The sequence below is a fragment of the Variovorax davisae genome, from assembly GCF_030316845.1.
Classification (GTDB): Bacteria; Pseudomonadota; Gammaproteobacteria; order Burkholderiales; family Burkholderiaceae_C; genus Variovorax; species Variovorax davisae.
Genome location: NZ_JASZYS010000022.1, coordinates 57,385 through 110,729, shown reverse-complemented (window position 1 = coordinate 110,729; position 53,345 = coordinate 57,385). Strand labels below are relative to the sequence as shown.

General features: G+C 64.7%; 42 protein-coding genes and 2 pseudogenes (1 of these 44 running past the window's edge). 19 read left to right on the top strand and 25 right to left on the bottom strand.

What is annotated here, in order from left to right; genetic code table 11:
- Window positions 1-159: 159 nt before the first annotated feature.
- Both QTI33_RS33315 and QTI33_RS33310 read left to right on the top strand, forming a co-directional pair.
- Window positions 160-558 (top strand): annotated as a pseudogene (locus tag QTI33_RS33315) (IclR family transcriptional regulator domain-containing protein); the annotation flags it as partial.
- Between the two features lie 54 nt (window positions 559-612).
- Window positions 613-2,730 (top strand): hybrid sensor histidine kinase/response regulator, encoded by a 2,118-nt coding sequence (locus QTI33_RS33310; protein ID WP_286510874.1) that lies wholly within the window; start codon window positions 613-615, stop codon window positions 2,728-2,730.
- 16 nt (window positions 2,731-2,746) lie between these two features.
- On the opposite strand, the gene QTI33_RS33305 is transcribed toward QTI33_RS33310, so the two are convergent.
- Window positions 2,747-3,583: a hypothetical protein gene (locus QTI33_RS33305; RefSeq protein ID WP_286510873.1), complete on the bottom strand. Its 837-nt coding sequence runs from the start codon at window positions 3,581-3,583 to the stop codon at window positions 2,747-2,749.
- Between the two features lie 185 nt (window positions 3,584-3,768).
- Between QTI33_RS33305 and QTI33_RS33300 the strand changes: the two genes are divergently transcribed.
- Complete coding sequence (locus QTI33_RS33300) at window positions 3,769-4,617, top strand: class I SAM-dependent methyltransferase (RefSeq protein WP_286510872.1); 849 nt, start codon at window positions 3,769-3,771, stop codon at window positions 4,615-4,617.
- On the opposite strand, the gene QTI33_RS33295 is transcribed toward QTI33_RS33300, so the two are convergent.
- The 3 genes from QTI33_RS33295 to QTI33_RS33285 form a co-directional block, all read right to left on the bottom strand.
- Complete coding sequence (locus QTI33_RS33295) at window positions 4,598-5,188, bottom strand: TetR/AcrR family transcriptional regulator (RefSeq protein ID WP_286510871.1); 591 nt, start codon at window positions 5,186-5,188, stop codon at window positions 4,598-4,600. The two genes, QTI33_RS33300 and QTI33_RS33295, sit on opposite strands and share 20 nt — an antisense overlap.
- Before the next feature lie 823 nt (window positions 5,189-6,011).
- Entirely contained in the window at window positions 6,012-6,416 is a 405-nt protein-coding gene (locus tag QTI33_RS33290) for a hypothetical protein (protein WP_286510870.1), read from the bottom strand.
- A 10-nt stretch (window positions 6,417-6,426) separates the two neighbouring features.
- Complete coding sequence (locus QTI33_RS33285; RefSeq protein WP_286510869.1) at window positions 6,427-7,233, bottom strand: hypothetical protein; 807 nt, start codon at window positions 7,231-7,233, stop codon at window positions 6,427-6,429.
- 729 nt (window positions 7,234-7,962) lie between these two features.
- Between QTI33_RS33285 and QTI33_RS33280 the strand changes: the two genes are divergently transcribed.
- From QTI33_RS33280 to QTI33_RS33270, 3 genes are all read left to right on the top strand, one after another.
- Window positions 7,963-9,219, top strand: coding sequence for a tyrosine-type recombinase/integrase (locus QTI33_RS33280; RefSeq protein ID WP_286510868.1), 1,257 nt, complete (start codon window positions 7,963-7,965; stop codon window positions 9,217-9,219).
- Between the two features lie 356 nt (window positions 9,220-9,575).
- Window positions 9,576-9,995, top strand: a complete 420-nt coding sequence (locus QTI33_RS33275) for a hypothetical protein (protein ID WP_286510867.1) — start codon at window positions 9,576-9,578, stop codon at window positions 9,993-9,995.
- A complete protein-coding gene (locus QTI33_RS33270; protein ID WP_286510866.1) occupies window positions 9,988-13,695 on the top strand; it encodes a tetratricopeptide repeat protein in 3,708 nt (1,235 codons plus the stop codon). Before QTI33_RS33275 ends, QTI33_RS33270 begins: the two co-directional genes overlap by 8 nt.
- A gap of 226 nt (window positions 13,696-13,921) precedes the next feature.
- Here the strand turns inward: QTI33_RS33270 and tnpC are convergent.
- From tnpC to QTI33_RS33210, 12 genes and pseudogenes are all read right to left on the bottom strand, one after another.
- A pseudogene (gene tnpC, locus QTI33_RS33265) lies at window positions 13,922-15,490 on the bottom strand (IS66 family transposase).
- A 57-nt stretch (window positions 15,491-15,547) separates the two neighbouring features.
- On the bottom strand, window positions 15,548-15,880 hold the full coding sequence (gene tnpB, locus QTI33_RS33260; RefSeq protein WP_162571513.1) for an IS66 family insertion sequence element accessory protein TnpB: 333 nt from the start codon (window positions 15,878-15,880) through the stop codon (window positions 15,548-15,550).
- Window positions 15,877-16,224: a transposase gene (locus QTI33_RS33255; protein ID WP_286510865.1), complete on the bottom strand. Its 348-nt coding sequence runs from the start codon at window positions 16,222-16,224 to the stop codon at window positions 15,877-15,879. The genes tnpB and QTI33_RS33255 overlap by 4 nt, the downstream gene beginning before the upstream one ends.
- 1,179 nt (window positions 16,225-17,403) lie before the next feature.
- Window positions 17,404-20,490, bottom strand: a complete 3,087-nt coding sequence (locus tag QTI33_RS33250) for an AAA family ATPase (RefSeq protein ID WP_286510864.1) — start codon at window positions 20,488-20,490, stop codon at window positions 17,404-17,406.
- Window positions 20,487-21,185 (bottom strand): ABC-three component system middle component 1, encoded by a 699-nt coding sequence (locus QTI33_RS33245; RefSeq protein ID WP_286510863.1) that lies wholly within the window; start codon window positions 21,183-21,185, stop codon window positions 20,487-20,489. The genes QTI33_RS33250 and QTI33_RS33245 overlap by 4 nt, the downstream gene beginning before the upstream one ends.
- Window positions 21,182-22,555, bottom strand: a complete 1,374-nt coding sequence (locus QTI33_RS33240; protein ID WP_286510862.1) for an ABC-three component system protein — start codon at window positions 22,553-22,555, stop codon at window positions 21,182-21,184. The genes QTI33_RS33245 and QTI33_RS33240 overlap by 4 nt, the downstream gene beginning before the upstream one ends.
- A 20-nt stretch (window positions 22,556-22,575) precedes the next feature.
- On the bottom strand, window positions 22,576-23,745 hold the full coding sequence (locus QTI33_RS33235; RefSeq protein WP_286510861.1) for an NAD(P)-binding protein: 1,170 nt from the start codon (window positions 23,743-23,745) through the stop codon (window positions 22,576-22,578).
- A 313-nt stretch (window positions 23,746-24,058) separates the two neighbouring features.
- Window positions 24,059-25,048 (bottom strand): DNA-binding protein, encoded by a 990-nt coding sequence (locus QTI33_RS33230; RefSeq protein ID WP_286510860.1) that lies wholly within the window; start codon window positions 25,046-25,048, stop codon window positions 24,059-24,061.
- Between the two features lie 868 nt (window positions 25,049-25,916).
- Window positions 25,917-27,512: an acyl-CoA carboxylase subunit beta gene (locus QTI33_RS33225; RefSeq protein ID WP_286510859.1), complete on the bottom strand. Its 1,596-nt coding sequence runs from the start codon at window positions 27,510-27,512 to the stop codon at window positions 25,917-25,919.
- Window positions 27,509-29,086 carry a class I adenylate-forming enzyme family protein gene (locus QTI33_RS33220; RefSeq protein ID WP_286510858.1) on the bottom strand — a complete coding sequence of 526 codons (1,578 nt, stop codon included), beginning with the start codon at window positions 29,084-29,086 and terminating at the stop codon, window positions 27,509-27,511. The genes QTI33_RS33225 and QTI33_RS33220 overlap by 4 nt, the downstream gene beginning before the upstream one ends.
- Before the next feature lie 5 nt (window positions 29,087-29,091).
- Entirely contained in the window at window positions 29,092-29,838 is a 747-nt protein-coding gene (locus QTI33_RS33215; protein ID WP_286510857.1) for a GntR family transcriptional regulator, read from the bottom strand.
- Between the two features lie 5 nt (window positions 29,839-29,843).
- Complete coding sequence (locus tag QTI33_RS33210) at window positions 29,844-30,071, bottom strand: biotin/lipoyl-binding carrier protein (RefSeq protein ID WP_286510841.1); 228 nt, start codon at window positions 30,069-30,071, stop codon at window positions 29,844-29,846.
- A 164-nt stretch (window positions 30,072-30,235) separates the two neighbouring features.
- On the opposite strand from QTI33_RS33210, the gene accB reads away from it, so the two are divergent.
- From accB to QTI33_RS33165, 9 genes are all read left to right on the top strand, one after another.
- Window positions 30,236-30,736, top strand: coding sequence for an acetyl-CoA carboxylase biotin carboxyl carrier protein (gene accB, locus QTI33_RS33205; protein ID WP_286510856.1), 501 nt, complete (start codon window positions 30,236-30,238; stop codon window positions 30,734-30,736).
- Between the two features lie 2 nt (window positions 30,737-30,738).
- Complete coding sequence (gene accC / locus QTI33_RS33200; RefSeq protein WP_286510855.1) at window positions 30,739-32,190, top strand: acetyl-CoA carboxylase biotin carboxylase subunit; 1,452 nt, start codon at window positions 30,739-30,741, stop codon at window positions 32,188-32,190.
- Window positions 32,187-33,644, top strand: coding sequence for an acetyl-CoA carboxylase biotin carboxylase subunit family protein (locus QTI33_RS33195; RefSeq protein ID WP_286510854.1), 1,458 nt, complete (start codon window positions 32,187-32,189; stop codon window positions 33,642-33,644). Before accC ends, QTI33_RS33195 begins: the two co-directional genes overlap by 4 nt.
- 4 nt (window positions 33,645-33,648) lie before the next feature.
- On the top strand, window positions 33,649-35,151 hold the full coding sequence (locus tag QTI33_RS33190) for a carboxylase (RefSeq protein WP_286510853.1): 1,503 nt from the start codon (window positions 33,649-33,651) through the stop codon (window positions 35,149-35,151).
- Entirely contained in the window at window positions 35,148-35,357 is a 210-nt protein-coding gene (locus tag QTI33_RS33185; protein WP_286510852.1) for a hypothetical protein, read from the top strand. The genes QTI33_RS33190 and QTI33_RS33185 overlap by 4 nt, the downstream gene beginning before the upstream one ends.
- A gap of 41 nt (window positions 35,358-35,398) precedes the next feature.
- Window positions 35,399-36,190, top strand: a complete 792-nt coding sequence (gene phaZ / locus QTI33_RS33180; protein WP_286510851.1) for a poly(3-hydroxyalkanoate) depolymerase — start codon at window positions 35,399-35,401, stop codon at window positions 36,188-36,190.
- 37 nt (window positions 36,191-36,227) lie between these two features.
- On the top strand, window positions 36,228-36,692 hold the full coding sequence (locus tag QTI33_RS33175) for a MaoC family dehydratase (protein ID WP_286510850.1): 465 nt from the start codon (window positions 36,228-36,230) through the stop codon (window positions 36,690-36,692).
- 31 nt (window positions 36,693-36,723) lie between these two features.
- On the top strand, window positions 36,724-38,505 hold the full coding sequence (locus QTI33_RS33170; RefSeq protein WP_286510849.1) for an alpha/beta fold hydrolase: 1,782 nt from the start codon (window positions 36,724-36,726) through the stop codon (window positions 38,503-38,505).
- A gap of 140 nt (window positions 38,506-38,645) precedes the next feature.
- Window positions 38,646-38,924 (top strand): hypothetical protein, encoded by a 279-nt coding sequence (locus QTI33_RS33165; protein ID WP_286510848.1) that lies wholly within the window; start codon window positions 38,646-38,648, stop codon window positions 38,922-38,924.
- 40 nt (window positions 38,925-38,964) lie between these two features.
- Here QTI33_RS33165 and QTI33_RS33160 read toward each other — a convergent pair whose 3' ends face one another.
- From QTI33_RS33160 to QTI33_RS33130, 7 genes are all read right to left on the bottom strand, one after another.
- Window positions 38,965-40,182 carry a branched-chain amino acid ABC transporter substrate-binding protein gene (locus tag QTI33_RS33160; RefSeq protein WP_444814922.1) on the bottom strand — a complete coding sequence of 406 codons (1,218 nt, stop codon included), beginning with the start codon at window positions 40,180-40,182 and terminating at the stop codon, window positions 38,965-38,967.
- Between the two features lie 60 nt (window positions 40,183-40,242).
- Window positions 40,243-41,229, bottom strand: coding sequence for a Bug family tripartite tricarboxylate transporter substrate binding protein (locus QTI33_RS33155; RefSeq protein WP_286510846.1), 987 nt, complete (start codon window positions 41,227-41,229; stop codon window positions 40,243-40,245).
- Window positions 41,230-41,248: 19 nt separating this feature from the next.
- Complete coding sequence (locus QTI33_RS33150) at window positions 41,249-41,944, bottom strand: carbonic anhydrase (protein WP_286510845.1); 696 nt, start codon at window positions 41,942-41,944, stop codon at window positions 41,249-41,251.
- Between the two features lie 8 nt (window positions 41,945-41,952).
- On the bottom strand, window positions 41,953-42,981 hold the full coding sequence (locus QTI33_RS33145; RefSeq protein WP_286510844.1) for a YeiH family protein: 1,029 nt from the start codon (window positions 42,979-42,981) through the stop codon (window positions 41,953-41,955).
- A 36-nt stretch (window positions 42,982-43,017) separates the two neighbouring features.
- On the bottom strand, window positions 43,018-44,223 hold the full coding sequence (locus QTI33_RS33140; protein ID WP_286510843.1) for an MFS transporter: 1,206 nt from the start codon (window positions 44,221-44,223) through the stop codon (window positions 43,018-43,020).
- A gap of 138 nt (window positions 44,224-44,361) precedes the next feature.
- The gene (locus tag QTI33_RS33135; RefSeq protein WP_286510842.1) at window positions 44,362-45,954 is read right to left on the bottom strand and encodes an acyl-CoA carboxylase subunit beta; all 1,593 of its coding nucleotides are present in this window, start codon (window positions 45,952-45,954) and stop codon (window positions 44,362-44,364) included.
- A gap of 40 nt (window positions 45,955-45,994) precedes the next feature.
- Window positions 45,995-46,222: a biotin/lipoyl-binding carrier protein gene (locus tag QTI33_RS33130; RefSeq protein WP_286510841.1), complete on the bottom strand. Its 228-nt coding sequence runs from the start codon at window positions 46,220-46,222 to the stop codon at window positions 45,995-45,997.
- Between the two features lie 160 nt (window positions 46,223-46,382).
- Between QTI33_RS33130 and QTI33_RS33125 the strand changes: the two genes are divergently transcribed.
- Genes QTI33_RS33125 through QTI33_RS33115 form a run of 3 tightly spaced genes read left to right on the top strand, consistent with a single transcriptional unit; the run spans window position 46,383 to window position 49,617 of the window.
- Window positions 46,383-46,877: a Zn-ribbon domain-containing OB-fold protein gene (locus QTI33_RS33125; RefSeq protein WP_286510840.1), complete on the top strand. Its 495-nt coding sequence runs from the start codon at window positions 46,383-46,385 to the stop codon at window positions 46,875-46,877.
- A 14-nt stretch (window positions 46,878-46,891) separates the two neighbouring features.
- Window positions 46,892-48,436, top strand: coding sequence for an AMP-binding protein (locus QTI33_RS33120; protein WP_286510838.1), 1,545 nt, complete (start codon window positions 46,892-46,894; stop codon window positions 48,434-48,436).
- Window positions 48,437-48,444: 8 nt separating this feature from the next.
- Window positions 48,445-49,617, top strand: coding sequence for an acetyl-CoA acetyltransferase (locus tag QTI33_RS33115; RefSeq protein ID WP_286510837.1), 1,173 nt, complete (start codon window positions 48,445-48,447; stop codon window positions 49,615-49,617).
- 19 nt (window positions 49,618-49,636) lie between these two features.
- Here the strand turns inward: QTI33_RS33115 and QTI33_RS33110 are convergent, their stop codons facing one another.
- Window positions 49,637-50,395: a GntR family transcriptional regulator gene (locus tag QTI33_RS33110; RefSeq protein ID WP_286510836.1), complete on the bottom strand. Its 759-nt coding sequence runs from the start codon at window positions 50,393-50,395 to the stop codon at window positions 49,637-49,639.
- A 236-nt stretch (window positions 50,396-50,631) separates the two neighbouring features.
- Between QTI33_RS33110 and QTI33_RS33105 the strand changes: the two genes are divergently transcribed.
- Window positions 50,632-52,095, top strand: coding sequence for a patatin-like phospholipase family protein (locus QTI33_RS33105; protein ID WP_286510835.1), 1,464 nt, complete (start codon window positions 50,632-50,634; stop codon window positions 52,093-52,095).
- Window positions 52,096-52,427: 332 nt separating this feature from the next.
- On the opposite strand, the gene QTI33_RS33100 is transcribed toward QTI33_RS33105, so the two are convergent.
- Window positions 52,428-53,345, bottom strand: partial view of a Bug family tripartite tricarboxylate transporter substrate binding protein gene (locus QTI33_RS33100; RefSeq protein ID WP_286510834.1) — the 3' portion only. It continues 57 nt past the right edge of the window; the window shows 918 of its 975 coding nt (coding positions 58-975); the start codon falls outside the window, past its right edge; its stop codon occupies window positions 52,428-52,430.

Here is a 53,345-nt window from a genome sequence, read left to right as displayed (position 1 = left end):
ACTTGAGCGTGCGCTCCTTGACCTGCGCCTGCGCGCCGGCCAGGGCCAGCACCGCCGACAGGGCCACCAGGGTGTTGCGTGCGATGTGCTTCATGAAGAGTCTCCTTGGGTCTTGTGTCGTGGCCCCCGGACGGGCCGGTCCGGCGCGATCATAGTGAACTGTCGGTCAACCTGTCGTGCAGCTCGGCCGGCCATGCGTGGCTGTCGACCATGACCGACGAGCAGGCGCTCGAGCTGGTGGCGCGCCAGGGTTTCGGCAAGCCCGAGGACTACGGCCCCAAGGCCCCGACGACGGTGAAGGCGCTGCTGGTCTTCCTGCGCGCGGCGCGCAAGCGCGGCTTCAGCATGATCAACGAGGTGTTCGCGCCGGCCATGACGGCGATGGCGGCGCCGGTGCGCAGCGGCAACGGCGCCGTGATCGGCGTGATCACGATCGCCGGCCCGCTGGTGCGGCTGACCGAGGCGCGGATGCTGGCGCTGGGCCCGGTGCTGCTGGCCACCGCGGACGAGCTGGCCCGCGCCAGCGGTGCCTCGGCCCTGTTCAAGCGCCGCGCCTGAGACCGGCCCGCTCCGGTGCGCTAGCATTCCGGGATCCTCCACCGAAGCACCCGGATGCCCAGCCGCGACGCATCGCTCTCCCTGCCGTTCCTGACCGGCGGCGGCCATCTCGGCACGCTGATCGCCGAGTTCGATTGGGGCCGCACGCCACTCGGCCCCATCGCCGGCTGGCCGGCCCACATGAAGAACGCGACCGCGCTGATGCTGCGCGCCAAGGTTCCGATCGTGATGCTGTGGGGCGAGACCGGCCTCATGATCTACAACGACGCCTACGCGGTCTTCGCCGGCCAGCGGCATCCCGCGCTGCTCGGCTCCCGGGTCCGTGAAGGCTGGGACGAAGTGGCCGACTTCAACGACAACGTCATGAAGGTCGGGCTGGCCGGCGGCACGCTGAGCTACCAGGACCAGGAACTCACGCTCTACCGCGACGGCCGCGCGGGCCAGGTCTGGATGAACCTCGACTACTCGCCGCTGGTCGACGACGCCGGCCGGCCCGTGGGCGTGATGGCGCTGGTGGTGGAGACCACCGCCAAGGTGCAGGCCGAGCGGCGGCTGAGCAGCGTCGTCAGCGACCGGACCGCCTCGGTCGAGGCGCTGCGCCTCACCGAAGAGCGCCTGCGGACCCTGAACGCCGACCTCGAACGCCAGGTCGTCGAGCGCTCGCGCGAACGCAGCCAGTTCTGGCAGCTGACCTCCGACCTGCTCGGGGTGCTCAATGGCGAGGGTTTCTTCGAGACCTCCAACCCCGCCTGGCAGGCGGTGCTCGGCTGGTCGGAAGAAGAAGTCCGCACGACGACCATCTTCGGGCTCCTGCACCCCGACGACCGGGAGCCGACCCGGCAGATCTTCGACCGCCTGGTCGGCGGCTCCCCGGTGGTGAACTTCGTCAACCGCTACCGCTGCAAGAACGGCAACTACCGCTGGCTGTCGTGGATCGGCGTGCCCGAGGAGGGCAAGTACTACTGCAGCGGACGCGACATCAGCGCCGAGAAGGAGGCCCAGCTGGAACTGGTCGTGGCCCAGGAGGCGCTGCGCCAGTCGCAGAAGATGGAGGCCGTCGGCCAGCTCACCGGCGGCATCGCGCACGACTTCAACAACCTGCTGGGCGGCATCAGCGCCAGCCTGCAGGTGCTCGAATCGCGCCTTGCCAAGGGCAAGCTCGACGGCGTCGAGCGCTACATCGGCATGGGCCAGGATTCGGTGCGCCGCGCCGCGGCGCTGACGCAGCGGCTGCTGGCCTTCTCGCGCCGGCAGACCCTGGACCCGAAGCCGACCGACGTCAACCGCCTGGTCGGCGGCATGGAGGAGCTGATCCGGCGCACGGTCGGCCCCGGCATCGCGCTCGAAGTGAGCGGCGCCGGCGGCCTGTGGCCGGCACGGGTCGATGCGTCGCAGCTCGAGAATTCGCTGCTGAACCTGTGCATCAATGCCCGCGACGCCATGCCCGACGGCGGCCGGCTGACCATCGCCACCGCCAACATGTCGCTCGACGACCGGGCCGCGGCGGAGCGCGAGCTGGCGCCCGGCCAGTACATCGCGCTGTCCGTCACCGACACCGGCGCCGGCATGTCGGCCGAGGTCATGGCGCGCGCCTTCGACCCCTTCTTCACGACCAAGCCGCTGGGCCACGGCACCGGTCTCGGGCTCTCGATGGTCTATGGCTTCGTGCGCCAATCCGGCGGCCAGGTGCGGATCCAGTCGGAACTCGGACAGGGCACGACGATGCGGGCCTACTTTCCGCGCCACGTCGGCGAGACCGTCGAGGACGACGCCGCAGCGGCGCGCGAGGCGATGGAGCGCGGCGCCGGCGAGACCGTGCTGGTGATCGAGGACGAGGCCACGATCCGGCTGCTGATCACCGAGGTGCTGCAGGAGGCCGGCTACCAGGTCATCGGCGCCGAAGACGGGCGCGCGGGCCTGCGCATCTTCGAGTCGACCCGCCGCATCGACCTGCTGGTCACCGACGTCGGCCTGCCGGGGGGCATGAACGGCCGCCAGGTCGCCGACGCCGCGCGGGTCATGCGGCCGGGCCTCAAAGTGCTCTTCATCACCGGCTATGCCGAGAAGGCCGCCGTCGGCAACGGGCACCTGGAGCGCGGCATGGCCGTGCTCACCAAGCCCTTCGAGATCGCGGTGCTGGCGAACCAGGTGCGGGCGATGATCGGGCAGTGAAGGCCCGGCGCCGGCGTCAAGGGCCTGGCAGGCGCTGGGCAGGCGACAGGCCGGCGATCGCGCCGGCCGGCGGCAAGGCGGCGGGTTGCACCCGGCAGTTGCCGAACTCGCAGCGCACCGACAGCTCGGCACCGGCCGCGCACGGCACCTGGTGGAGTTCGAAGCCGGCCCCGCGCTCGACCAGCACCGCGCGCGGCGTCGCGCTGCACTGCATCGCCAGCGCGAGCTTCTCGGCGTTGTAGGTGTCGCGGCCGGTACGGCGGGCACCGGGGCGCAGCAGCTGGCTGGCCGTGACGCTGTAGTTGGCACGGTAGTAGTTGGGGCCCTGCACGACGGGGCCGGCCGCCAGCGGTGCGGCACCGGGCGCCCCCGCCCCGAGCCGGCTGACGAAGATGCCGCCCAGCGGCCCGTCGGCGCTGTCCCGGCGGTCGTAGCTGCGCTCCTCGCCGGCCACCAGCGTGATCCAGCCCGGATAGGCGAAGGCCGCGCCCGACACGTGGTCGATGGTCGCGCTGAGCAAGCCGCCCACCGCCAGGCTGATGAGGCCCATGTCGGAGCGCGAGATCACCTTGGCGGACGCCACCACGCGGCCTTGCGACAGGCAGCGAACCGAGAGGTCGTCGCCCGAACGCCTGACCGTGAGCCGCGGCGCAGCCACGCCCGCCGACGCCGCCGCCACGGCATCGCCCGCGCGGCACTCGACACTGTCGAGCGCCCTGCCGTCGGCGGAGACCGCATCGACCTGGATGTTCTGCTGCGTGCCGCGCACCACCAGCGCGCAGCCCGGCAGCGCCAAGGCGGCGCAGGCCCCGAGCAGGGCCGACGAGGTGCGGGATCGCAGGCGGGATCTCATCGGACTTGCATTCCTCTGGAAGCCTGTCGGAGGGGAGTGGGTCGAAAAAGAAGAGAACTTTAGATGTATCTAAAGGTATCGACTTTGCGCCACGCATCATAGAGGCCGGGCGGCATTGCGCAAGGGCCTGCGGCGACGTCGGCGTGGCAGACTGGGCGTTTCGCGCATTGCGAGGACTCTCAGACATGGCGCTCCACCTGCCCCTGCCCTGCCCTTCGGGCGTCGTTCGACCGCTGGCTGCCGCGGCGGCCATCGCGCTCGCGCTCGCCCTGTCGGCCTGCGCGACCCGCGCCCCGACCTTGAGCCGCGACCAGGTCGCCGCCCTGGTGGCCGACCCCGAGCGCAGCGAAGCCGATCGCGCCAACGACCAGCGCCGCAAGCCCCAGGACATGCTGATGTTCATCGGCGTCAGGCCCGGCATGCAGGCGCTCGACCTCAGCGCGGCCGGCGGCTACACCACCGAGTTGCTGGCCCGCGCGGCCGGCCCGTCGGGGCGTGTCTACGGGCAGACCCCGCCGCGCCGGACCGGCCCGCCACCGGCCCAGCCCGAAGGCGGCGCACCGCCCGTGGCGGCCGCCGCCGCGCCGCGACCACCCTCGGCGGGCCTGGCGGGCCGCGCCGAGCGGCTGCGCAGCGGGCACATCGTGGCGGTGGTCCAGCCCTTCGAGCAGCCGGTGCCGTCCGAAGTCGGCCCGGGCAGCCTCGACCTCGTCACGCTGATGTTCAACTACCACGACCTCGGCCACCTGGGTGCCGACCGTGCACAGCTGAACCGCGCCGTCTTCGCGGCGCTGAAGCCGGGTGGTCTCTACGTGCTGGCCGACCATGCCGGCCGCCCCGGCACCGGCATTTCCGAATCGGGCACGCTGCACCGGATCGAAGAATCGTTCCTGCGCGCCGAAGTCGAACAGGCCGGCTTCAGGTTCGCCGGGGAAGGCTTCTTCCTGCGCAACCCGAACGACCCGCGCGACCGCAACACGCCGGAGCCGCCGCAGCCCAAGGACGACTTCGTGCTCAAGTTCGTGAAGCCCTGACCGCGGCCTCGAAGGCCAGCGCCAGTTCCTCGGCCGCGTCGAGCAGCGGCTGCCGGCTCCGGGCCACGCGCGCCTGCAGCAGCGCCCCCTCGATCGAGGCGACCGCCAGCGCCGCCAGGCGGGCCGCGCGCAGCGGTTCGGCGCCCCGGGCTTGCAGCGCATCGCTGAAGACCCGCGCCCAGTCGGCCAGCGCCACCGCGCCGGCGTCGCGGATCGCGGCCGAGCGGGGCGCGGTTTCCAGCAGGGTCGTCGCGATCGGGCAGCCATCCCTGAAGTCGGAGCTGGCCATCCAGCCGCCGAGCAGGTCCGCATAGCGGCGCACCAGGTCTCCCGGGCCGTCGGTCTCGCCGGCCAGGCTGTCCAGCGTCCGCACCACGCGTTCGCCGGCCCAGGCCACCGCGGCGGCGCCGATGGCCTCCTTGCCTTCGGGAAAGTAGTGGTAGATCGACCCCTTGGGCGCCGCACTTTCCTCGACGATCTGGTTCAGGCCGGTCGCAGCGAAGCCCTGCTGGCGAAACAGGCGCGCGGCCGTCTGAACGATCGCATCCCGGTGTTTGGGCGGCTGAGCCATGCGTGTGCGTGTCCCTGAGGTGTCTGGTGTCGATCGGGAAATTATATAGACTGGTCTACATCAATCCAGGAGGACCGCCGATGACCGACTCCCTGCCTTGCGTGGACGATACTCAGTTGACAGCCCGGACAACATCTTGTTTACAGACAGACGAAAGTTCGTTGACTCTCATCAGTTCCCAGACGAAACGTTGATTACTCCTTGCCGCGTGGAACGGTTTACACCAGCTTTTCGCAGGACGGGCGGCGTCGGGTCCGGCAAGCGCGCCTTATGGCCCACGTAGTGCAGCGAGGCGCCGTCGCCCTCCCCTGGCGCCGCGAGCTCCCGGCGGCCGACTACGCCAGCGCAAGGGCATAGTCCGGCCAACTCTTGACCCAGTGCAGCCGGTCGGTCATGCGCGCTGCCGCATCGTTGCAGCACAGCTGCACGCCGACAAATCTCCATAGGCAGCGTTTGGCGGACGCTCAAACCGTCGCGCAATTGCGCGTGAGCGGCTGTTTTGTCGCGTTTTTTAGTAGTAATTCGCCTCGTTTGTCGTGTTTTTCGACTTTAGCGCCCCACGGTGAGGGTCGATCCCAACGCACCAGCGCGACTCGCCTGCCCCCGCGATGCAGGCGATGAACCCTGAGCGCCATTTTCCGTCGACGTGTCGTCACTAGGCCGAACCCGGTGCGGGCAACACCGCCGCGTCACCAATGCCGACATGGACGCGCTCAAGCGCTCGTATGAACAGGGCGAGCCAGCGAACTTTGAATGATCCTGATTGCGCCCTTCGTCTGAGGCGATCGCCCGCACCCCGAATTCAACTCGAGATCGGATCGGGTCAGGGCTTGTGGGCTTTGTCCGCCTTGACGACAAGCTCGGCAACTTTCAGAGCTGCACTCACCAGGGGTGAGACGCCGTCGCCCACCGCCCTTGCGGCCTCAAGGAGGCCTTTGACCGAGATGGAGTACCAAGGGCGCTCCGGCGTCGCGCGCGCCGCCGCGACGACCACCTTGCCGGCCTCCTCGGCCAGCGCGGCTGTGCGTCGATCTGGGCTAGCCTGAAGTTGGGCGAGCGCGTGTTGCAGCTGCTCGACGCTCGACTCGAACTCCTTGTAGATCACCTTCAGGGTGCCGTGCCCCGTGGCATCGCCGACCTTGAATTCCGATGTCGACGCTTTGGTCGCGCTGATGTCGACGGTGGTTGTAGCGTTCTGCGTGGTCTTCCCGACGGTCAGGTTTGGCATGGTGTGTCCTCTATTTTTTGCCTATCCGTTTTCCACTGCCGGGCACCTCGCTCCCTGGATCTGGGTGCTCCGCGGCCCTAGCACTTTCGCGAGACTCGCGCCCCCTCTTCCAGTCTGCGTGTTTGGTCGCGTGCTCGCTGAGATTTGCCTCGGTGGGCGCAAGCTCGAGCAGCGCAATGCTACGCTGCGCATCGCCCTTCGCCTTCCCGAATTCCAAGCCTTTCACGGCCCCATAGACCTCAATCGTCTTCTTGGCGGGAGATGCGGTCACCGAGAAGCCCGGAGGCGGGCCGCGTTGCTGGTTCGCGTAGAGAAAATGAGCCCTAAGCACTCGAGAGCGGTACTTTGGCTCCTTGTATTCCTCCGCCTTCGCGAGCAGCTTGTCGCTGTTTGCCATGTCGCCGACGGAGACGACGATATTGCCGATGAAGATATACCGATCAGCTGTGATCGGATCCCCCTTGCTGTAGCCGCTTGCAAAGTCGAGCACGAAGGTCGAGTCGCCGGCCAGCGCCCCGAAATCGGAGGGGGTTTCCCGAGCGATGAGCTGAACGTCGTAGTCGCCACCGGCGACAACCACGCTGGCCAACGCCTTCACGTTGCGCACGTTCTCCAGTTGGAACATCGCGTAGCGGCCGAGGGGGCCCTTGGGTTCGGGGTGCATATTCGCCTGCGCAAAAATCGTAAAGATCCCGAACATGACCAGGATCGCGGTCAGGAATGCTCCGATCACAAGCAGGAAAGATTTGCATTGTTCAGCCTGCTCCGCTGGGCTAAGCACTTGGCGACGCGCTTCATCGGCGGAGCGCACGGTCATCTGGCCGGATCGACGTCCTGGATTTGACCGCGGTGGCGTGGCGTCAGGCACTGGGTGGGCTCCCTTGTCGACCGTCCGGGGAGAATGTTCCGAAATCCAGGTGAGCGCAACCCGCCCCAACGTGTCGCTCCGCTCCCGCCGTGCGAGTTCCCTGCCTGAATGGAGGGCGCCATGCGGAAAACGCTGCCTGCCAGTTTCATCGTGAGGATCGCTCGTGACGTCCGTGTGCGCCGCGAGCGCGCAGACGATCCGGATCAAGATCCATCCTGCCGCCCATCTGGACGAGTGCATCCACCCGGTCGATCGCAACCTCTTCGAAGGCCGGGCCGGCGAGGTGGGGCTGAGGAGCATTAAGTGCGCCGGTGGCGAATTTTCTCGAAGGCGCTGCTGCAGGCGCTCATAGACGGTCGGCAAGACGAGGTAAGTCCCCACGCTAGCCGTTGGCTGTGGGTTCGTTGATGCCCCCGACGGTTGCTACCGCGGTTCGGTCAGCAATAAGGCCCGCGGCGGTTTTCTCTCTCTGCGAACCCTCCGCGATGTGGCCACGGCTGGCAACACCCGGGGCGAACCCGATGGCGTCCGTCACACCTGGACCGCCTGCAGGGCGGATTGAGATGGATAAGCCTCCTTTATCGCCCTCCAGGCCAATCCGGCCGCGCGCCCTCCCCCCTCCTCTGGCGCCATGCCCCGGGGCGCGGCATGATGACGGGCTGCTTCAGGAGCGTTGTCATGGCTGCTCGTCGTCGCGTTGATCATTCCCTGCCGCTGGGCACCTCGGCGTCCAGCCACGCCCTGGACGCGTCGCCAGCAGCAGCCCAGACGCCCGCCGTCCTAGCGCATTCGGCCCAGCCTGGTTCGACTGTCGGTTCGGCAGTCGACCCTCGGGCGCTGGCAGCGCTCCGACCGCTGAGCATCCCTACCCTGGCGCCGGAGGCACTTTCGAGCCTTACCGAAGCTTCCGTGCGAGAACTTCTGCAGCAGGGTCAATCCTCGAACACGCAAGCGTCCTATGCGGCGGCAATGCGCTATTGGGGTGCTTGGTTCGCAGCGAGATACGGCCACGCACTGGATTTTCCGGTACCAGTCCCCGCAGTGCTGCAGTTCATCGTCGATCATGCCGAACGCTTGGACGTTGGCGACGAGCGGAGCGACGCGCTCGGCCGCCCTGCCCGCCTTCTGCATGACCTGCCGGATGCCATCGACGAACTACTGGTCGCCACCCGCTTCAAAGGCAAACGTGGGCCATTGGCTTTGAACACCCTGACCCACCGCTTATCTGTGCTCTCCAAGGCGCACCAGCTTCGCAATCTAGACAACCCTTGTGCAGATGTCGGCGTGCGCGAGTTGCTGCGGACCGTACGGGTTGGCTACGCTCGACGGCAGGTCCGTCCGCGTCAGCAAGCTGCCCTCACCCGCGAACTGCTGGAGCCCTTGCTCAGCACCTGCGACATGTCGCCCTGTGGCGTGCGCGATCGGGCATTGATTCTCTTTGCGTGGGCCAGCGGCGGGCGCCGACGCTCAGAGGTTTCCTCGGCCACCATGGAGAACCTGACCGATCACGGCGCACGCGGCTTCGCCTATTTGCTGATGTATTCGAAGAGCAACCAAGAGGGGCGAGTTGACGACTCGACCCAGAAACCGGTTGTGGGGCGTGCAGCAGATGCGCTCAGAAGCTGGCTGCAGCTGTGCGGATCGCAACGTGGGCCAATCTTCAAGCGCATCCTAAAGAGCGGCCAGATTCTCGATGAGCCCCTAGCACCTCGAGCAGTTCGGAAAATCGTCATGGCTCGAGCAAAACTTGCCGGACTTGAGGGACGCTTTTCAGCGCACTCTCTGCGTTCCGGCTTCGTCACCGAGGCCGGGCGGCGGCAGATGCCACCCTCAGAGGCCATGAAGATGACGGGGCATCGGAATTTTGAGGTCTTCATGGGCTACTACCGTGCGGGCGACCTGCTCAATAGCGAAACCGCGCGCATGCTTGGGTAGCGCGCACCGGCGTGGTGAACGTCGCTCCGTCGTCAGCCGGGCTGAGCTTACTCGAAGCGTGCAGCAGTTCAAAACGCAGTCGTTGCTTCGAGCTGTCGCCTGCGAAACTAGTTCGGCACCGGTCCCATGACTTCTTGTCTGTGCCGAGGTCATTGGTGATACCGTCAATCTGGCTACGCTCATCGCCTGACGGCCGCCAAACAGTGACGGGCGGGGACTCAGCAATCGGCGGGTGCGTACCCATTCCGGAACTAGCGCCCACGCGACCCTGTGACCAACTGGATTTCTTGAACCGATTCGATCCCTATCCACGATGCCAGTCAGACGCTACCATCGTTCGATCACGAGGAAACGGGATGGAGCGATCAAACGACGCATGCAGGCTTTCAGCGGTCTTCGCAGCCGATGTCGTCGGCTACAGCCGGCTGATGCAGCACGACGACCAGACGACACTGCGCGCGTTGACGGAACGGCGGCCACTATTCGCTGCGCACATAGAAGCCGTAGGCGGGCAGGTCGTAAATGCCCACGATGATTCGGTGCTGGTCGAATTTTGCTCGGTCGTTAACGCGGGCCAATGCACGCTCAATGTCCAGGGCGTGTTGGAGGGGCGACACATAAGCTACCGCGTCGTTGTCAACCTCGGCGACATCGATTGCGCCAGCACGTACGGCGACGAGGTCGATGTTGCAACCCGGAGAACTACAACCCGTTCCAGGTCGACAAGTAGTGACCAAGTGCTGGAGGTTTGTGAAATGGAATCCAACCATGAATGACCCATACGATCACACCACTGTCACTAATGCGTTGTCACTCGCCGACCTCTATCCAGGGGTCTATTTTCTCGGTCCGACCGCCTCTCGGGTGAGCTTCGCCTCGCAACAACGTCGCGCGCTGAATCTCATCTGGGCACTGAACGAAGCCCGAAAGTTGTCTGGGCTGACAGTTGGCGTGGTGGGTGGAGGCCTGGCCGGAATGACAGCGGCAGCGGCGGCGATCGCATGCGGAGCCGACGTATGGCTGTTCGACGCCGGGCAGCGCCTATGCTGGACGCAGCGCGAAACCGACATTCGCTATGTGCACCCGACGATCAACTTTTGGCCCCAGGAGCCACTGACCTCCATCACTCGTTGGCCATTTCTCAACTGGTTCGCCGCACCGGCCAGCGAGGTAATTCACACCGTCGAGCGCCAGTGGGAGCACGAGTTCGCTCGGACAGCCCAAGTCAAACTCGGGGTACGGGTGCACGGCCTAGATTGTCATTCTGGTCGTGTCGAAATCCTCTACGGCAACGGGGGTGCGAGGCAACGATGCCATGTGGCCATCATCGCCGTAGGTTTCGGAGCTGAGCAAGGACTGCCCGGCATCGAGGGTCATACGTACTGGAGCAACAACTCGATCCTCCGCGACCAGATCACCATTCAGCGACGCCTCTGGCTAAGTGGCGTCGGCGACGGCGGGCTCATCGACGGCCTGCGACTCTGTTACGCCGACTTTGACCGCGGCCGACTACTCGTGCGGGGTGCGATGGCTCTCTCCACACTCCGAGATCGGATTCAAGAGATTGAGATCCGCGCCACGGCGTGTGAAGACGACGATGAACGCAGCCAAGCTCTGGAGGCCGACTATCTGGAGTTGGTGGAAAGCCCGCGCGTTCTCGGTGCACTGGAGGGAGCGCTTGCGACAAGCGATGTGCTCCCGATGGGATACATCGTGCATCGCCAGGCGACGCCATTCGATCATCGCGCCGCCCCGATTCATCGCCTCTTGTTCGCCCTTGCCCTGAAAAAGAAGCTGATAGAGCCACGCCGCGGCAGCGTGACCACAGACGATCAAGGACCGATGCTCGTGCAGGGCGACGGCAATACGCATCGTATCCACGCCAGTCAGATTTTTCTGCGGCACGGGGCGTCCGGCGCTTTGGCAGGATTAATCTCAGACGAGGCGATTGCCGAACTTCGAAGCGACATCTTCCGAAGGCATCAGGATGCCCTTCTGACACCTCGGTGGCCCCCGTTGTACTTCGAGCGCCAGCCTGCTGCGCAGTTTCGCAACCGCTTGTTTAAGCCGCGCGAGTTCGCGTTGTACGCGCGAGAGTTCCTGCAGAAGGCCCTCCACGCCGACGGAATCGTTCCCAACAACGTCGGCATCGCAAAACCGGCTAACGATTACGAACTCGTTGTCAAGCTTTCCGAGGCAGACGCTGACAAAATGCAACGCGTGCCTGACGACGCCCTCGGGCTGGCCGTGCGGACCTCAGTCGAGGATGCTATTGTTCTGTTCGAGGAAGAAGAGGAAGAAGAGGAGATCGCACCTGACGATGCCCAGTTCGTTCCTGGAGCGCTCGTCTCGTTCGGTACGCTGTCGGCAACATCCAACTGGCATCCAGTGACTTGTCTAGTGACCGAAAAGAAGTCCGGCGAAAGCGTTGGCCTATGCGTGCTGCACGAAGTCACGACACAAGAAGGAGAGCCCGTATACGTTCGCCAATGGCGCAAAGACAGACTGGCCGGCCGAGTCAGACGCACAACCTACCTCAACGCCTTTCTCTCGAAGGGGACCGGCAACGATGTGGCTTGCGTATTGTTCGATCTGCGCGGGTCAGCTTTCCAGGCCGCACCGAACGGGGAGCGGCTCAATGGCGTACTACAGAGCCCGCTTGACCTCCTCGATGAATCCGAGCATCGCAGGGTCCGAAAATGGGGCCCGGGGGGCGACTTTACTGAAGGAAGTGTCGTTATGGTAGGTGCCATCGCCAATGTGCACACCAGGGACGGCATGAAAGCCTTTTCGGATCTAACCTGTGTGCAGGGCAAGGAACGCTTTTCGCAGCCAGGAGATTCTGGTTCGCTCGTCGTCACTGCGCAAGGAGAAGCGGTGGGCGTCGTTTTCGCGGGGTCGGAGAGCCTCACGTATCTCCTTCCGATTTTCAGAATCCTCGACCTACTGGATGTTCATCTGCTGACAACCAGTGACGCCCAGCCCGCAGATCTCGCGCCGATGATGGAGCTCGCTTGGCTGCGACTGGACCAAGGGCGGCTGAACGCTGCGGGGGTATTGTTCCGGAGGGTCTTGGTGCAGTTGCGTGCACACCCAGACGCGAATCCTATGGAGATCTCTTCTGCATTGCAGGGACAGGCGGCAGTGCTTTCCAGGCAAGGCAATCCCGAAGACGCGATCCCACTACTACGCGAAGCACTAGACCACCGCATAGCACACTTCGGGGATGTCAACCCACAAGTGGCGTCAACGCTGCAGGCGCTTGGCCACGCTTATGCCGACCAAGGCCAGTTCGCCGAGGCCGTTCAAGCACTTCAGAGGGCCTGCGAGATCCGGCAGTCTGCGCAAGGCGAAGACAGTGTCGACACTGCCGCAGCTCTGCACGGGCTCGGTTCGGTGCTGCGGCGATCAGGGAATCTCGATGAGGCGGACGCACTGCTGAGCCGAGCAAGGGCCATTCGCCTGACCAAGCTAGGCCCACAACATCGGGATAGCGCCGAGACCCTACTGGAGCTTGGCTGGCTGGCATTTGCGCGCCGAGACGACGAGCAAGCTGATGAGTGCTTCCAGCAAGCCCTTTCAATTCTGGCATCGCTTCCAGCGACCGAGGGGGCTCGAGCCTCCGCGCTGCAGGGCCTGGGGGCCGCGGCGGCACGGCTTGGCAAGCCCCAGAGGGCTGAGGAGTATCTGCGAACGGCACTGGATCTTCGTATCGAAAAGCTAGGAGAACAGCATCCCCGCACTGCCGTAACCTTGAGTGCGCTGGGTCACGCATATGCCGACCAAGCAAAGTACGCGGAAGCCGAAGCTTGCTTCCGAAGAGCACTGGCCATCCAAGAAGCACGCGGTGCCAACCATCCAGACACTGCTGCCACTTTGCGCGCGCTCGGAATGGTGTTTCGCCGACAGCGCCGCCTCGACGAGGCGCTGCCCTTGCTGGAGCGATCGTTGCGTATCAGAGTGGAAGCCTTTGGCGTCGGTAGCGAGGAGTCCATGCAAAGTCTCACGGAGTTGGGATGGCTCGCCATTGATCAAGGGCGCCTCCGCGAAGCGGAGTCTCTGTTCGAGCGTGGGATCCAAACGGCCAAGGAACTGCACGCGCAGCCGGCAATGGCATCGGCACAACAGGGGCTGGCCAGTGCGCTCATGCAGCAAGGCCGAACGGACCGGGCCAAGGATCTGCTTCGCAGTGCGCTAGCACTGCGAGAGGCCGCATTCGGCATGCATCATTCCTTAGTGGCTTCCACATTGCAGGCGTTAGGCTACGCTTGCGGCGAACTGGGCGATTTCCAGGAAGCGGAAGAGTTGTTCAGGCGAGCCGTCGACATTCGACTAACCACTAACGGACCCGATCATCCCGAAACTGGCTCCGCGCTGAAAGGCCTGGGTTGGGTTCTTCGGCGCCAGCAGCGCTTTGATGAAGCCGCGCAGATTTTGGAACGGATTGTGGATGCCGGAGCCAGCACCGAACGATAGGCCCTCGCCGCAATCACCCTGCTTGGTGGCGCAGTTCCGAAACACTTTGCCCCAAAGGAAAGCTTCAGTCGAAGGCGAACAGCGCATGGATGTGCTGAGGGAGGCGGGCACAGCGCAGGTCGGGCGCAAGCATTGGCACGCATCGCAAGTTCACGACATGCGGATGCAGCGTTGCAGCCGTTCACAGGTAAGCGCGCGGTGATCCCGTCTTGACTGTCGTCGTAGATCAGGCTCCCGACGGTACCCAACGATGCGGCAGCAGTTCGGCGACGCGACTGGCTGGCTGCGTGGGCAGGCGCTCAAGGACGTCGCTGAGGTACCCGTGTGGCTCGTGCCCGTTGAGCTTCGCTGACTGGATCAAGCTCATCACGGCCGCTGCGCGCTGGCCCGCCCGTAGCGATCCTGCGAACAGCCAGTTGGATCTTCCGATGGCGATCGGCCTGATCTTGTTTTCCACCCAGTTGTTGTCCGCCGGCAGATCGCCGTCGTCGATGTAGCGCGTGAGCGCGCTCCAACGCTTCAGGCTGTAGTCGATCGCCCTGGCCGTGGCCGAGCCATCAGGAACTCTCCGCCGCTGTCCGGCGAGCCATTGCTGCAGGGCATCGGCTACTTTGCGCGACCTGTCTTGTCGTATTCGTCTTCGCTCATCAGGCTGCAACTCGGCGACCTCGCGTTCGACCACATACAGCTCGCCGAAGAACTTCAGCGCCTGTTCGCCGACCTGGCTGCCGTGATTGACCCAGAGTTCGTGGAACTTGCGTCTCGCGTGCGCCAGGCAGCCGGCCTCGGTCACGCCAAGCTCGAAGCACGCCTTGTAACCACTGAAGTCATCGCACACGAGGGTGCCGCGCCAACCATCCTCTCCCGGCAGCCCGAGGAAGGCGCGAGCATGCTGGCCGCCGCGGCTGTCAGCGAAGTCGAACACCACCGCGCGCAGCGCGCTGTAGCTCGTCGTGCAGTAGCTCCACAGGTACGCCCGGTGCGTCTTGCCGTTGCCGGGTTTGAGCATCGCCACGGGCGTCTCGTCGGCATGCAGCACGCGCTCTTCGAGCATCTCGCGCTTGAGCGCATCGACCAGGGGCTGCAGCTGTACGCCGCAATGCCCGACCCAGCTGGCCAGCGTCGAGCGCGAGATGGCCAGGCCCGCGCGACCGAAGATGGCTTCCTGCCTGTACAGCGGCAAGTGGTCCAGGTACTTGCCCACCAGCACCTGTGAGAGCAGCCTAGCCGTTGGGATTCCCTTGTCGATGATGTGCGGAGCGACAGGCGCCTGCACCAGCGTCTCGCACTTCGTGCAGACTTACTTGCCGCGCACGTGGCGCTCCACCGTGAACACGCCCGGTTGGTAGTCGAGCCTCTCGGCCACGTCCTCGCCGATACGCTGGAGGGTGCAACCGCAGGCACAGGTGGTGCTCTCAGGCTCGTGAAGGATCTCCCGGCGCGGCAAGTGCGCGGGCAACGCCTGGCGCTTGGGTTGCTGCTTTTCGCGCTGCGCAGCCGAGGTGCCCGCCAGTTTCTCCAGCTCGAGCTCCATCGCCGCGAGGTCGGCATCGATGGTCTCTTCCAGAAGGCTCTTCTGCTCGGCGTTGAAGGCCTCAGACTTGGCGGCGAACTTCAGCCGCTTGAGCACCGCCATCTCGTGCGTGAGCTTGTCGATGGCGGCTTGCTTGAACGCGATCTCGTGGTCGCGGCGTGCGATCTCGAGCTTGTCGGCTGCCGCTCCTCTTCTGAGCGAGAGGACCATCTCGCGCAGTTGCTGCGCGTCCAGGTGGTCAAGGTCGGCCGTGTCGATCACGGAAGGTGATGGTGCTCTGGTGCACTCGCGAGCGCATCAGCACATTCGGCAATTGCACTACAGCACGCAGATCACTCCAGCTTCGCCGATACGCTGCCACGGAAGCCCGAGCACCAGCGCATCGAACTGGGGATGGGTCAAGCTCAGGGTGGTGCCGCTGTCCTTGGGCCAGATGAACTTGCCCTGGTGCAGGCGACGCGCCGACAACCAGATGCCGATTCCGTCGTGCACCAGAACCTTCATCCGATTGGCGCGTCGATTGGCGAACAGGTAGGCGTGATGCGGGCGCGCGGCACCGAACACACGAACCACGCGTGCCAGCGCGGCCTCGGTGCCTGCACGCATGTCCAACGGCTCAATGGCAAGCCACAGTGCGTCGACCCGGATCACCTGAGGATCTCGCGCAGCCAGGCGGCGCATTGGCCTGATGCACTCAACGGCCAGGTCACGCTCACCGTGATCGCGCCGCGGCGAAGCTCGAGATGAATGTCACTTGCGATGCTCAGGCCAGGAGCCAGCGTGAGCAAAACGAACTCGGCCTGCTGGTCGCTCGGCTTCGAGGCGATCCCTCCCGCGTCGACCACGCGGCGCCACTTGTGAACGAGGTTGGCGTTCAAGCCATGGGCCAGCGCCACTTGGGCCACAGACGCTCCAGGCTCCGCACATGCTGCCAGCACCTGTCGCTTCAATTCGGCTGCATGCCGCCGCCGGCTCGATCGCTTGGAGTCTTCCATAGGTGTCCACCTAGATCTTGGTGGACACCATCGTCATGGACGCAAGGCAGCAACTCAAGACGGGATCACCGCGCGCTTACGTTCACAGGCGATTTCGTCTTGGCTATCCGTCGGCATCCCGTGAACGGTCGGCGATGGTCAAGTCCCCCTGAGTGGAAATCGGCGACATGAAGTCAACGAGTTCGAGTGACGATCCCAGTTGGCGGTGAAGGCGGTGATGGAGTGACGGACATGACACACAAGTGGCAAGGGGCTCGCAGTCAGGCAATAAGCTGCACGACGACTCGACGACTCGACGACTCGACGACATGACGACATGACGACACGACGACTCGACGGCTCAACGGCTCAACGGCTCAACGCCTTCCGCGCAACTTGCAGGCTAGCAGGTGCGACACATCCTCAAACAGCACCCAGTTGAATCTGTACGTGGAGGCAGAATGCCCGAGTCACGGCCCACAGGCGTCGATACGGTCCGCCGGCGGACGACCCCGGCGTTCTCTCTCCAGGCTGACCGTCCGAGAGCGAGAGATGTGCCACTTCGGCTGTCGATTGACGCCCGCAGTATCACCGAGAGAGAAGGCACATTCCCGGTGATGCTGGGCCCATAGGGCTCATTGCTACTCTTTGTGCACGATGCCTGCGATAGCCGCAAGCGATTTCGCGTAACTAGCTGTCTTGGCCTGCATCGCGGTCAGGGAGTCACACATTTCGGCGTACCGAGCCCACGACTGTTCGTGCTGCCTGAGAGGCATCTCTACCTTGCGGAGGGCCTCATGCTCTTTCAGCGGCTCGTGCCATTCTAGAAGGTAGGGAGCGAGCACTTCAGTGAGAAATCGGATTGCTAGTGGTCCGAACGAATTGGCTCGAGGCGCCAGGTCTGGACCACCATCCCGAAGAATACTGCGAGTAATCCCAAACAGTGAATACAGCGATTCAAGTACCGAGCGCACTGAAGCCTTGTTACGGTCAAGCGGCTGCGTCGCAACGCGTGTAGATAGCTCGACATATAGCCTCCAGGCCGCAATCCGCTCGCACTCATTGGGAGCGAATTTGACGCTCAGCCACCCGGGAACACTGAACGTAACTTCCTTTGGCTTGGGCATTTGACCTCCTACATTTCAGTCCAACCACCGACGCTTGCGTGTCATCGAAAACTTGCTCAATTCATCGAGCCCATTAAGCTAGACGAGCCTCGGGCTCCGCAAGGAGGCGCCGTGCGGCCGCATTGTGCCGCGGCTGTGCAACCCTCACGCCGTCCTTGGAGGCACCCAGCAGTTCAACCACTGTACAGGGAAGTCCAGCCGCATCGAACTTGCGTGCGATGAACTCGCCCTCATCGCGCTTATGGCTGGACATAATGAGTTGGTAGCCCTCGAACTCGACAAGGTTGCGCATGACATCGACAAAGGCCGCGGCATGGATGATGTCGTTGTGCTGGAGCGGGTCGTCAAGAAGCAACGCGCGCCAACGCGACCAGCGATAAGCTGTACTGGCGGCACACAGAATGCTGAAACCATTCGCCGCCATCTGACCTTCGCTAAGTACGAGCTGTGGCGGCAAAGTGGTCTTGTATTGGGCGTTGTCGATGGCATCCCCATAGCGCAACTGCATCGCTAGCGCCGTGCGTTCGACTGTATGTTCGGCGTTGAACTGCACCGTCTCGCCCGGCGTGCTCAGCAACGCTTGGTTGAACCCATCGATGAGGTTGTTGAGAGGCAACAAGAACTGGTTCGAGAAGCTCTCCGCTTCAGCTTTAAGCTGGTCGCCGTAGGCGAGCACTGCGTCTCTCGTTGCTGTGGTCAGCTGGAGTGCCAGGCGCGCTTCCTTCAATTGCTTCTGAAGTTCTTGAGCTCGGGGGACAGGGTTGTCGGCGGCGCCTTGGCCGCCTTTCTCAATCATCACTTTCCGAAGGGACCGCAGTTCATTCTGGGCGAGGAATGCTTCATAGCTACGCGATAGCGCATTTGCCTCCTCGAAAAGCCCAGCCAGGGAGCTAGCCTGCTCCCTTAAGGCCGCCTCCCAAGCGTCCGCTGCGTCTCCTGCTGGCTCACCGGTCATGCGGGCCTGTTGCCAGCCGTCAATCGTTGCCGTACGGGCAGCCTCCGCGTTGCGGATTGCTGCTGCGATCCTATCGCGCTCTGCCTCTGCGGCACCAAGTCTCTCGCGCGCAGCCACTTCAGCGTTGGCTGCTGCCGCGCGTTTGAGGGCGAGGTCCTCCAGGGCCACGCGGCCCTCGTCGAGAAGTATGCGACGCGCATTGATGGTGCGCTCAGCAGCACCAATGCTCCACGGTTTTGGATGTCCGCTCAGTCCACCGTCGATTGCGTGCAACGCTGTCTCGATCCTAACGCGCCGCTGCGCTGCGGTCGCGAGGCGCTCGTCAAGCGACGCCATCGCCGCGGACAGGGTATCGACACGCATTTGGGCCGAACTGACATCCGAATCGCTGCCACCAGCCTCGCGCATGTGCGCTATACGCGCCCGGTCTACTTCAGTCAATCGCTCGGTCAACATTGACATGAGGTCACTGTCGACATCTACGCCGAACTCCTCTGCAATGGCGAGACGCTCGCTTGTTGCGGCCGCTTCGGCCCCGTCTGCGGTTGTAATGGCCGCAACGGCAACGTCGATTACAGATTGCGCCAGGGCTCGCGCCTGAGCTGCGGCCTTGGAGCGATCACGCAAGATGTCGAGCGCGCGAACGTCGCTGGCAAGCTGAGCGTCCTGGGACGCCAGAACAGTTCGCGCGCGCGACTGCAATTCTCCCTTTGGGAAATCACTAGCGCAAACCGGGCAACTGAGATCGTCATGCTGGATATGGGCTGCGAGACCTGATAGCAGCTCCGCGAGTTGCGATGCATCGCGCTGTCGCGCCACTAGGCTGGCCTCAGCAGTTGCTTCGGCGTCTCGGGCCGTTTCGAGGATGCGCTCAAGCTCGCCCAATTGAAGTCGCTCGCGATCCGCAACAGCGCTCGCGGCAATGGCGGCTGCACGTCGCTTTTGCGCGGCTTCCTCTTGGACTTTTAACGCGACAGCACGTGAGTACCAAATCTGGAGTGTCGCTTGATGCGCGTCCAACCGTCTTAGCGTCCCTTGCGCCTCATATGCGCTAGAAAGCGCGTTCTGCGCACTGTCAAGGTCCACCTCGCATTTGCCGCGCTCGGCCTTCAACACGGCCTCACTAGTGTGCAATGTCTGCCACTCGACGTTGAGCAAGTCGAATTCCGCGATTAAGGATCGAACGCGAAGGCACTCGGCATAGTCCGCTTCGCTGCGCGCCACGGCTTCGGCCTGCGCCGCAGCCATCTGTTCTGCCCTACTGGCCGCAAGCATCGCCTCACCCAGTTGAGTTGTCGCTGTGCCAATGCCGGTTGCGGCGATGGCGAGCCGGGCGTTGTTCCTTTCGATGCGCGCACACGCCTCGCCGAACCGGCCAACGAGGGTTTGAAGACCGACGAGGCCACCAAGCTTTGTTGCGAGCTGTCGCTGCTCAGCCTCGATGGCGGAACGTGCGATGGCCAACCGCTCCATAAAGTCCTCCGACATGCGATCTCGGGCCGGGAGCTCCAGTTCGATAGCTGACAGTCTTGCGCTGAGCGCCGCCTCACTTTCCGCACCTACTGCCGCACTGCGCGCCTGAAGGTCGGCGAGCCTAGAGACACTGCCGATCCATTCGTCAAGGTCTCGCATGGCGACGCTGACCGCCGCCGACTCGCGTTCCATACGCCGGCGAAACGCAAACGTAGTTGCTCGCCCGCGCAAGGCGGATCGGACCAACTCGAGGCGGTCGATCCCGCTTGGGCCTTTGAGGGCTTGCCACTGCTCAGACTGGTTTCTGCTTGTGAAGCGCTGCTGCGAAGCTTGCCCCAGGAAATGGGTGAAGCCGAGATAGGCGCCGACGTCCGTAATCTCAGCCCATTTTGGGTCCTTGAGCAGGTCGAGCAGGGCCGCCGCCGAAGGGTGTTCGCTCAAAGTCCGAACCAGCTGTTCGCCTCGGGCGAAGGTTAAGCGCACCTTGTGCGTACCCGTTTCGGCGTCGCGCCGCGTAAGGTAGTCGCTTTCCTTGAGACGACCGACATAGTCCTGGAACCGCCTGATGGTGCCAGTCAAGCACCACTCGATTCCATCGAAGAAGCTGCTCTTTCCAAGGCCGTTGGTTCCGACCAGAAGGGTAAGTCCCGGTCCCGGTGGCACAGGCAGTGTGAATTCACCGAAGGTCCGGAAATCCTCAATATGGACCTCTCGTAGGAAGGTATTGGTCACGTTGAGTTCCTTCGCTGCCAAGAGGCCACCAGTTGTTCGACGAGGTGGTCGGGGTCGATGTCCGGATCACTTGCCAGACCAGTCCACTCACCGGAAGTATCTCGAGGATCACCCTCAATGATCCCAGCGCGACTCAAATTGTCGAGGGGTGCCATCGAGAAAATTGCATCCGTAATCCACGGCCGGGCGAGGAAGGTTCGCTTGGCGAACGCCGCGAAACTCTGTTCGTCCGCGCCGGCATCGCGCGGACGCAGCCAAACCAACTTTCGCGCCACGCGCTCATCACGTTCGGCCATGAGCGCAAGCGCCTTCCATCGATTCACACCCTCACTTCCACGCGGACCCAGCAGAATCGCGTGTAGGTCGAGCGACGCGGCCGGGCTCAAAAAGGACCTTGCTACGACGCACTGGTTGCGCACGCGTCTGACCACTTCGATGATCCCGAGTTCGTCCGGCGCCTCGGGGAGTAGTGTTAGTAGTACGGCGTACCGGCCAATCTGGACACCGCGTACCTGATTGGGTAAGTCGCTTGGTTCCAGTCGAGCAGACGGTGTGTCGCTCCCACCCGCGAAGATCCTACCCGCATAGCTGGGCTTCGAGACGATGGAGAGATCGAGGTCGGCCGCATAGTTAACCAGCAGACGCTCACTCGCGTCCAGGGCATACTGGGCGGGGGATGACGTGATGCTGTTCATGTTGCTCGATCTCCTGGTCGTTCGATTGCGGCACCCAAGCGCGCGAAATGCTCTTCTTCGATAGCTAACAGCGATTCCCTGAGCGCGGCGGCGCTGGTTGAGGCGGCGGCCCTGAAACTAGGGTCGACTGCCAGCACAAGCTTTGCGTCGATGCCTGGCTGAGCGAGTAATAGCGTGTCGGATGTTCCAAACGAGGTATTTGCGCCGGCGATCAAACCCGGCGAGACCGTCTGCATCGGCAGCAAGACGAATTCCGTTGTCCACGCGTGGCGTAACGCAACTAAGGCCATGTCTTCGCTATCGATATACCCTGCCGCACAGGCATGACCGGTCCGCTCAATCCCATTTGCATCGCGGGCGAGATTGCCCGGATGTACGCCTCGCGGCGCTGTTACCTGCCAAGCGGTTGCTACTGCAAGTGCTACTACACACGCCCGGATCAGCGGGGTGAGCAACATTGGTCCGGCTAGTGCAGACGCCTCGCCCACAAAAATGGGCTCGTCCTTCGCGCAAATGGCCAAGCCAAGGAAGCGGGTAAGCAACGCAGGTTCGTCGAGGAAACGTTGAACCCAGTCCTGCCAGATGGGACTCATTTGTTGCCGAAGATCGGCGGCAGCTATGAACGACACTGCGCGTCCGGGATCGGCGCCTAGCTCGATGTAGCGTGTCACGTGGCGATTCACGGCAGTGAGCAGCCACCGATCGAGGGCTCGATTGATCGCTTGCGCAAGATCACTGCTCGGCAGTGTCACTGGGTTCAGTATGGATGGATGTCCGCCCAACGCTCTAAGTCGCGGCAGTCGCAGCCCACCCGTGCTCGGCGACTCGATCGAAAGCGCAGTGATGAAGGGTTGCCAGCGCGCAGCGTCTACGAACAATTCCACGCGCGGTGCGTGGATTGCCAGACGAGCAATGGCGTGAGCGAGACCAGATTCCAACAGATCGGGGGCATCGATAACCGTGAGGTCGAACTGCGGGCTATCGTCAGACCAGAACGTTGCGACGTCCGCAACTGCTACGTCACCACTCCATCGTGCCTGACCTCCTGTCAACCACAGCTTGCCGGTCCGCGGAACGGCAGCGATCAAGGCATCCAAGTGGTAGCGCGGCGGGAGAAGCCTTGCGTGAGCGGAGAGTCGCTTGAAATGGGTACGGGTCGCAGGATTGAGCCGAGGGGCGATGCTGTCGCTCGGGAACTTTCTGATGTAAGCATCATGCTCAGCAGAGTACCCCGCAAGCAGGTTCTCGAAGGGTTGGCGAATGCTGGCGCGCCCTGGCCCACGGCGCGCAATTACCCAATCAGCGATCACCGTCTGTGAGCCGCACTGAAAACGCCGAGAGTTCAGTCTATCGTCGCCGTTCGAAGGCACCGGCGTCACTTCATCGCAAATCAGGTGCGGAATTCCTCCACAATCGGGCGTGCGCAGGCCCTAATAAGAAGATATACCGCGAGTCGATTGAGTCTTGCCGTCCTCACGGATAAAAGCTCAGATTCACGTGTTTGAAGAAACAACTGGACACCCGATCGCAGTCGACCTTGCATCTCATCGACCAGTCCAATCGCTTCGACTTGATCACCGATTGCTTGGTCATAGGCTGCAATGAAATCGAACCCTTTTCCACTTGCCTCGGCGACGAGCGCTTGAGCATCGATCTCCAGTAGAGCGTCTCGCAAAGCTTGAATTCCAGGGCGTTGCGTGATGCCGCGAACAATGTCGTCGTGTTGGAAAGTGGCACTAGCTGACGCGAGCAGGTCAATCAATCCCCCATCGCCATTTCCGCTGATGAGAAATGTCGGCCGCGGGTTGCCTGCAATCTCCGCGCCAGGTACCCCGGCGTCGTGCCAGTAGCTGGCCGTTTCGGTCAACGGGATTGCAAAGCGGTGCTCGATTCCGAAGCCAATTGCAAGCACGACAACTTCGCACTCTTGGCTCGAGGTCTGTCGCCCGCCTGCTGGCGCATCACGTTCGAAGCTCGTCAGGAAGCGACCCGCATAAGGGGCGATGGCGGTGACCAAGTGACCCAGGTGCACCTTGAGGCGGCCTTGGGTCGCGGCGCGGACTTCATCAAACTCTCGCAAAACGGCATCGCGTACGCCAGTTGCAGAGCCGGAGCGCCAATCGAGGATCGGAAGTTGAGCTAGCTCGTGTTCCGCATCTGGATTGGGCCAATCGTAGATATGGGGGTCCAGACGACGCCGTTGGCTGTCGCTTTGCAGCGGCAGCAGACGCGGCGCCTTCTCGAATAAATGTACATCTGTTCCCCCTTGGAGCGCCAGAGCGGCGGCTAGCGTAATGCCAGCGGCACCGCCGCCGATCACCGCGACTCGGGCGTTGGCCGAAAGCAAATGTTCGTGCTGCAGGGCATGTGCAAGTTCGAGGCCACGCACCTGTTGCGAATAGAACGTGATGCGTGTGTCGTCAATTCCGAGCACATAGACTCCCGGATGCTGCTCGATGCGCGCGCCGGCAATGACATCCTCAGGAGTCAGCACATCATCTCGCCAAATTCGAAGATCACACCCGCCACCCTGGCGTCCCCATGGAAGTACACGTTCCATCCCCCTCGTTCAGAAAGCACACGCATGGAACACCCTCTTGTTCCGGTGAGCATTGCGTCCCTCGGACCGTGGCCCCAACCTTTACGCCGCAGCGTGCAGGTCTGTTGCGCATTGACGCACAGTTTACCGATGAATATAAGCCATCGCGGCGCTGAGACAAGTCAACGTTTGGCGCTTGACCTGCACTCACAGGTGGGCCCTCGGGCATTGGGCTTTCAAGGGCCTTGCAGCGGAAACCTGCCCCACCGTCAGATCAGCAGCGCAGGGCGCATTTCAACCGTGCAAGCGGGCCGTCTTTTTAGAAGTTCAGGGATCACTTCTTCGGCAGGCTGCCCCGGTCTCGTTTCTTTGGCAATCGCTGAGCCACAGCAGCGATGGCTTGCGCGAGCGCGGTTCGCGCTTGAGTATGCATCGCGGCTTCTTCGGTGAGTTGTTGCCGCACAGCCTCGAGCTTGTCGCTCAGGCTTTCCACTTGTCCCCGCTCCTGCGTAAGCGCGACCGCTTGCGACTGCAACTCCTCACGAAGTTTTCGCTCGACCTGTCTCGCCTCCTCGAGTGCAATCCAATGGGCCTTCCGTTCGGCCGCTGCCCCTTCCTCAACTTGGAAGCGGTGCTTCTTTTCCTTGGCGAACTCGGTTTCCAACAGCTTCGCGCTTTGTCGAGCCTGGTCGACCTCGGCCAGGAAGCGCCGCTCATGCGCAATCTCACGGGCCTCCAGGCGCCCCTTCTCTTGCCGGCAGGTGTCCTCGCGAGCTTGCAACGCCCGCTCGTGCTCGGCCCGCGAAGTTGCATTCGCGTGCCGTTCTACATCGAGCGCCTGCTGGAGCTTGTCGACATCGCTGTCGTAGCGGCTGCGCAGGGCGGCAAGTTCGGCTTGCGCGAACGCCAATTCACCCCGCAATGTCTCCGACACGTCGCGCGTCTCGGTGAGCGCTTTCTCGATGGCCGCATTCGTGGCCACCCAGTGTTCTGCCCGCTTCGCAAACTCCGCCTGATCTGCGGATAGCTGCGCCCTGCCCTGCTCCAGCGCCTCGCGCTCTTCCCGCAGCGTCTGGATCGCCAAGGTCCGCGCTTCGTGCTTGGCATGGTTCCAGGCGCTGCGCAGGTTCGGCGGCAAGTCGTCCTCAGTCGGCACGGCGACACCAGCGATGCGGGCAGACAGCCGTTCGAACCAGACGTCGAGCAAGGGACTGATCGTGTTGGGCGAGCCGCCGCCCAGATGCTGGCGCACGCGCTCGATGGTGGGTTTGAGGCCCCGGGCGAGCAGCGCGTCGGCCGCCTCGACCACTTCTTCCAGCTGCACGCCGCGCGGCCCTCGCCGCCGGACCGGAACTGAGGAATCGGACGCTGAGACGCCCGTGGTGCCAAGATTCACTGACAGCCTCCGATTGGGGTCGATAAGCGCGGATTATGGTGCCCTATCGCGTGAGTTACATGCAACACAATATGTATTGCACGTAGATCTTACGAGTTTGCCGTCTTGCACGCACCTGAGGCGACGGGTCGTTGAAGCTGAAGCGCTGGAATACCGCAATCTCGTCGCTGCCGACGTCCTCGCGCGCGGCCACGGAAAATCGGGGCCTGCCTGCCGCCTGGACCGCTCCAAGCTCGCACCCCACTCCCCCAGTCGCGTCTCGGGCTCCCAAGCCGGCTCACGTGGGGATGTCCCAGATAGTCGCTTGCCTGCCTGACCCCTGGCCCTGTCAGAAGCTGACGCCGGGGTTCAGGGGGCCGGCTTGTGCGTTGGCCGAGCACCGTACAGACAGCATCGGATTTCGGCTTCGCAGCGTTAGCTGTCCTTTGCTGCCGATGGGCGAACTCACGCTTTGATGCCGATACCGGTCAAAGAGTTTGCAAGGGAGCTCCGGTATCAATGACCGGTTCCAACGTGATGCAGACGTCGACCGAGTTCCCTCCTGCACCGACTGGGCCAAGCCGTCTTGAAGCCCAGCCGAACGGCCGCTTGTCCAGTCGCCGAACTGAAAGTCCGTGCCTCGAAGCCGACCGTCAGCGGCCGGGAGCGATGCTCGCAAGCGACTCGAATGCACTACCCCTCGCGTTCCGATCAGGCGCATCCGGGCAAGCGTCTGCTGCATGCGATCCGCGATCTCGGCGACGGATACCGATGGAGCCCGAAGGGGGTCTTGCGGCGAGACGCGCCGTAACCCGCATCAGCGCATGGTGCGCCCGACTGGACCGAGGCGCCTGCTCGCCGCCTGATACGCGTCCTCCACCCAGGCGCAGAGCAGCGGCCGCGTGGTCGCGGGCTCAATGATGTCGAGCACGCCGAAGCGCTCGGCCGTGCGCATGGGAGACGAGATCGCGTGATAGTGCGCCTCGAGTTCCAGCCGGTGCGCGACCGGATCCTCCGCGGCGGCAATATCCTTCTTGTACGCCGCGGCGACACCACCCTCGACCGGGATCGATCCCCAGCGCGCCGATGGCCAGGCGTAGCGGTTCGGCAGCGAGGTTCCCGAGGGCCCGTGCCACGGGCTTAGCATGGCACCAGCCAGACCCACGCAACGTCGCAGAACGATCGCCAACCACAGAACTCCCGATTGCTCGATGGCGTGCAGGGCCTGCATCGCAGCCGCGAGCGTGCCTTCGCGCTCCGCGTCGGGACCGGTCATGACACCCGGTTGGTCGGCCAGATTGACGATGGGCAGGTGAAAGGTGTCGCACAGGTCGACGAAGCGCGCCATCTTCAGCGCCGCGGCACGCGTCAGCGCGCCGCCCATCACAACAGGGTTGTTCGTGATCACGCCCACAGCATGGCCGTTCAGCCGTGCCAAGCAGGTGATAGTGGATCCGCCGAAGTCCGGCGACAACTCGAACACCGACCCCTCATCGAAAATCGCCTTCAGGATCTTGCGCGGCTGGAACACCTTGCGCCTGTCCGCAGGAATCGCCTGGTTGAGCCAAGAATCGCAGCGACCGACCGGGTCGTCACAAGCTACTTGCTGCGCCTGCTCCCACACGTTGGCCGGGAGGTAGGACAGAAAGCGTCGCGTGGCCTGCAGAGCCTCTTCCTCGGTGTCGACGGCCAGTTGAACAGTGCCGCTATAGCGGTGCATCGCGTCATAGCCGCCGAGCGCTTCTTTGTCGATGTCCATGCCCAAGGCCTGCTTCACGACAGGCGGCCCGCCGGCGAAGATCTGGCTCTTGCCACGAATCATGATGGCCAGGTGGGACGAGGCCACCCGCAACGCCCCCAGGCCGGCACAAGCGCCGAGCGCGATACCCACCACGGGAACGACGCCCAGCAGTTGCGTCATCGGCAGCATTGCGTAGCCCGGGATCTTGGTGTGGCCGAGCTTGTCCAGCAGCTTCACGCTGCCGCCGGCGCTGTCGACCATGCGAACGATCGGCAGCTTATATTCGAAAGCGTAGCGGTCGGCGAAGATCCACTTCTCGGATACCGAACCTTCCGAAGAGCCGGCGCGGATCGTGAAGTCGTCGGACGAGACGACAGTCCGCCTCTCGGCGATCTTGCCGACGCCGACGACGGCATTGCTGGGCGTGAAGCTCTCGCGCTTGCGGTCCGCGCCGTACTTGACGGAGCCGGCCAGGGCGCCGATTTCTTTGAAGCTACCCGCGTCGAGCAGGTGATCGATGCGCTCGCGAGCCGTGAGCTTACCTGCCGCGTGATGGCGAGCGACCTGTTCCTCGCCGCCCAGTTCTCGCGCGATGGCGCGGCGCTGTGCCAGCTCGTCAAGGTCTTCGGCCCATTCGCCCGCCGCGGGCTTCGTTGTCAGTGTGGTGTTCATTTGGAAATCGCTCCTTGGGAATGACGAGCCAGCCAGGCATCGCGAAGGTCGTTCTTGGTCACCTTGCCGGCATGGTTGCGCGGCAGCGCATCGACGAACTCGATCACGCGAGGCTTCTTGTAGCCGGCAATCTGCTCGGTGCAGTGCCGGGCCAGCGCATCTGCGTCGCTCGCCTCTCCGGGGCGTCGGACCACGAAGGCCGCGATCACCTCGCCCCACTCGGCGTCGGGAAGTCCGAGCACGGCAACTTCGGCGACGGCCGGATGGGAGTGCAGCGCGTCTTCGACCTCCCGAGCGTAGACGTTGAAGCCGCCGCTGATCATCATGTCCTTGTTCCGGCCGACGATGTAGAGGAAGCCTTCGTCGTCGAAGCGACCGAGATCGCCGCTGTAGTACCAGCCATCGCGGATGGACTCGCGCTCCAGTTCGGGACGACGCCAGAACGCCACTTCGCCGATGCCGCGATGGGCGATCGCGATCTCGCCGATCTCGCCCGCCTTGACCGGGTTGCCGTCCGCATCACGGACGGTGATGTCGACATTCATCGTGGGTCGACCGCAGGAGTTGATGCGCTCCGAGGGCTTTCCATCCTGCAGATGGTCGTGCGGGTAGAGCACGCAGAGGGGCTGGACGGCCTCCGTCATCCCGTACTGCTGGCGCAAGATTGGCCCCAGGCGCTCTAGCGCCTCATGCACCGTGCTCATCGGTGTAGGCGCGGTGCCGTAGTGAACGCGGTTGAGGGCGGACACATTGGCGCCGGGGTTGGCCGCCAGCACTTCGAGCAGACGGGTCATCATCGTCGGCACCACCATCAACTGCGTAATGCGATCGCTCGCGATCTGCGCGATCACCTGCTCGGCGTCGAAGCGGTCGGCCACGATGTTGCGGGCTCCGCGCAAGTAGCAGGGCAGCAGGTGGATACCTGCAGCGTGCGTGAGTGGCCCCACGTGCAGCATCGCGTCGTCGATGCCGAGGCCGTACTCCATGGCGCTAAAGTGGTTCGCCAGGCGCGCCTCGAAGCGTTCAATGCTGTAGGCCACTCCCTTCGGCTGGCCCGTCGTGCCCGAGGTATAGGCGATGCGCAGTAGCAGGTTCGCGGGCACCTTGAGCCATGGCGCCCCGTCCGAGGCGCGGGTCAGCAGCAGGTCGTAGTCGATCACGTCGGCGTCGTGCCACCCCACGCCGATCACGACGCGCAACGAGGGCACCAGCAGCCGCATTTGCTGTACCGTTTCGCGGAACTCGGCGCCGGCGACGAGCACCGAGGCGCCCGCGTCGTTGAGGATGCCGGCCTGCTCGCGCACCGTGTGACGCGCGTTCAGCGCTACGTAGGCCTGCGCTGCCTTTTCGGCGCCGAATTGTGCCTCGATGCTCTCCACCGAGTTGTTGAGCAGCACCGCGAGTCGCTCGCCAGGTATCAGGCCCAAGCCGATCAGCGTGTTGGCGAGCTGGTTGCTGCGCCGCTCGATCTGCGTGTAGCTGTAGCTGCGGTCGCGGAAGACAATAGCCGGCCGGTCGCGGAACTGCGCCGCCGCCCAGGACAGGGCGTGCCCTGCAATTCGGTCGGAACTCATGGGATTCAATCCTTTGTGTGGGTGGGGTGAAGCAGAGCTAGCTGCCGGATGGCTTCGCGCCTCAAGGCGTCGACAAGGTCTTCGACGGCGTCGGCGGCGGCGTTGGCGTCGCCTGCCTCCAGGGCCTTTACCATCACGCGCCAAGTGCTCGCCGATTCAATGCGGCGCGTCGAGCTTGCGAGACCGAGCATCGAATAGCGCCTCGTCTGCCGTGCCAGGGAACCGAGGATGTCCGCAAGGCGTTCGTTGCCAGAAGCGTCTGCGAGCAAGCGGCCGAGCCGGTTGCTAACGCCCAAATACGCATCGGCATCTACGCCGCCATGGGCCGCCATTTCGAGCTCGTGCACGCCGGCGTCGATCGCGGCGACGAAGTCGGCGTTGTGAGGTGCCAGGCGACGGACCATCGCGCCGAGCAGGTCTCGACGTATCTCGAACAAGTCGCCCACTTCCTTGATGGACAGTTGCGTGACGTGGGCGCCGCGATTGGGCTGTATGCGCACCACGGAGTCCTTCTCCAGGATGCGCAGCGCTTCGCGGACCGGCCCGCGGCTGACTTCGAGATGCTCGGCGATCGTCTCTTCGCGAATGCGGTCGCCCGGGGCGTACTCGCCGCTTGCGATGGACAGGAAGATGCGCTCGGCAATCTGCTCGGCCAGCGTCATCAACTGGCGGCCCGCCGAGCCGCCGCGCATCGGCAGCGCTTCGGCTTCAGGGCCGAAACCCGCTTGCATGTCCGCAACCGCCTTGTTCATGGCGCTCATTCCTCTTCGAAGAGCGCGATTTCCTGGCCTTCGCGCACAGGCGCGCCTTCTGCGATGAGGATCTCGAGCACGCGGCCGGCCTCGGGGGCCACCACGGGGATTTCCATCTTCATGGACTCGAGAACCATCAGGGTGTCGTCAGCCTGAAGCACATCGCCCGGGTTCACCAGGATCTTCCAGACGGTGCCGGTGATTTCGGAGCGGATCTTTGTCTCAGTGGTCATGTTCGAGTGCCTCGTGATGTGGCGGCGGAGCGCCGATGCACGAACTTTAATCGACATTCCGATTGTTGACAAGCGTAATGTGCCCATGATTTAATCTGGGCACTGCAGCAACGCCGCTGCGCATTGAAAGGCGGACACTCCCGCCGTACTGGAGACAAAAGGCCATGCCCCTATCCCATACCGACGTACGTCGCATCCTCGAAATCCTCGACAGCGCCGCTCACCTCGAATCCCTCGACGTCACCGTGGGTGATTTCGAACTTCACGCCCGCAAGCCCGGCGCCTCCTCGGCTCGGGTCGATCGGGCTCACCAGGCCGCCTCGAGCCGCATCGCCGACTCGACGCGGAAGTCCGAATCCCCGGACGACGCCTCCAACGCAGCCGCCCCTGAAGCCATGATCGAAGTGCCAGAAGGCCTGGTCGCGGTGCGCTCACCGATGGTCGGCAGCTTCTATCTGCGGCCGAGCCCGGACCAGCCGCCCTTCGTCGCAGTCGGCAGTTCCGTGAAGGCGGATGACACGGTGTGCCTCGTCGAGGTCATGAAGATGTTCAACACGGTCAAGGCCGGCGTCGCAGGCACGGTCGAGCGCATCGTGATCGAGAACGGCAAGCCGGTGCAGCACGACCAGATCGTGATGCTGATCAAGCCGACGCAGGGAGCCTGACCATGAGCAAGACTGCTTCCACCCCCGTCGCAAAGCGCGACATCCGGCGCGTTTTCGTGGCCAACCGTGGCGAGATCGCAGTGCGCGTGATCCGTGCCTGCCGTACCCTCGGCATCGAGGCCGTGGTCGGTGTGTCCGAAGCCGACACTGAGACGTTGGCCGCCAAGATGGCCGACGAAGTCGTCGTGCTCGGCCCGCCGCTCGCCTCCGAAAGCTATTTGCGTGCTGACAAGATCGTCGAGGCGGCGCTTCAAACGGGTTGCGATGCGGTGCATCCCGGCTACGGCTTCCTCTCCGAGCGTTCGTCTTTCGTACGAGCCTGCGTCGAGGCCGGGCTGGTGTTCGTAGGTCCCTCCGCCGACGCCATCGATGCGATGGGCGACAAGATCACGGCAGTGGGCCTGGCCCAGAAAGCCGGCGTGCCCCGCGTACCGGGTTCGGGGGCGCTGTCCGACGTGGCGCACGCGCAGCGCGTCGGCGCGGAAATCGGCTACCCAGTTCTGATCAAGGCCACGGCGGGCGGCGGCGGCCGGGGCATGCGCATCGTGCGCGACGAGAGCGAACTTGAATCTCTGATGAGCTCGGCGTCCAACGAAGCGCAATCCGCATTCGGCGATGCCACGCTGTACATGGAGAAGTTCATCGAGCATGCGCGCCACATCGAGATCCAGGTCATGGCCGACATGCATGGCAGCGTGGTCTACCTGGGCGAGCGCGAGTGCTCGACTCAACGCCGACACCAGAAGCTCATCGAGGAGGCGCCCTCGCCTGCCGTCGACGAGGCAATGCGCCGCGCCATGGGCGAGTGTGCCGTCAGCCTGACCCGTAATGCCGCGTACTGCGGCGCCGGCACCATCGAGTTCGTGGTCGACCAGCGCGACAACAGGTACTTCTTCCTGGAGATGAACACGCGCATCCAGGTGGAGCATCCGGTGACGGAGATGATCACCGGCTTCGATCTGGTGGCCGAACAGATCCGCGTCGCGGCCGGGCTGCCGCTGTCGTTCACGCAGACGGACGTCCTGTTGAAGGGGCATGCGATCGAATGCCGCATCAACGCCGAGGACCCGGACCGCAACTTCCTGCCGCGCCCAGGACTGATTTCGCGCTGGGACGTGCCGTCCGGCGAGGGCATCCGCGTCGACAGCCACTGCTATGCGGGCTACACGGTGCCGCCCTACTACGACTCCCTGCTCGGCAAGCTGATCGTGCATGCGCCGACGCGCGAGCAGGCCGTCGCGCGCATGCGGCAGGCGCTCGGAGGGTTGCGGGTAGAGGGGCCCTCGACCACCGCGCCCTTCCACGACGCGGTGCTTGCACATGATGATTTCCTGAAGGGCACGGTCACGACGCGCTGGGTGGAGGAAACCTTCCTGCCGCAACGCAAGGCGGCACAGAAGGCCGCCGCCCAGGCCGCCAAGGCGGCGCAAACCGAAGCCGGGGTCCAGCCATGACCGGTGCCGTGTTGCGTTACACCGACGTCAGTCTGACCGACGGCCAAAGTTCACGCTGGGACGGCGGCATGACGACGCCCATGGCGCTCGCTGTCGCCCAACGGCTGGCCGCCACGCAGCCCGCGGCGGTCGAGGTCGCGTCCCTGGCGACGCTGCAACAATCCGTGGCGCGCGGCGAAGACCCCTGGCAGCGCATCGAGCTGCTGGGCGAGCGCTGCCCCGGCGTTCCGCTGCGTGCGGCGCTGTCGCTCCTGACCGACCACGGCAAGCGCGACTGCGACGTCATTTCGACCGCGGTCGCCACGCTCTGGATGCGCGAACTGGCACAGCGCGGTGTCTCCGAGCTCGTGCTGATCGACCCGCTGCTGGACATCGAGCGCATGGCGCCGGTGCTGAAAGTGGCCAAGTCGCTCGGCCTGACGACAATCGGCGCCCTGCCCTACGCGCAGGAATCGACGCTCGGCAACGAGGAGTTGCGTGGGAAAGCGTCCACCCTCGCAGGTGCCGGTGCCGACCGTGTGATGCTTCGAGACGAAGCGGGCCTGCTGACCGCCGACCGATTGGCAACCCTGCTGCCCGTCCTCCGCCGCAGTCTCGGCAAGACGCCGCTCGACCTGCACCTGCGCTGCCAGACGGCGCTGGCGCCCATGGTCGCGCTCGAAGCGGTGCGTCTTGGCATCGACGGGCTTGACACCGCGTTCGCGCCCGTGGCGAACGGTGCATCGGTGCCCGCACTCGGCACGCTGCTGAATTCGTTGCGCCTGTTGAAGCAGGGCACGTCCGCCAGCAGCCAGCTGCTGCATGCTGTCGGGGAGGTTGACCGCCTTCTGTCGGAGATGGCCGATTGCCACGGCTTCGAGCCGGCCCTCTCCTGGGCTTTCGATCTTGCGCCCTTTGCACACGAACTGCCCGGCGAGATCGCCGCGCAAATGACGCGGAGGCTGGCAGAAGCCGGCCTCGCGCACAGGTTGCATGCGTTTGCCAACGAATGCGCCCGCGTGCGCAACGAAGTGGGCGCACCACCGATGCTGGCACCCTTTGCGCAGCCGATTGCCGAGCAGGCGCTGCTGCATCTACAGGGCGTGAACCGCTATGCCGAGATTCGACCTGGCGTGCGGCGTGCCCTGCAGCAGGTCTACGGCGCGACGTCGGGCAGTGTCGATCCCGGTCTCTTGCGACGCGTCGGCGCACTGCCGAAGGCGCCCGAGCTGTCGCTCGCGAAATTGCACGCGGCCTACTTCGACGCGAGCGATGCCGCGTTGGTGATTTCTCAAACCTGCGGCGTGGCACCTGAAGCGATGCCCGTTGGCGCTTCGTCTGAAGCATTGCGCTACGTCGGCATGACGCCGGCGGAAGTCCTCCTCGCCGGACTCACGGCACGCGCCGCGCCCTATGCACAACTCGGCGTGCACGGCCCCGGCGTCTCGATCCAACTCCAAGGCACGGAGGGCTGAAGCCATGCTCGAACACTTCAAGAAACTCGTCGCCGCGGAAACAGCGCGCACCGGGAAGCGCCGCACGATCCACCTGACTGACGACACCCTCCGCGATGGCCAGCAGTGCTTGTGGGCCACGCGCATGCGCACCGAGCACATGCTGCCGATCGCCGAACGCATGGACCTCGCCGGCTTCCTTTCGATGCAGGCGATTGCCCTGGTCCAGTTCGATGCGAGCGTGCTGTTCCTGAACCAGGATCCGTTCGAGCGGATCCGCCTGCTGCGCGAGCGGATCACGCGGACGCCGATGCGCGGCGCGGTGCGCAGCAACCTGATGCGCGGCTTCTTCCCGGTGGCCGACGACATCACCGACCTCTTCGTCGAGCGGCAGATCGCCAACGGCATCCGCGACATCGCGGTCTTCGACGCCTTGATGTGCTCGGAAAACCTCGCCTCCAGCATTGGCACGGCGCGCCGCCTCGGTGCCCATGTGACCCTTGGCCTCGGCTACAACATCGCGCCGGGCTATGACGACGCGTTGTACGCGAGCAAGGCGCGTGAAGGGGTGGAGCGTTTCGACGTGCAGGCTGTCGCGCTCGCCGATGCGGCTGGCATCCTGACCCTCGAACGGGTGCGCACGCTGGTGCCGGCGCTGAAGCTGGCCATCGGCGACAACGCACGACTGGAGTTCAACACCCATTGCCTGACCGGGCTTGGACCGCTGCTCGCGATCGAGGCCGCGGTCCTTGGCGCCGACAGCATCCTCACGGCGGTGGACCCGCTGGCCAACGGTAACTCGCTGCCGGCCAGCCAGATGATCGCGCGCAACCTGCGCGAGATCGGCTTTGACGTGGTGGTGGACGACCGCCTGCTCGACGAGGTTGGCGACTACCTCGGTGCACTAGCGGAACGCGAAGGGCAACCGGTCGGCGTGCCAGCCGAGTACGAGCCCAGCCACTACATCACGCAGTACGCGGGCGGAGCGATGAGCAACCTGGAATCGCAGCTCAAGCTCGCCGGCATGATGGACAGGATGCCGGCGGTGCTGGAGGAGATCGGGCGAGTTCGCGTGGAGCTCGGCTCCCCGATCATGGTCACGCCATATCCCGCGATCGTCTCGGCGCAGGCGGTGATGAACGTGCTCAACGGTGAGCGCTACAAGGTCGTGCCGGATGAGGTGAAAAAGTACGTCTGCGGCTATTTCGGCGAGCTGCCGCTGCCCGTCGACGCGAACGTCAAGGACCGCATCATCGCCAACGGATCGAAGGACGTAGCTCTCATTCCGCCCGTCATCGAACCGGTGCTGCCGGGACTGCGCCAGCGCTACAAAGACATCGGCGACGATGAACTTCTGCTGCGCTACATGTACGGCGACGAGAAGATCAATGCGCTGAAGCCGACGCCCACGGGTGACAGCTACAGCCTGCGACACCCGGTGGTCGACCTCGTGGATAGCCTGGCGCAGCGCGAGCGCAAGGCCCGAGTGCGGTTGTCCGGCAACGGCTTTTCGCTGAGCGCCAATTGAAAGCCCGGACGACGATCGAGGTCACCGATGTGCATCCGCACATCGCTGGGAGTCCGGCCAAGCAGCTGATTTTCCGGAGCGATGATCTAGAACTCCCGTCGGCTCTGGCGCTGTCGTGCGCCCTGCGCAATCCGATGGATGGCGCAGCCGCTGCCATGAAGGGGATTCAAGCGCGGGCCAGCCAGCGAAATCCGGAAGTCTCATGACAGCAGTTAGACGAACGCGAGGCCAGTTGGTCATCGAGACGATGAACCTCGGCACGGAAGACGACCCCAGGATAGTGCGGATCGGGCACCAGGCCGGCAACGGCAAGGGCGTGCCCCTGCTGCTGTTCAATGGCATCGGCGGCAACATCGAGCTGCTGGCGCCGCTGGCGGAGAAGATGCCAGAGCGCGAGATCGTCGTGTTCGACATTCCGGGCGTCGGCCAGTCCGACCTCCCGCGCTGGCCGTACCGCCTGGGCGGTATCGCCCGGCTGGCGGCGCGCATCCTCGACCGCTTCGGCATCGACAAGGTCGACGTGCTGGGCGTCTCCTGGGGGGGCGCAGCGGCCCAGGCCTTCGCCTGCACCTGCAGCCAGCGCTGCCGCCGGCTCATCCTTTGCGCGACCGCGCCGGGAGTGGTGATGATTCCCGCCAGCCCCAGTGTGCTGTGGAAGATGGCGACGCCCAAGCGCTACATGAACGCCGACTACGCGCGCACCGTCAGCGGCGAGATCTACGGCGGCGACTTCCGCCGCAACCCGGCGCTGGCGGCCGAAATGTTCCGCCACGTCAAATACAAGTCGCGGCTGGGCTATTACCTGCAGTTGCTGGCCGCTTCGGGCTGGACCAGCATCCACTGGCTGCCGACGCTGCTCCAGCCCACGCTGCTGATGGCCGGCGCCGACGATCCGCTGGTGCCGCTCGCCAATGCGTGGCTGATGCACAAGCTGATCCGCAAGTCGGAACTCAAGATCTTCGATTGCGGGCACATGTTCCTGATGACCCGGGCCGACGAGTCGGTCGCGGCCATCCGCCAATTCCTCGACAAGCCGTGACCGGCCCCGAGCGTGTCCCCCTGAATCCTTCACTGCCATGAACACCCCTGACATCACCTTCCAATCCCTTGCAGGGCTCGCCGGCCAGCGCATCGGCTCCTCGTCCTGGATCACCCTCGACCAAGCGCGCATCGACGGATTCGCCCACTGCACGAGCGACACGCAATGGATCCACGTGGACGTGGAACGCTCTACCAAGGAAAGCCCTTTCGGCGGCCCCGTCGCTCACGGCTTTCTGACGCTGTCGCTGCTGGCGCCGACGGTCTTCGACGTTCTGATCTCGCGCATGCAGCTCAAGCAGGCGGTGAACTGCGGGCTGGACAAGGTCCGCTTTCTCGCCCCGGTGCGCGCCGGCAAGCGGGTACGCAACCACATCAGCGTGGTGTCGCTGGAGGACAAGGGCAACGGGCGCCATCTGCTGACCACCGAGAACACCGTGGAGATCGAGGGCGAGGAAAAGCCCGCCCTGGTGGCCAACGCTACCGCGATGCTGATCGCCTGACCCCTGGCGAGAAAGAGACGAGGAGACAAGCATGACGACGAAATCATCAGCCACCGAGACGACCGGCCTGGGGAAGACCACCGCGGCGCCGAAGCGCCGGCGTGCCGCCCCCGAGCCCATGGTGGTGGTCAACGAACTCACCGAGCTGATCGAACGCGCCAGCGAGAACACCTTGGCGCCGAACCCGCTGATGGGGCTGCGGCCTGCCGACTTCGCGGAAGCCGCGCAATCGCTTCTCAAGCTGGCGACGGTCTCTCCGGGCGCCACCGTCGGATCACTCGCCCGGTACGCCAAGACACTGAGTCAAATCGTGCAGGGCCGCTCCGAACTGGCGCCGGACCCGAAGGACCGGCGCTTCGCCGATCCGGCGTGGCAAGGCAACTTCGCCTACAAGCGGCTGATGCAGAACTACCTGCTCACGCATAGCGAGATGAACAGCCTGATCGCGCATTCCAAGCTCGGCGACCGCGAGAAGGGCCAGGCGCAATTTCTTAGCGCGCTCGTGACCGATGCGTTGGCGCCGAGCAACTGGCTGGCTGGCAATCCCGCCGCGGTGCGCAAGATCGTCGATACCGGCGGCAGCAGCGTCGTGAGCGGCCTGAAGAACCTCGTACACGACATGCGACACAACCACATGATGCCGATGCAGGTCGACAGCACGCCCTTCAAGATCGGGGAGAACATGGCGACCTCTCCCGGCCAAGTCGTCTACCGCTGCGAGACCTTCGAGCTGATCCAGTACACGCCCACCACGCCGAAGGTGTACCAGCGCCCGCTGGTCATGGTGCCACCCCAGGTCAACAAGTTCTACGCCGTCGATCTCGCGCCGGAGAAGAGCCTCGTGAAATGGACGGTGGACAGTGGCGTGCAGATGTTCATGGTCAGCTGGCGCAACCCCACGGCCGAACACCGCGATTGGGGTGTCGAGCACTACGCGATGGCGCTGGACGCGGCGGTCGACGTGGCGCGCCAGATCACCGGTAGCCCCGACGTGAACATGTGGGGCTCCTGCTCGGGCGGGATGACGCTGGCGGCCTACCTCGGCTGGCTCGCGGCGCTCGGGGACCGCAAGGTAGCGAACGTTTCGTGGGCCGTGTGCGTGCTCGACGGCGCCCGGGCGATGAACGACACCACGCTGGGCCTCTTCAATTCGCCGGCGGCCGTTCGAGCTGCGCGAGCCCGCTCGCGCAGCAAGGGCGTGGTGGAAGGGTCCGAGATGGCCAGCATGTTCGCCTGGCTGCGGCCCAACGATTTGATCTGGAACTATTGGGTCAACAACTACCTATTAGGCAACAAGCCGCCGGCCTTCGACATCCTGGCCTGGAATGCGGACACCACGCGGCTGCCGGCGCGCTTCCATTCAGACCTGCTGGACATCATGGAGAAGAACCCGTACGTCCAACCGCGTGCCATGACTGTCAGCGGCGTTCCGATCGACCTGTCCAAGGTGAACATCGGCGCCTACGTGATCGGCGGCATCACCGACCACATCACGCCGTGGAAGAGCTGTTACGGAACGGCGCGATTGTTCGGCGAGGAATCGACCTTCGTGCTCGCCAATGCCGGCCATCTACAGAGCCTGATCAACCCGCCGGGCGCCCCCAAGGCCTTCTTCTCGACCGCTCCGAGCCGCCAAGCCGATCCCGACGATTGGGCGCGCACCGCGGTGCGCCATGAAGACAGCTGGTGGCCGCACTGGCGGGCCTGGATGCAGGCGCGCTCGGGCGACCAGATCGCCGCACCCACAAAGCCCGGCTCGCGCGTAAACGCCCCTCTTTCCGCCGCGCCTGGAGACTACGTGAGGCAGAAATAGGCTAGAAATACCAGCACTGACCGGAGAGAAAACACTTTGTCATTGGACGTGCAGCGCGCCGGCGCAGATCATCGGAAGGCATGCGAGGGCATGGCAATGCGTCCGCTTGGCGTGCCTACGCTGATCGTGGAGGCAAGGAAATGAGCGAAGCAATCTACTGTTTCGACACGGCTACGGTGCGGTTCGCGATCTACCCCGAAGGCCCTGCTGGCGAGCGAGTCATCGTCGAGATCGCGGAAGACCCGCTGCGGGATCTGTTCGGCGCAGAGGGCGGCGGTGACACCCTGGTGGATGCCTACAAGGCGCACGCCGCGATCATCGACGCTTGCGCGCTGGAGCGTCATCATGAGGCGCCTCATTGCCCCGTTCTGTTGGAAACCCGGGATTTCGAGGCGCTGGAGCACTTTGCCGGCTCGTGAACCGCGACCGGCGAGGCACCCAGCTTGCCAATTCGCGGCGTCAGTCCGGACGGTTCATCCTGCAGCTGGTCGGCATTTCCGCACGGCTGGCAGGGATCGACCGGATGACCCGGAAGCCGTAGCCCGAGCCCTCGACGTCGAACTTGACGCCGGGGGCGCCCTGCCGGTCCATGACGCCGACCACCAGCGGCTGCTGGAACTGGTGGTCCGCGGCGCGCATGTGGCCGCGCTGGCCGGCCAGGGTGACATCGGCCTTCTCGAGGGCGCGCGCCACGGCGACGGTGTCGACGCTGCCGGCCCGCTCGATGGCCTGCGCCAGCGCCTCGACGAGCAGTTGCATGCGCATGTGGACGTAGTCGTCCGACGGCTTCGGGAAGCGGGTGCGGAAGTCGCGGTAGAAGGCCTCGCTCTGCGGCGTCTGCACGTTCGGCAGCCAGTCGGCCACCGCCGCCACGCGCCCGATGCCGGCATCGCCGATGGCCGCCGGCGCGCCCAAGGCATTGCCGTAGAAGGTGTAGAAGCTGCCGTTGAAGCCGGCCTCGCGCGCGGCCTTCACGAGCAGCGTCAGGTCGTTGCCCCAGTTGCCGGTGATGACGCCCTGCGCGCCGCTGGCCATGATCTTGCTCGCGTAGGGCGCGAAGTCCTTCACGCGGCCCATCGGATGCAGTTCGTCGCCGACGATCTGGACGTCCGGCCGCAGGCCCGCGAGCTGCCGCCGCGATTCGCGCAGTACCGACTGGCCGAAGCTGTAGTCCTGGCCGATCAGGTAGACGCGCTGCAGCGACTTGTCTTCCTGAAGCACCTGCATGAGCGCGGTGACCCGCATGTCGGCATGGGCGTCGAAGCGAAAGTGCCAGAAGCTGCAGCGCTCGTTGGTGAGCACCGGATCGACCGCCGAGTAGTTGAGGAACAGCACGCGCCGCGATGGGTCGCGCTCGTTGTTCTTGTCGATGGCGTCGATCAGCGCCGCCGCCGTGGCCGACGAGTTGCCCTGCAGCACGATGCGCGCGCCGTCGTCCATCGCGGCCCGCAGCGCCGAGAGCGCCTCTTCGTTCTGCCCCTTGCTGTCGTAGCGATCGAGCTGTAGTATGCGGGCGCCGCCCGGCAGCTTGACGCCGCCGCGGGCATTGACCCGCTCGACCGCCCACAGCAGGTTGCGGAACACGGCCTCGCCGGTGTTGGCGAAAGGGCCGCTCATGCTTTCGATCAGGGCCAGGCGGATCGGCGGCACAGGTTGGGCGAAACCCGGCGCGACCATCGTGGTGCCAATGGCCGCGAGGCCTAGTCTCAGCGCCTTGCGGCGCATCGCGTCCATGACCTACTCGGGCTTGAAATCGATCGACTTCAGCACGACGCCGATGCGCTCGTAGTCCGAACGCAGCGACTTCGCCAACTCTTCCGGCGTCCGCGGCTGACCCGGCTCCAAGCCGAACTCCTTCAGGCGCTCTCGCGTGGCGGGCTGGGCCATCACCTTCAGCGTCGCGTCGCGCAAGCGGGCCTGGGCCTCGGCCGGCACGTCCGGCGTGACGAAAACGCCCAACCAGCCCGAGGCCTCGATCTGAGGGTAGCCCAGTTCGGCAAAGGTCGGGGTGTCGGGCAGGTTCGGCGAGCGCTGGGGCAAACTCACGGCATAGGGGACGATCTTCCCGACCTTGATCAGCGGAATCGCGTTGGGAATCCCCGCGAACATCAACTCGATGTGCCCGCCCATCACGTCGGCCAGCGCCGGGGGCGTACCCTTGTAGGCAACGTGCAGCATGTCGATGCCGGCGGCCTTGTTGAGTTGGAGTCCCATCACATGCGACACCGTGCCGGCGCTGTAGGAGGCGTAGCTCACCTTGCCGGGATGGGTCTTCACATACCCTACCAGCTCCTTCAGGTTCTTCGCCGGCACGGAGGGATGGCCCACGAGCACCAGGCCGCCGCGCGCGAGTTCGGCCAGCGGCCTGACTTCCTTGGCCATGTCGAAACGCAGCTTGACGATGTGCGGGATCTCACTCACGATCGCATCGAGCGAGACGACCATCGTGTTGCCGTCGTGCGCCGACTGCATCAGATCGCCGACCGCGACCGCCCCACCGCCGCCGGGCTTGGTGTCGACGATCACCGGCTTGCCCAGCTCCTTCTGCAGTCCGTCTGCCAGAAGGCGCGAGACGACGTCCAGCGAACCGCCGGGGGGGCCGGCCACGATGATGCGCGCCGCCTTGTCGGTGTTCGCTTGCGGGAATGCGGCGGGAGCCGCCAGCATCGAAAGTGCGGCGGCAAGGGTGCCGCCCAGGCGGCAGCGTTGAAGAATGGAAGGCATATGCGTCTCCTGCTGAAGTTCAATCGTTTGGGGAATGTTGGGGAGCGGATTCGGGATCGGGCAGCGCGTCGAAGAACTCGACCCGCCCCGTTTCCAGCGAATACTCGGCGCCGACGACGTGAAGCTGGCCCGCGTCGATGAGGCGTTCGAGAATCTTGGAGCCGTGGCGCAATTGGTCGACCGACTGGCGAACGTTCGCCTGAACGCTTTTCCGGATCAGCGTCTCCCGGTCGTAGCCCAGTTCCGGAGCCAGCAGATCGGCGACTGCGGGCCGGATTCGATCGGCAATGAATCGCAAGTGCGGCGAACGGGCCTCGGTGGGCCGCCGCAACTGCTCCAGCGTCCCGAGAATTGCACCGCAGTGCGTGTGCCCCATCACCACGACCAGCGGCGTGCCAAATTCCGCCGCAGCGAATTCGATGCTGCCCAGTTGGGAAGGAGCGGCGATGTTGCCGGCCACGCGAATGACGAACAGGTCGCCGAGGTCCTGGTCGAAGACGATCTCGACGGGCACGCGTGAATCGGAGCAGCCGAGGACGATCGCGAAGGGCTTCTGCTCGAAGTTGGTCTTGGCACGCCGCATGCGGTGCAGGAAACGCTCGCCGGTGTGAACCTCCGAGGCGAAGCGCTCGTTGCCTTCGCGCAGGCGTTTCAGTGCTTCATGGGCGCTGGTCATGGGGTGTGCCTGCCTCTCCTGTTTGACGAAATCTTGCATTGGGGACCTCAGCGTGTGAACAAGATGAATGCGATCACGAGGACCGCGAGGAATACCGTCTCGCTCACCATCAGCACGATCGGCTTCAGGCCCACAGTGGCGAAATCCTTCAGGTGGGACTTCATCCCGATCGCGGCCATCGAGATCACAAGCAGCCAGGTGGAAAGTGTCCGCAGTGTTTGCTGCAGTGCAGCAGGAATGAAGCCGGCGCTGTTGGCGGCTACGAGAAGCGCAAAAACCACCACGAACCAGGGCAGCAAGGGCGGCTTCGGCCCGCCCGTCAGGCCGGGGACGTGCGCCTTGCGGTACGACAGCGTGATGACCAGGATCACCGGCAGCAGCATCGCGACCCTCAGCAGCTTGACGATCGTCGCGACGTCGCCGGCCTCCTTCGACATGCCGTAGCCTGCGCCGACCACCTGCGCCACGTCGTGGATCGTTCCGCCAAGGAAGATCCCCGCGTGCTGCTCGCCGAAGCCGAGCGCGGTGACCAGCATCGGGTAGAGCACCATCGCCGCCGTCGAGAGGGTGCTGACGCCGATCACCGTGAAGATGGTGGCGCGCTCCTTGACGTTGTCGTCGGCCTGCGCCGGTATCACCGCGGCGATCGCCATCGCTGCCGATGCCCCGCAGATGCCGACGGCACCGCCCGTCAGAACGCCGAAGCGATTGCGGTAGCCGAGCATCTTTGCGAGGGCGATGCCGAAGCCGATCGTCATCGCCACCGACAGCACGACCATGGCAATCGGCAGCGCACCCAGCGCCGTAATCTGTGCCAGCGTGATACGCACGCCCAGCAGCGCGACGCCGATGCGAAGCAGCGTGCTCGCGGAGAACCGGATACCCGGAACGCAGCGGCCTTCCGTCGAGAGGAAGTTCAGCGCCATGCCGAGCAGCAAGGCAAAGAGCATGCCCGATACGTGGTAGTGATCGGCCAGCGAGATCGCGGCGACGGCCACCACCACTGACATCAAGATGCCGTGGAAATTGGTGCGCGCGGGCTGTCGCCAACCGGTGAGCGTGAGGGAGAGGTTCATGGATGGGACTCGCGATAGAGGATGGCGAAGCGGCGCTCAGGCCGCTTCCTGCGCGGCCCTGGCGCGCAAGCGCGCCACGTCCGACTCGTAGCTGCGCGAAACCATGACGAAGAAGACCGAGGCCACGAGCGCGAGCAACGGTGCCAGCGACAGTGCGCGCTGGAGGCCCAGTACGTCCGACAACACGCCGACGATCAGCGGCCCGGGCGCCAGTCCGATCAGGTTGTTGGCCAGCGTCATCGTCGCCGCCACCGTCGCGCGCACGCCAGGGTGCGTGACATCGCAGACAATGGCCGCCGAACAGCCGCCCTGCGCCGCGGCGAACAAGGCGCCGAGGAAGATCAGGCCCAGCCCCAGCGGACCGGGCGGCAGCGAAAAGGCGACGATCAGGGCCAGTGCCGTCAGCGCCGAATAGGCGGCCGGCACCAGCACACGGCGACGCGGATGCCTGGCGCTCAGCCGGTCGGCCAGTCCGCCACCGAAGATCATCCCCACGCCCGACGCGAGCACCGCGACGCCGGCCACGAGCGCGGCCTTCTTCACATCCATGCCGTAGAAGCGGACGAAATAGGTCGGCAGCCACGCGATGAGCATCCCGGGCATCGCCATCTGCAGTCCGCTCGCGAGGTAGGCGAAATTGCCCGAGCGCGAAGCGAAGACCTCGCGCGCGATCCGGCCAAGGCCCATCCCCTTCGACGAGGCGTTGACTTCCTTGGGCAAGGCGGCCGTCTTGTAGTCGCGTACGACGAAGGGGTAGATCAGCGCCAGCACCAGCCCGGGCGCGCCCACGGCGAAGAAGGCCATTCGCCAGCCGGACTGGGCCGCGATGGCGCCCCCGAGGACAACGCCGAGCACCGACCCGAACAGGCTGGCGGAAAGGAATGCACCCAGCACGGCGGCACGCTGCTTCGCAGGAAACACGTGCGCGAGCAGCGCGGCCCCTGCGGCGCCGTAGGCCGCTTCGCCGAGCCCCACGAAGGCGCGGGCCGTCAGCAGTTGCGCGTGGCTCTGCGCGAGGCCGCAGGCGATGGTCGCGAGGCACCACACGACCGCCATGAGTGTGATGCTCCTGACCCGGCCCCAACGATCGGCAATCAGAGAGATCGGCACGGTCAGCGCGCCGACGGTGAGCGAGACCACGCTCACCAACATGCCGAGTTGCGAGTCGGAGAGGTCCCACTCGGCCTTGAGGGCAGGCATGACGGCCCCGATAACCTGGCGCGACAAGTAGTCGGACAGCATCAGGCCGAAGGTGAGCGCGAAGACAGCCCACATGTAGATGCGCGAAAGGCGCCGGGGCTCGTTGGTGACGATGTGCGTGTCGCCGGCCGACAGTGCGGGATTCATTTGGCTTGTCTCTTGGTTGCTTTGGGTTCTTGCTCAGAGGTAGGTCGGCCACGAGCGCATCTCGTGCTCGCCGATGCCGCCATTGCGATCGCGCCGGTGCGTGGCCAGGCCGTCGATGAGCCAGCCGCGGGTCTGCTTCGGTGCGATGACCGACTGCACGCCGAAAGCGCCGGCCAGCGCATAGGCTGACGTGTCGCGTGCCAGTTCGGCCTTCAATTGGTCGAAGCGCTCGGGGTCATCCTCGCGCTTGATGCCATGGAGGACGCTAACGCCGATCTGCGGGTCCATGAAGCTGGCGTCGGCGCTGGTCCAGGCGGCCACAGCGTCGCTGTTGCGGCCGCCGCCCATGTTGATGTAGGCCTGGCCGTAGCTCTTGCGCAGAATCACCGACAGCTTGGGCACACTGCAAAGCTGCACGGCATGGATCATGTTCATGATGTGCGCCGGGGCCGCCTTGCGCTCGCCCTCGATGCCGACCAGGAAGCCCGGCGTATCGACCAGGAAAAGGATGGGGATGTTGAAGGAATCGCACATCGCCAGGAACGCCGTGACTTTGCGGCAGGCTTCGGGGTCCATTGCGCCACCCTTGAACATTGGGTTCGAGGCGACGATGCCCACGCTCTCGCCGTTGAGTCGAGCCAGGCCGGTGACGGCGGCCCGGCCGAAGCGGTCCTTCAGGGCGAAGAAGCTGCCGTCGTCGACGATGCCGGCAATCACCTTGCGCATGTCATAGGTCTTGCTGCGCGCGGAAGGCACCAGCTCGACGAGCTTTTCGGCATCAGGCGCGATCGCCTCGGCTGCAGGGAGGTCGGGGGGCCGAGCTCCCGCGTGAGACGGCAGGTAGCTGAGGAAGCGGCGGATTTCCGCCAATGCTTCCGCGTCGCTGCCGACGACCCGGTCCACCAAGCCGGTCTGCTCGGCGTGCAGTTTCCATCCGCCCAGCTCTTCCGGATCGACGGTTTCGCCGATCGCGAGCGAAGTGACTCTTGCGCTCGACACCGCGAGGAACGCGCCCTTGCGCATCACGACGAAATCGGAGAGACAGGTGTACCAGGTCGATGAGCCCAGGCAGGGCCCGAGCACCGCGCTGACCCAGGGGGTTTCACGCCGGCGGCAGTACTGCTGTGGGTCTTGGCCGGCTGCCGCCATCGCCTCGGCGCCGAGGCTGTCGGGCACCCGCGAACCGCTGGATTCGCCAAGGAAGATCAGCGGCATGCCGCTGCGGTTGGCCGTGTCCTTGAGGCGCGAGATCTTGCGCATGTTCACCGCAGACGACGACGCGCCCATGACCGTCATGTCGTTCGACACAACGGCCACGCGTCGCCCTTCAATGCGGCCGGTGCCGGTGATCTTGGCGTCGGCCGGAGAGCTTTGGCGGTCGGCAGGCAAGACCGAGACGGCCAGCATGCCGGTTTCGCTGAACGAGCCAGCGTCCAGCAATTGATCGATGCGTTCGCGGGCGTTCAGGTGGCCGCTGGCGCGGCGCTTCGCGAGCTTGTCCGCACCGCCCATGGCGAGCGCGGTGAGGATGCGGCTGTCGAGTTCGGCCCGCTGGTCTTGGTGGCTGGAACTGGCCGGAGCGGCGGCATTGACTGCCGCGTCGGCTGGTGCGAATCTGAGGCTCATGCGGATGCCCTCTTTGCAGCGCGCTGGTTCTTCATGGCGCTCATTCCTCTTCGAAGAGCGCGATTTCCTGGCCTTCGCGCACAGGCGCGCCTTCTGCGATGAGGATCTCGAGCACGCGGCCGGCCTCGGGGGCCACCACGGGGATTTCCATCTTCATGGACTCGAGAACCATCAGGGTGTCGTCAGCCTGAAGCACATCGCCCGGGTTCACCAGGATCTTCCAGACGGTGCCGGTGATTTCGGAGCGGATCTTTGTCTCAGTGGTCATGTTCGAGTGCCTCGTGATGTGGCGGCGGAGCGCCGATGCACGAACTTTAATCGACATTCAGATTGTTGACAAGATGAATGTGCCCATGATCTAATCGCCGCATTGCAGCAAAGCGCTGCGCCACGAGGCGACACACCCGTCCCGACCGGAGACAAATCCCATGGCCCTGACAGCAAGCGAAACAGACGACAAGCCGATGAACCCGACCCCGGCGCGGCCCGTGCCGATCCCCACTGCCGAGACCGCGCACTACTGGGGCGCGGCGCTCGAAGGCACGCTCAAGATCCAGTACTGCCCTGCCTGCGCGCGCCACCAGTTCTACCCGCGCCGCTTCTGCACAGATTGCCTGTCGGAGGAGATCGTTTGGGTTCCGGCCAGCGGCTCCGGCCGGATCTACACCTATACCGTGTGTCATGTCGCCGGCCATCCCGCGTTCGAGGCGCACGTCCCCTACGCGATCGGGCTGATCGAACTCGACGAGGGTGTGCGCATGTTGGCGGGCATCGTCGCTTCGGACCTGGGCCACCTCGCCGTCGGCGCTCGGGTGGAGGTGTGCTTCGAGCGCGTCAGCAGCGAGATCGCCCTGCCGATGTTTCGGCTCACGGGCGGCGATCGGGTTGCCGCCGACCGCACTGATCGTCCCGACCATACCTAGACACTGGAGATAGCATGATCATTGATTCCTTCGACGCCGGTGCGACGGCATTTCCGGACCGCATCTTTGTGCAAGGTGCAAGCGTGGAACTCAGCTACCGCGAGGCAGCTGACGCCTCGCACGCGGTTGCCGCCGCCCTGGTGCGCGACGTGCAGCCCGGCACCCATGTGGCCGTGCTCTCGCCCAATCACCCGATGGTGTTGCCCGCGATGCTGGGCGTGATGCGCAGCGGCGCGGTCTACGTGCCGCTCAATGCCCGCGATCCGATCGAGGACATCGTCTGGTTCGCCAGGTTCTGCGACGTGGCGGTGCTGATCTGCCATGAGCAGTACGCGCCGCATCTCGAGCGCTTGAGAGCCGAGATCCCGACGCTCAAGCGTGTGATCGGCCTGTCCGAACCGCTGGAATCGGGCGGCCACACCATCACGCAATGGTTGACGGACTTCGCCGGCCGGCGCGTCGATGCGCGCCGTGAACCCGACGACATCGCGCTCATCAAGTCCTCGGGCGGCACGACGGGCCGGCCGAAGGCGATCATGCAGAGCCACCGTTCGCTCGAGACCGCCTACCGGATCACCAATCAGTTCACGCCGCCGCGCAAGGATCCGGTGCATCTGGTCGTGGCCCCGCTCACGCATGCGGCCGGTGCGACCATGGTCGCGCTGGCGCGCTTCGGCGCACGCAACGTGATCGCCCCGTCGGCGGACCCAGGGGTGATCCTGGAGGCCATCGAGCGCGAGCGGGTGACCCACATCTTCCTGCCGCCCACCATGATCTATCGCCTGCTCGCTCATCCTGACGTGGCGACGCGCGACTGCTCTTCGCTGGAGTACGTTCTGTACGGTGCAGCGCCGATGTCGGTCGACAAGTTGCGCGAGGGCCTGGCGCGCTGGGGCCAGGTGTTCATGCAGAGCTACGGCCAGTCGGAAGTGCCCGGCGTCATCACCTGCCTGTCGCGGAAGGACCATTTCGTGCACAACGACCCCGAACTCGACCAGCACCTCGCCTCGGCCGGCCGCCCCTCCGGGGCCTGCGAGGTGGCGCTGATGGACGATGCTGGCAACATCGTGCCGACCGGCGAACGCGGCGAGATCGTCGCACGCGGCGACCTGGTTTCGCCCGGCTACTACAACAATCCCGAGGCAACGGCGGAGGCGCGTGCCTTCGGCTGGCACCACACGGGCGACATCGGCGTGTTCGACGAGAACGGCTTCCTGTATGTGGTCGACCGCAAAAAGGACATGGTCATTTCCGGCGGTTTCAACATCTACCCGAGCGAGATCGAGCAGGTGATCTGGGGTCACCCCGCAGTGCAGGACTGCGCGGTCGTCGGTGTGCCCGATGCCGACTGGGGCGAACGTCTGACCGCGGTCATCGAGCTCAAGGCCGGCGGCGTTGTCACAGCCGACGAGATCGTCGAGATGTGCAAGAAGCGCTTCGGCAGCCTGAAAACGCCCAAGCAGGTGGAGTTCTGGCCCACGCTGCCGCGCAGCCCTGTCGGCAAAGTTCTCAAGAAGGACGTCCGAGCCCAACTCACAGCCGGATCGGCGCAGGGCTAAGGGCAGTCATGGACCCCAAAGCTCTGAGTGGCCGCTACGCGATCGCCGGCGTCGGCGAGGCCGGCATGGGCAAGGCCCAGCCCGGAGACACGGCCTTGTCGCTTCAGTGCGAGTCAGCGCGGCAGGCGATCCTGGACGCGGGGCTGAAGCCCACCGACATCGATGGCGTGTTTGCCCACTGGGATGACCGTGCCGCCGGCCTGCTCGTGACGGAGTACATGGGCCTGAAGCCGAGCTACGTCGACAGCACCGTCGTCGGCGGCCAGTCGAACCTGACTCATGTCGCTCACGCGATGGCGGCGATGGAGGCGGGCCTGTGCAACGCCGCCCTGATCACCTACGGCAGCACCCAGAGGCTGGACCGCAGCCGCTCCCGCGGGGGCCACGCGCAGGATGCGCGCATGCCGCCAGGGCAGTTCATCCAGCCCTACGGCATGCTGAGCCCGATCGGCTTCTATGCGATGCTGGCCCGCCTGCACATGCACCGCTATGGCACCCGCGCCGAGGATCTGGGCGAAGTCGCTCTGGCGGCGAGGCGCTGGGCGCAGCTCAACCCGAACGCCATCGCCCGCTCGCCGCTGACGATGGAGGACTATCTGGCGGCCCCGATGATCGCAGATCCCCTGCGCAAATTCGACATCTGCCAAGTGACGGACAGCGCCGGTGCCATCGTGCTCGTGCGGGCCGATCGCGCACGGGACCTCCCTCGCCCGCCGGTGCTGGTGAAGGGCTTCGCCGAGCAGTACATTCAGCACGCCACGCCCTTCGGCACGGACGACTGGATCGACAACGGCGTGCTCGCCGAGATGGGCCGACTGGCGATGACGCGCGCGGGCCTTGGCCATTCCGACATCGACCTCGTGCAGATCTACGACGCGTTCACGATCAACGTGCTCGTCGGGCTCGAGGCCCTGGGTTTCTGCGGTCGCGGCGAGAGCGGCGCCTTCGTGCAGGGTGGACGCACCGCCCCAGGCGGAGCGTTCCCGATGAACACCTCAGGCGGCGGCTTGTCCTTCAACCACGGCGGCATGTTCGGCATGCCGTTGATGATCGAATCGGTGCGCCAGTTGCGTGGCGACTGCGGCGAGCGACAAGTGTCGAGTGCTCACAACTGCCTGCTGCAGGCGGGCGGCCTCGTCATGTCTGCGTACATGGTCATGGTCCTGGGCGCGGCGGACTGACGGAGGGCACACCGTGCGATCACGCTTCAGCGGGGCCGGAGCCCTGCCGCGACTCGAGTTGCCTGATCGCCTCGCGCTGGGAGTCCTCGATCAGCTTTTCGACGGCCTCGGCAGCTGCGTCCACATTGCCGGCCTTCATGGCCTTGTGCATGGACTTCCAGTTGCGCGCCGACTCCTTGCGCCGTGCCGGCGTGGCGAGGCCCAGTTGCGTGTACCGCAATGTCTGGCGCGACAGCGAAGCAAGAATCTCGGCGAGCCGCTCGTTAGTACAGGACTCGCGCAAGACGCGGCTGAGACGAAACGAGATCTGGAAGTATTCGTGGCTTCCGTCCGGGTCCAGAGCGAGCGAATCCAGTGCACGGATGTCGGCGTCGATGACTGCGGCGAGGCGCGCCGCCTCGTCGGCGGAAAGTCGGGCGATCATCGTGGAGGACAGCTTGCGGCGAATCTCGAAGATGTCGGCGACCTCCTTGCTCGAGAGCTGCGTCACGTGCGCGCCCCGATTGGGCAGGATGCGCACCACCGAATCCTTTTCAAGGATGCGCAACGCCTCACGCACGGGGCCGCGGCTCACCTCGAACAGCTCTGCAAGGGCTTCTTCGCGGATGCGCTCGCCCGGCTCGTACTCGCCGCTGGCGATGGAATTGAAGATCAGCTCTGCGATCTGCTCCGGAAGTGTCTGAAGCTGCCGCAGGGTGGCTTTGGCGCGCGGCGCCGGCACTTCGGCTTCGGTGCGATCAAGCTCGGCTTTGGAACTCGCCTTCTTCAGGGCATTCATGGGTCTTTGTCGCCATATCAAGATGTTTGAGCCGCCAATCAGAGGGAGAAGCAGCGCAAGATTGTTAACATACCAAATGTGATCACGTATTAAATCACAAGTCTCGGGCGCGCACGCGGGGGTCGCCGATGCGCAGTCGACCGAGCAATAGAAGGTACCGAGCCTTGCGGCTTCAGTGCCAATCAGTTGGAATCAAAAACCGGTCGCTCGCAATCGATCGACTTCCTGGAGAACCCATGACTGAATCGCGGATTTCACATTGGGGCATCGCAGCCTGCGCATTGTTGGTTGCTGGTTGCGCCACCCGGCCGGTCAACCCCCCCATTTCGCAAGCGAATCCAAGCAGCGGCTATCGCTTCGAAACGCGCCAGGCCGAGGTCAAGGACAAGGACGCGCTTGTCATCCTCGCGTTCTCCGGTGGCGGAACTCGCGCTGCCGCGTTCTCGTACGGCGCGCTCGAATACCTGAGGCGCACCGAGATCGTCACGCCGAAAGGAAGGGGCCGGCTGATCGACCAGGTCGACATCATCACCGGCGTGTCGGGCGGCAGCTTCACCGCGCTGGCGTATGGGCCCTACGGCGACAAGCTGTTCGACGACTACGAGCAGCGCTTTCTGAAGCGCGACGTTCAGGGCGCCATCATTTCGCGTTCGCTGAATCCGGGCAACTGGCCCAGGCTGTCGTCGACCGCGTGGGGGCGTTCCGAGCTCGCGGCCGAGTTGTACGACGAGGTCCTCTTCAACAACGCCACTTTCGGCGACCTGAATCGCGGCAAGGGGCCGTTGATCCTCGCTTCGGCAACCGACATTTCGAGCGGCGCGCGCGTGGTTTTCCAGCAGAGCGTCTTCGACGTGCTGTGCTCGGACCTGAACGCCGTGCCCTTGTCGCGCGCAGCCGCCGCCTCATCGGCGGTGCCTGTGGTCCTGTCGCCAGTCACGCTGAACAACTATGGCGGCACTTGCAACATGACCCCGCCCCCATGGGTAGCGCGGTTCACGGATACGGACAACCCGCCGCGGCCTGCTGCGCGAGCCATTCGCTCGCTCAGGTCTCTTGGCGATTTCACAGACAGCGCCAAACGACCCTATATTCATCTCGTGGATGGCGGCGTATCCGACAACGTTGGCATGCGCGGCGTGCTCGATTCCCTGGAGATCCTCGAGGCGATGCAGGAAGCCGGAATGCCGACGCAGCTCGACAGTGCGAAGCGGATCGTTGTCTTCATCGTCAATTCGCTCTCCGTGCCTCCGACGAACTGGGACGAATCCGAAACGCCGCCCGGAAGTGTGGAGATTCTGCTCAAGTCGAGCGGCGTGCCGATCGATCGCTACTCGTTCGAAGCCGTGGAGTTGCTGAGGGACATGGCCGCCCGCTGGAACACGATGCGAAAGATCCGGACATCAGCAGCGATGGCGAGCAACAAGGACCCAGCCGTCGCGGCCATCACCCGCGGACCGGACGCCGAGATCTATGCCATCGACGTCTCGTTCGCCGCCCTGAAGGACAAGGCGGAACTGGCCTATCTCAATCAGCAGCCGACCACCTTCGTGCTACCGGACGTCGCTGTGGATCGCCTGCGCGCTGCCGCAGGAACCATCATGGCGGACTCGCCCGAGTTCAGGCGTCTTCTCCGGGACGTAGGAGGAACGCTGGTTCCAGCGCCGGCCGCTGGGCCCCCACGACCGGCTGCGGCGCCCTAGTCTCGCCATCGAACGGTCGTTCGCCCGGTCGGTTGGCGATAAACAGCGTTGGGAATGGCCTCCATGATGAACCCCCAATGAGGTAGAAGGCGTTCAAACTTGCACCGAAGGGCAATCAACTCGTCTTCGTGATGGTCATGATCGCGCCCAGTCGAACCCCAACCGCCGGTCCTCGCCTCAGAAGACAGCTTCCGGCGACGACGCCATATGGAGGCTCGGCGACAACCGGTTACCCGAGAAGGTCCTGCTGGTGCCGTCGGCCGCCATCCGCATCGCTGAATACGCAACATAGGAGTCCGTTGGCCCAGTGCGCCAACATGGGCAACATATCCTCAATCCGCCTTGATGTTGTTCGTTCTGACAATCGATTGCCAGAGCTTGAGATCGGCCGCCACGATCTGTTCGAACTCGGTTGGACTCTTTGGCAGCGGGCTTGACAGGTTGAGTTGCAGCATACGTGCCCGAACCTCTGGATCGGCCAGAACCTTGATGATCTCGCGATGGAGCCGGCTGACTACGGCGTCCGGCGTGCCCCTGGGCACGAAGACGCCGTACCAGCCGTCGACCGCGAAGTCCACGCCTTGTTCCTTGAACGTCAGCACGTCTGCAAGGCCCGGCGCGCGTGCGGTTCCGGAGTTGCCCAATGCCTTGATCTTCCCGGCCTTGACCAGCGGGACTGAACTCGCTGCATCGACGAACGCGACCTTGACGAGCCCGCCCGCCATGTCCTGATAGATCTGGGGCATCGACTTGTATGGCACGTGCGAAAGATCGAGCCCATATCGGTTCTTCAGCCACTCCATCACAAGGTGGCCGCTGGAGCCTACGCCCCACGTGGCATAGTTGATCTGGCCGGGGTGAGCCTTTGCATAGGCGATGAAGTCACGCAGGTTGGTGGCAGGAAAGTCGGGCGCCACCACGAGATTGACGCCACCGGCGCCGAGTTGTGCGACCGGGCTGAGCTTGTCGAGCACATTGACGGCCAGCGCAGGTTGCAGCGCCTGGTTGATCACTGTCGCACTGGCACCGCCGAACAGCACCGTATAGCCGTCGGGCCTGGAATTTGCGACGTCCGCCGTGGCGACGAGCCCATTGGCCCCCACCTTGTTCTCCACGATGACCGGCTGCATCAGCGACAGCGACATGCTGTTGGCGACCAGGCGCAACAGAACATCGCCGCCGGCCCCGGCGGTGGTGCCGATTACCATGCGGACGGGACGGGCGGGCCATGCCTCCTCGGCTCGCAAAGG

What these genes read in the sequence shown, in the direction of transcription:
- QTI33_RS33295 (WP_286510871.1), bottom strand. Translation starts at nt 5,188, where the DNA reads ATGGCTCAGCCGCCCAAACACCGGGATGCGATCGTTCAGACGGCCGCG.
- QTI33_RS33235 (WP_286510861.1), bottom strand. Translation starts at nt 23,745, where the DNA reads ATGGAACGTGTACTTCCATGGGGACGCCAGGGTGGCGGGTGTGATCTT.
- QTI33_RS33225 (WP_286510859.1), bottom strand. Translation starts at nt 27,512, where the DNA reads ATGAACACCACACTGACAACGAAGCCCGCGGCGGGCGAATGGGCCGAA.
- QTI33_RS33150 (WP_286510845.1), bottom strand. Translation starts at nt 41,944, where the DNA reads ATGCAAGATTTCGTCAAACAGGAGAGGCAGGCACACCCCATGACCAGC.
- QTI33_RS33155 (WP_286510846.1), bottom strand. Translation starts at nt 41,229, where the DNA reads ATGCCTTCCATTCTTCAACGCTGCCGCCTGGGCGGCACCCTTGCCGCC.
- QTI33_RS33145 (WP_286510844.1), bottom strand. Translation starts at nt 42,981, where the DNA reads ATGAACCTCTCCCTCACGCTCACCGGTTGGCGACAGCCCGCGCGCACC.
- accB (WP_286510856.1), top strand. Translation starts at nt 30,236, where the DNA reads ATGCCCCTATCCCATACCGACGTACGTCGCATCCTCGAAATCCTCGAC.
- QTI33_RS33190 (WP_286510853.1), top strand. Translation starts at nt 33,649, where the DNA reads ATGCTCGAACACTTCAAGAAACTCGTCGCCGCGGAAACAGCGCGCACC.
- accC (WP_286510855.1), top strand. Translation starts at nt 30,739, where the DNA reads ATGAGCAAGACTGCTTCCACCCCCGTCGCAAAGCGCGACATCCGGCGC.
- QTI33_RS33300 (WP_286510872.1), top strand. Translation starts at nt 3,769, where the DNA reads ATGGCGCTCCACCTGCCCCTGCCCTGCCCTTCGGGCGTCGTTCGACCG.
- QTI33_RS33125 (WP_286510840.1), top strand. Translation starts at nt 46,383, where the DNA reads ATGGCCCTGACAGCAAGCGAAACAGACGACAAGCCGATGAACCCGACC.
- QTI33_RS33170 (WP_286510849.1), top strand. Translation starts at nt 36,724, where the DNA reads ATGACGACGAAATCATCAGCCACCGAGACGACCGGCCTGGGGAAGACC.
- QTI33_RS33215 (WP_286510857.1), bottom strand. Translation starts at nt 29,838, where the DNA reads ATGAACAAGGCGGTTGCGGACATGCAAGCGGGTTTCGGCCCTGAAGCC.
- QTI33_RS33290 (WP_286510870.1), bottom strand. Translation starts at nt 6,416, where the DNA reads ATGCCAAACCTGACCGTCGGGAAGACCACGCAGAACGCTACAACCACC.
- phaZ (WP_286510851.1), top strand. Translation starts at nt 35,399, where the DNA reads ATGAACCTCGGCACGGAAGACGACCCCAGGATAGTGCGGATCGGGCAC.
- QTI33_RS33310 (WP_286510874.1), top strand. Translation starts at nt 613, where the DNA reads ATGCCCAGCCGCGACGCATCGCTCTCCCTGCCGTTCCTGACCGGCGGC.
- QTI33_RS33220 (WP_286510858.1), bottom strand. Translation starts at nt 29,086, where the DNA reads ATGAGTTCCGACCGAATTGCAGGGCACGCCCTGTCCTGGGCGGCGGCG.
- QTI33_RS33130 (WP_286510841.1), bottom strand. Translation starts at nt 46,222, where the DNA reads ATGACCACTGAGACAAAGATCCGCTCCGAAATCACCGGCACCGTCTGG.
- QTI33_RS33105 (WP_286510835.1), top strand. Translation starts at nt 50,632, where the DNA reads ATGACTGAATCGCGGATTTCACATTGGGGCATCGCAGCCTGCGCATTG.
- QTI33_RS33305 (WP_286510873.1), bottom strand. Translation starts at nt 3,583, where the DNA reads ATGAGATCCCGCCTGCGATCCCGCACCTCGTCGGCCCTGCTCGGGGCC.
- QTI33_RS33110 (WP_286510836.1), bottom strand. Translation starts at nt 50,395, where the DNA reads ATGAATGCCCTGAAGAAGGCGAGTTCCAAAGCCGAGCTTGATCGCACC.
- QTI33_RS33175 (WP_286510850.1), top strand. Translation starts at nt 36,228, where the DNA reads ATGAACACCCCTGACATCACCTTCCAATCCCTTGCAGGGCTCGCCGGC.
- QTI33_RS33140 (WP_286510843.1), bottom strand. Translation starts at nt 44,223, where the DNA reads ATGCTGTCCGACTACTTGTCGCGCCAGGTTATCGGGGCCGTCATGCCT.
- QTI33_RS33285 (WP_286510869.1), bottom strand. Translation starts at nt 7,233, where the DNA reads ATGACCGTGCGCTCCGCCGATGAAGCGCGTCGCCAAGTGCTTAGCCCA.
- QTI33_RS33255 (WP_286510865.1), bottom strand. Translation starts at nt 16,224, where the DNA reads ATGGAAGACTCCAAGCGATCGAGCCGGCGGCGGCATGCAGCCGAATTG.
- QTI33_RS33210 (WP_286510841.1), bottom strand. Translation starts at nt 30,071, where the DNA reads ATGACCACTGAGACAAAGATCCGCTCCGAAATCACCGGCACCGTCTGG.
- QTI33_RS33275 (WP_286510867.1), top strand. Translation starts at nt 9,576, where the DNA reads ATGGAGCGATCAAACGACGCATGCAGGCTTTCAGCGGTCTTCGCAGCC.
- QTI33_RS33120 (WP_286510838.1), top strand. Translation starts at nt 46,892, where the DNA reads ATGATCATTGATTCCTTCGACGCCGGTGCGACGGCATTTCCGGACCGC.
- QTI33_RS33115 (WP_286510837.1), top strand. Translation starts at nt 48,445, where the DNA reads ATGGACCCCAAAGCTCTGAGTGGCCGCTACGCGATCGCCGGCGTCGGC.
- QTI33_RS33165 (WP_286510848.1), top strand. Translation starts at nt 38,646, where the DNA reads ATGAGCGAAGCAATCTACTGTTTCGACACGGCTACGGTGCGGTTCGCG.
- QTI33_RS33160 (WP_444814922.1), bottom strand. Translation starts at nt 40,182, where the DNA reads ATGGTCGCGCCGGGTTTCGCCCAACCTGTGCCGCCGATCCGCCTGGCC.
- QTI33_RS33270 (WP_286510866.1), top strand. Translation starts at nt 9,988, where the DNA reads ATGAATGACCCATACGATCACACCACTGTCACTAATGCGTTGTCACTC.
- QTI33_RS33135 (WP_286510842.1), bottom strand. Translation starts at nt 45,954, where the DNA reads ATGAGCCTCAGATTCGCACCAGCCGACGCGGCAGTCAATGCCGCCGCT.
- QTI33_RS33245 (WP_286510863.1), bottom strand. Translation starts at nt 21,185, where the DNA reads ATGAACAGCATCACGTCATCCCCCGCCCAGTATGCCCTGGACGCGAGT.
- QTI33_RS33195 (WP_286510854.1), top strand. Translation starts at nt 32,187, where the DNA reads ATGACCGGTGCCGTGTTGCGTTACACCGACGTCAGTCTGACCGACGGC.
- QTI33_RS33280 (WP_286510868.1), top strand. Translation starts at nt 7,963, where the DNA reads ATGGCTGCTCGTCGTCGCGTTGATCATTCCCTGCCGCTGGGCACCTCG.